General features: G+C 69.2%; 50 protein-coding genes and 1 riboswitch (2 of these 51 running past the window's edge). Of the genes, 22 read left to right on the top strand and 28 right to left on the bottom strand.

Annotation, left to right across the window (positions count from 1 at the left end; translation table 11 throughout):
- Positions 1-119: the 5' end (the start) of a phytoene desaturase family protein gene (locus ACFC14_RS10610; RefSeq protein ID WP_376103946.1), read on the bottom strand. Its footprint begins 1,333 nt before the window's first position; only the first 119 of its 1,452 coding nucleotides appear in the window; its start codon is at positions 117-119; the stop codon falls past the left edge of the window.
- 64 nt (positions 120-183) lie between these two features.
- On the opposite strand from ACFC14_RS10610, the gene ACFC14_RS10615 reads away from it, so the two are divergent.
- Both ACFC14_RS10615 and ACFC14_RS10620 read left to right on the top strand, forming a co-directional pair.
- Entirely contained in the window at positions 184-672 is a 489-nt protein-coding gene (locus tag ACFC14_RS10615; RefSeq protein WP_136042734.1) for a hypothetical protein, read from the top strand.
- A gap of 47 nt (positions 673-719) precedes the next feature.
- Positions 720-1,196 carry a GNAT family N-acetyltransferase gene (locus ACFC14_RS10620; RefSeq protein WP_376103950.1) on the top strand — a complete coding sequence of 159 codons (477 nt, stop codon included), beginning with the start codon at positions 720-722 and terminating at the stop codon, positions 1,194-1,196.
- Positions 1,197-1,221: 25 nt separating this feature from the next.
- Here the strand turns inward: ACFC14_RS10620 and ACFC14_RS10625 are convergent, their stop codons facing one another.
- Entirely contained in the window at positions 1,222-2,457 is a 1,236-nt protein-coding gene (locus ACFC14_RS10625; protein WP_376103953.1) for an acyl-CoA dehydrogenase family protein, read from the bottom strand.
- A gap of 62 nt (positions 2,458-2,519) precedes the next feature.
- Positions 2,520-3,179, bottom strand: coding sequence for a TetR/AcrR family transcriptional regulator (locus ACFC14_RS10630; protein WP_376103956.1), 660 nt, complete (start codon positions 3,177-3,179; stop codon positions 2,520-2,522).
- A gap of 59 nt (positions 3,180-3,238) precedes the next feature.
- Here ACFC14_RS10630 and ACFC14_RS10635 point away from each other — a divergent pair, with 59 nt between their 5' ends.
- The 3 genes from ACFC14_RS10635 to sucD all read left to right on the top strand — a co-directional run bounded on the left by ACFC14_RS10635 (position 3,239) and on the right by sucD (position 5,794).
- Complete coding sequence (locus ACFC14_RS10635; protein WP_376103959.1) at positions 3,239-3,592, top strand: DUF2510 domain-containing protein; 354 nt, start codon at positions 3,239-3,241, stop codon at positions 3,590-3,592.
- A gap of 114 nt (positions 3,593-3,706) precedes the next feature.
- Positions 3,707-4,873, top strand: a complete 1,167-nt coding sequence (gene sucC, locus ACFC14_RS10640) for an ADP-forming succinate--CoA ligase subunit beta (protein WP_376103962.1) — start codon at positions 3,707-3,709, stop codon at positions 4,871-4,873.
- A gap of 18 nt (positions 4,874-4,891) precedes the next feature.
- A complete protein-coding gene (sucD, locus tag ACFC14_RS10645) occupies positions 4,892-5,794 on the top strand; it encodes a succinate--CoA ligase subunit alpha (protein WP_376103965.1) in 903 nt (300 codons plus the stop codon).
- A gap of 95 nt (positions 5,795-5,889) precedes the next feature.
- Here sucD and ACFC14_RS10650 read toward each other — a convergent pair whose 3' ends face one another.
- Positions 5,890-6,468 (bottom strand): TetR/AcrR family transcriptional regulator, encoded by a 579-nt coding sequence (locus ACFC14_RS10650; RefSeq protein ID WP_376103967.1) that lies wholly within the window; start codon positions 6,466-6,468, stop codon positions 5,890-5,892.
- A 70-nt stretch (positions 6,469-6,538) separates the two neighbouring features.
- Here ACFC14_RS10650 and ACFC14_RS10655 point away from each other — a divergent pair, with 70 nt between their 5' ends.
- Complete coding sequence (locus ACFC14_RS10655) at positions 6,539-6,946, top strand: VOC family protein (protein ID WP_376103969.1); 408 nt, start codon at positions 6,539-6,541, stop codon at positions 6,944-6,946.
- Between the two features lie 53 nt (positions 6,947-6,999).
- Here the strand turns inward: ACFC14_RS10655 and ACFC14_RS10660 are convergent, their stop codons facing one another.
- Positions 7,000-8,475 (bottom strand): NCS2 family permease, encoded by a 1,476-nt coding sequence (locus ACFC14_RS10660; protein WP_029262297.1) that lies wholly within the window; start codon positions 8,473-8,475, stop codon positions 7,000-7,002.
- A gap of 90 nt (positions 8,476-8,565) precedes the next feature.
- On the opposite strand from ACFC14_RS10660, the gene ACFC14_RS10665 reads away from it, so the two are divergent.
- From ACFC14_RS10665 to ACFC14_RS10700, 8 genes are all read left to right on the top strand, one after another.
- Positions 8,566-9,957, top strand: a complete 1,392-nt coding sequence (locus ACFC14_RS10665; protein ID WP_376103973.1) for a DUF6350 family protein — start codon at positions 8,566-8,568, stop codon at positions 9,955-9,957.
- Positions 9,958-10,022: 65 nt separating this feature from the next.
- The gene (purN, locus tag ACFC14_RS10670; protein WP_376103976.1) at positions 10,023-10,610 is read left to right on the top strand and encodes a phosphoribosylglycinamide formyltransferase; all 588 of its coding nucleotides are present in this window, start codon (positions 10,023-10,025) and stop codon (positions 10,608-10,610) included.
- A gap of 35 nt (positions 10,611-10,645) precedes the next feature.
- Positions 10,646-12,253 (top strand): bifunctional phosphoribosylaminoimidazolecarboxamide formyltransferase/IMP cyclohydrolase, encoded by a 1,608-nt coding sequence (purH, locus tag ACFC14_RS10675; protein WP_376103979.1) that lies wholly within the window; start codon positions 10,646-10,648, stop codon positions 12,251-12,253.
- Positions 12,254-12,426: 173 nt separating this feature from the next.
- Positions 12,427-13,947, top strand: a complete 1,521-nt coding sequence (locus ACFC14_RS10680) for an AlkA N-terminal domain-containing protein (protein WP_376103982.1) — start codon at positions 12,427-12,429, stop codon at positions 13,945-13,947.
- Positions 13,944-14,441: a methylated-DNA--[protein]-cysteine S-methyltransferase gene (locus ACFC14_RS10685; RefSeq protein ID WP_376103985.1), complete on the top strand. Its 498-nt coding sequence runs from the start codon at positions 13,944-13,946 to the stop codon at positions 14,439-14,441. The genes ACFC14_RS10680 and ACFC14_RS10685 overlap by 4 nt, the downstream gene beginning before the upstream one ends.
- A 362-nt stretch (positions 14,442-14,803) precedes the next feature.
- Positions 14,804-16,756: an ABC transporter ATP-binding protein gene (locus ACFC14_RS10690; protein ID WP_376103988.1), complete on the top strand. Its 1,953-nt coding sequence runs from the start codon at positions 14,804-14,806 to the stop codon at positions 16,754-16,756.
- Complete coding sequence (locus ACFC14_RS10695) at positions 16,753-18,567, top strand: ABC transporter ATP-binding protein (RefSeq protein WP_376103991.1); 1,815 nt, start codon at positions 16,753-16,755, stop codon at positions 18,565-18,567. The genes ACFC14_RS10690 and ACFC14_RS10695 overlap by 4 nt, the downstream gene beginning before the upstream one ends.
- A 121-nt stretch (positions 18,568-18,688) precedes the next feature.
- Entirely contained in the window at positions 18,689-19,504 is an 816-nt protein-coding gene (locus ACFC14_RS10700; RefSeq protein ID WP_376103994.1) for a hypothetical protein, read from the top strand.
- Between the two features lie 28 nt (positions 19,505-19,532).
- Here ACFC14_RS10700 and ACFC14_RS10705 read toward each other — a convergent pair whose 3' ends face one another.
- The 7 genes from ACFC14_RS10705 to ACFC14_RS10735 form a co-directional block, all read right to left on the bottom strand.
- Positions 19,533-20,972, bottom strand: a complete 1,440-nt coding sequence (locus ACFC14_RS10705; protein ID WP_376103997.1) for a GH1 family beta-glucosidase — start codon at positions 20,970-20,972, stop codon at positions 19,533-19,535.
- A complete protein-coding gene (gene yicI, locus ACFC14_RS10710) occupies positions 20,969-23,203 on the bottom strand; it encodes an alpha-xylosidase (RefSeq protein ID WP_376104000.1) in 2,235 nt (744 codons plus the stop codon). Before yicI ends, ACFC14_RS10705 begins: the two co-directional genes overlap by 4 nt.
- Positions 23,203-24,090, bottom strand: coding sequence for a carbohydrate ABC transporter permease (locus ACFC14_RS10715; RefSeq protein ID WP_376104003.1), 888 nt, complete (start codon positions 24,088-24,090; stop codon positions 23,203-23,205). Before ACFC14_RS10715 ends, yicI begins: the two co-directional genes overlap by 1 nt.
- Positions 24,090-25,055: a carbohydrate ABC transporter permease gene (locus tag ACFC14_RS10720; RefSeq protein ID WP_376104006.1), complete on the bottom strand. Its 966-nt coding sequence runs from the start codon at positions 25,053-25,055 to the stop codon at positions 24,090-24,092. Before ACFC14_RS10720 ends, ACFC14_RS10715 begins: the two co-directional genes overlap by 1 nt.
- Positions 25,056-25,111: 56 nt before the next feature.
- A complete protein-coding gene (locus ACFC14_RS10725) occupies positions 25,112-26,419 on the bottom strand; it encodes an ABC transporter substrate-binding protein (protein WP_376104009.1) in 1,308 nt (435 codons plus the stop codon).
- Between the two features lie 126 nt (positions 26,420-26,545).
- Complete coding sequence (locus ACFC14_RS10730; RefSeq protein WP_376104012.1) at positions 26,546-27,562, bottom strand: LacI family DNA-binding transcriptional regulator; 1,017 nt, start codon at positions 27,560-27,562, stop codon at positions 26,546-26,548.
- A 206-nt stretch (positions 27,563-27,768) separates the two neighbouring features.
- Positions 27,769-28,227 (bottom strand): GNAT family N-acetyltransferase, encoded by a 459-nt coding sequence (locus tag ACFC14_RS10735; protein ID WP_376104015.1) that lies wholly within the window; start codon positions 28,225-28,227, stop codon positions 27,769-27,771.
- Between the two features lie 176 nt (positions 28,228-28,403).
- Between ACFC14_RS10735 and ACFC14_RS10740 the strand changes: the two genes are divergently transcribed.
- Positions 28,404-30,623, top strand: a complete 2,220-nt coding sequence (locus tag ACFC14_RS10740) for an NADP-dependent isocitrate dehydrogenase (RefSeq protein ID WP_376104018.1) — start codon at positions 28,404-28,406, stop codon at positions 30,621-30,623.
- Between the two features lie 63 nt (positions 30,624-30,686).
- Here the strand turns inward: ACFC14_RS10740 and ACFC14_RS10745 are convergent, their stop codons facing one another.
- Positions 30,687-32,177 carry a L,D-transpeptidase family protein gene (locus ACFC14_RS10745; protein ID WP_376104020.1) on the bottom strand — a complete coding sequence of 497 codons (1,491 nt, stop codon included), beginning with the start codon at positions 32,175-32,177 and terminating at the stop codon, positions 30,687-30,689.
- A 106-nt stretch (positions 32,178-32,283) separates the two neighbouring features.
- Positions 32,284-32,688, bottom strand: a complete 405-nt coding sequence (locus ACFC14_RS10750) for a RidA family protein (protein WP_376104023.1) — start codon at positions 32,686-32,688, stop codon at positions 32,284-32,286.
- A gap of 26 nt (positions 32,689-32,714) precedes the next feature.
- Here ACFC14_RS10750 and ACFC14_RS10755 point away from each other — a divergent pair, with 26 nt between their 5' ends.
- From ACFC14_RS10755 to nagB, 5 genes are all read left to right on the top strand, one after another.
- On the top strand, positions 32,715-33,932 hold the full coding sequence (locus ACFC14_RS10755; RefSeq protein ID WP_376104026.1) for an amino acid deaminase: 1,218 nt from the start codon (positions 32,715-32,717) through the stop codon (positions 33,930-33,932).
- Positions 33,923-37,189, top strand: a complete 3,267-nt coding sequence (locus ACFC14_RS10760; protein WP_376104029.1) for a family 20 glycosylhydrolase — start codon at positions 33,923-33,925, stop codon at positions 37,187-37,189. Before ACFC14_RS10755 ends, ACFC14_RS10760 begins: the two co-directional genes overlap by 10 nt.
- 79 nt (positions 37,190-37,268) lie before the next feature.
- Entirely contained in the window at positions 37,269-38,456 is a 1,188-nt protein-coding gene (locus ACFC14_RS10765; RefSeq protein ID WP_376104032.1) for an ROK family protein, read from the top strand.
- Positions 38,457-38,499: 43 nt separating this feature from the next.
- Positions 38,500-39,465 (top strand): ROK family protein, encoded by a 966-nt coding sequence (locus ACFC14_RS10770; protein WP_376104035.1) that lies wholly within the window; start codon positions 38,500-38,502, stop codon positions 39,463-39,465.
- Positions 39,458-40,237 carry a glucosamine-6-phosphate deaminase gene (gene nagB / locus ACFC14_RS10775; RefSeq protein ID WP_376104038.1) on the top strand — a complete coding sequence of 260 codons (780 nt, stop codon included), beginning with the start codon at positions 39,458-39,460 and terminating at the stop codon, positions 40,235-40,237. Before ACFC14_RS10770 ends, nagB begins: the two co-directional genes overlap by 8 nt.
- Positions 40,238-40,253: 16 nt before the next feature.
- Here the strand turns inward: nagB and ACFC14_RS10780 are convergent, their stop codons facing one another.
- The 6 genes from ACFC14_RS10780 to ACFC14_RS10805 all read right to left on the bottom strand — a co-directional run bounded on the left by ACFC14_RS10780 (position 40,254) and on the right by ACFC14_RS10805 (position 47,889).
- On the bottom strand, positions 40,254-40,661 hold the full coding sequence (locus ACFC14_RS10780; RefSeq protein ID WP_376104041.1) for an NUDIX domain-containing protein: 408 nt from the start codon (positions 40,659-40,661) through the stop codon (positions 40,254-40,256).
- Positions 40,654-42,018 carry an FAD-binding oxidoreductase gene (locus ACFC14_RS10785; protein WP_376104043.1) on the bottom strand — a complete coding sequence of 455 codons (1,365 nt, stop codon included), beginning with the start codon at positions 42,016-42,018 and terminating at the stop codon, positions 40,654-40,656. Before ACFC14_RS10785 ends, ACFC14_RS10780 begins: the two co-directional genes overlap by 8 nt.
- 24 nt (positions 42,019-42,042) lie before the next feature.
- Positions 42,043-42,414, bottom strand: a complete 372-nt coding sequence (locus tag ACFC14_RS10790; RefSeq protein WP_136042688.1) for a YrdB family protein — start codon at positions 42,412-42,414, stop codon at positions 42,043-42,045.
- Positions 42,415-42,423: 9 nt separating this feature from the next.
- A complete protein-coding gene (locus ACFC14_RS10795) occupies positions 42,424-44,517 on the bottom strand; it encodes a sigma-70 family RNA polymerase sigma factor (protein ID WP_376104046.1) in 2,094 nt (697 codons plus the stop codon).
- A gap of 691 nt (positions 44,518-45,208) precedes the next feature.
- Positions 45,209-46,381 (bottom strand): N-acetylglucosamine-6-phosphate deacetylase, encoded by a 1,173-nt coding sequence (locus tag ACFC14_RS10800; protein ID WP_376104050.1) that lies wholly within the window; start codon positions 46,379-46,381, stop codon positions 45,209-45,211.
- A complete protein-coding gene (locus tag ACFC14_RS10805; protein ID WP_376104053.1) occupies positions 46,378-47,889 on the bottom strand; it encodes a family 20 glycosylhydrolase in 1,512 nt (503 codons plus the stop codon). The genes ACFC14_RS10800 and ACFC14_RS10805 overlap by 4 nt, the downstream gene beginning before the upstream one ends.
- Positions 47,890-47,994: 105 nt before the next feature.
- Positions 47,995-48,079, top strand: a riboswitch (ZMP/ZTP riboswitch).
- A gap of 40 nt (positions 48,080-48,119) precedes the next feature.
- Here ACFC14_RS10805 and glyA point away from each other — a divergent pair.
- Positions 48,120-49,394: a serine hydroxymethyltransferase gene (glyA, locus tag ACFC14_RS10810; RefSeq protein WP_376104055.1), complete on the top strand. Its 1,275-nt coding sequence runs from the start codon at positions 48,120-48,122 to the stop codon at positions 49,392-49,394.
- 181 nt (positions 49,395-49,575) lie between these two features.
- Positions 49,576-50,454, top strand: a complete 879-nt coding sequence (locus ACFC14_RS10815; RefSeq protein WP_376104058.1) for a bifunctional methylenetetrahydrofolate dehydrogenase/methenyltetrahydrofolate cyclohydrolase — start codon at positions 49,576-49,578, stop codon at positions 50,452-50,454.
- A 33-nt stretch (positions 50,455-50,487) separates the two neighbouring features.
- On the opposite strand, the gene ACFC14_RS10820 is transcribed toward ACFC14_RS10815, so the two are convergent.
- From ACFC14_RS10820 to ACFC14_RS10855, 8 genes are all read right to left on the bottom strand, one after another.
- Positions 50,488-51,057, bottom strand: a complete 570-nt coding sequence (locus tag ACFC14_RS10820) for a hypothetical protein (RefSeq protein ID WP_376104060.1) — start codon at positions 51,055-51,057, stop codon at positions 50,488-50,490.
- Between the two features lie 60 nt (positions 51,058-51,117).
- A complete protein-coding gene (locus ACFC14_RS10825) occupies positions 51,118-51,837 on the bottom strand; it encodes a DUF6882 domain-containing protein (RefSeq protein WP_376104063.1) in 720 nt (239 codons plus the stop codon).
- A 121-nt stretch (positions 51,838-51,958) separates the two neighbouring features.
- The gene (locus tag ACFC14_RS10830) at positions 51,959-52,759 is read right to left on the bottom strand and encodes an HpcH/HpaI aldolase/citrate lyase family protein (RefSeq protein ID WP_376104066.1); all 801 of its coding nucleotides are present in this window, start codon (positions 52,757-52,759) and stop codon (positions 51,959-51,961) included.
- Positions 52,744-53,529, bottom strand: coding sequence for a fumarylacetoacetate hydrolase family protein (locus tag ACFC14_RS10835; RefSeq protein ID WP_376104069.1), 786 nt, complete (start codon positions 53,527-53,529; stop codon positions 52,744-52,746). Before ACFC14_RS10835 ends, ACFC14_RS10830 begins: the two co-directional genes overlap by 16 nt.
- A 9-nt stretch (positions 53,530-53,538) precedes the next feature.
- Complete coding sequence (gene hpaD / locus ACFC14_RS10840; protein WP_376104072.1) at positions 53,539-54,702, bottom strand: 3,4-dihydroxyphenylacetate 2,3-dioxygenase; 1,164 nt, start codon at positions 54,700-54,702, stop codon at positions 53,539-53,541.
- A 93-nt stretch (positions 54,703-54,795) separates the two neighbouring features.
- Complete coding sequence (gene hpaE / locus ACFC14_RS10845) at positions 54,796-56,292, bottom strand: 5-carboxymethyl-2-hydroxymuconate semialdehyde dehydrogenase (protein WP_376104074.1); 1,497 nt, start codon at positions 56,290-56,292, stop codon at positions 54,796-54,798.
- Positions 56,289-56,999, bottom strand: a complete 711-nt coding sequence (locus ACFC14_RS10850) for a GntR family transcriptional regulator (protein ID WP_376104077.1) — start codon at positions 56,997-56,999, stop codon at positions 56,289-56,291. Before ACFC14_RS10850 ends, hpaE begins: the two co-directional genes overlap by 4 nt.
- Positions 56,996-57,263, bottom strand: the end of a protein-coding gene (locus ACFC14_RS10855) for a fumarylacetoacetate hydrolase family protein (protein ID WP_376104081.1). 1,319 nt of this gene lie beyond the right edge of the window; the window shows 268 of its 1,587 coding nt (coding positions 1,320-1,587); its start codon lies beyond the right edge, outside the window; it ends in the stop codon at positions 56,996-56,998. Before ACFC14_RS10855 ends, ACFC14_RS10850 begins: the two co-directional genes overlap by 4 nt.

Raw genomic sequence — 57,263 nt, forward strand, 5'->3', positions numbered from 1 at the left:
AGCCCGCCGCCGATCGTGTCGGCGGCCTCGAGAACGCGCACCTCGTAGCCGGCGCGTGCGAGCGCCACGCCTGCGGCGAGGCCGTTGGGTCCGGATCCGATGATCGTCGCGCGTGCCATGCCGCCAGTCTCGCACGCGTCGTGTGGTCGAAAGAGGGGGTTGCGGCGTGCGATCCTGGAACTGATGAAAGAAGTTCAGGGGCCGACCCCCGCAGGCACCTCCCGTCCATACCGTTCGCTCCAGGAAGCGTTGCGCGCGCACCGCATCGACCCCTCGAACCACGCGTTCATCGCGGAGATCACCCAGGCGATCGGGATCAGTTCGTTCATCGACCGTGGTCGCTACATCGAGGCCATCCGTCGCGGTGAGGGCGCTCCTCTGCACATCGGTCGCACCTACACGAACGGCTTCACCGAGGATGAGCGTCTCGTCGTCGGATCCGCGCCGCTGCGCCTGCAGCCGAGCGAGGGGCGGGCACCGTACTTCTACGTCAGCCACCCGAGCGAGTTCATCCCGTTGACCGCGCCGCGCGCGGCCAAGCGCACGACGACGCCTCGCGTCTCCGCACCCCGCGCGGAGAAGGCGCCGAAGCCCGTCGAAGAGCGCGACTACGGCGTGTGCGACGTGTGCTTCATGGTGAAGACCCCGTCCGGCGGCTGCGGCTGCGACTGACGGTGAGCCCCGACGCGCACGGTCCGGTCGAGCGACCGATGATCCGCGTGGCCGATCTGACCGGCCCTGATGCGATCGCGGTCGGCTCCGCGGTGCGGGAGTATCTGCAGCAGACCGAGCTCGAGAAACGGCTGCAGGAGGGGATGGTCTCGGAGTCCGCTGCACCTCTCCCCGACCGGTACCTCCCTGAGGTAGAAGACCCGGCCGCCGCCTATGCCGGGCATCGAGTTCTGATCGCGCAGATTCGGGAACGTGTCGTCGGGGTGGTCGTGCTCTCCGAACGGGACGGGACCGCGGAGATCAAGCGTCTCTGGGCGATTCCTAAGGCCCGCGGACTCGGCGTGGGGTCGGCGTTGCTCGACGGCGCCGTGCGCTCGGCGGCCGAGACGGGAGCGACCGAGATCCGGCTGTCGGTCTGGGACTGGCGAGAGGGCCCCCTGCGTCTGTACGAATCCCGAGGTTTCGAGCGCGTGCCGTCGTGGGACGATCGCGAGCGGCTCGTGTGCATGGTGCGCCCGGTCTGACGAGACCGGACCCGGCCGACCTCGGTCAGGCGAAGGCGCTCATCCCGGTGATGTCACGCCCGAGAAGCAGCGCCTGCACGCTCTCCGTGCCCTCGTAGGTGTGGATCGCCTCGATGTCGGCCATGTGCTGGATGACTCCGTTCTCGAGCAGGATGCCGTTGCCGCCGAGCAGGTCGCGGGCGGTCGAGGCGATGCGTCGCGCGGCCCGGGTGTTGTGGAACTTCGCGAGCGACGCCTGGGTCGGACGCAGCTCGCCCGCGGTCTCCAGATCGGCCATCCGCCGGCAGTACAGCTGCATGGCGGTGAGGTCTTCGAGCATGTGGGTGAGCCGCTCCTGCACCATCTGGAACTTCGCGAGCGGCTTGCCGAACTGCACCCGCTGGGTCGCGTAGGCGAGGGAGGCCTCGTAGCAGGCGGTCGCATGCCCGAGCGCCGACCAGGCGACACCGGAGCGGGTCGCATAGAGCACGGTCGAGGCGTCTTTGAAACTCCTCGTCCCCGGCAGCACGGCGTCGAGCGGCACCCGCACGTCGTCGAGGGCGATGTGGGCCTGATGGATCGCCCGCAGCGAGGCCTTTCCGCGGATCACGCTGCCGGCATAGCCCGGGGTGTCCTGCTCGACCAGGAAGCAGCGGACCGCTCCGTGCTCGTCGGCGGACTCATCGTCGACGCGGGCCCAGACGAACGTGATGCCGCCGGACGCGCCGTTTCCGATCCACTTCTTCGCGCCGCGGATGACCCACGAGTCGCCGTCGCGGCGGGCGACGGTCTCGAGGGAGACGGAGTCCGAGCCGTGGTCGGGCTCGGTCAGCGCGAAGGAGCCGAGCACAGAGCCGTCGGCGAGGGCGGTGAGCCACTTCTCCTGCTGGTCCGGCGAGCCGAAGAGGGCGAGTGTGCGCAGTGCGAGCCCGCCCTGTACGGCGAGGATCGTACCCAGCGAGCCGTCGCCGCGGGAGATCTCCATGTTGACGAGCCCGGCGGCCAGCGGCGACAGGCTCGTGAGGGCGGGGTGCTGGACGCCGTCGACGACGAGGTCCATCTCACCCATCCGACGGGCGGCATCCAACGGGTACTCCGCGCGGTCCCAGGCATCCGCCATCTGCGGGGCGACCTCGTCGACGTAGGACTTCGCCCGGTCCCACGCCTCGCGGTCGGCGGCGGGGATGTCGGTGAAGACGGCGTAGTAGTCGCTGTCCTGACGCGCGGTGATGTCGTACGACGAGACCCGCTCGCCGGGGAACGGGGTGGCTGCATCGCTCATGAGGCTCCTTCGTGGACCTGAGTATCGTACCCCTCGATACTCGGTTCCACGACCCTCAGCGGCTAGTCGAGCTCCGACTGAAGCCGCCGAGACACCTCGGCGATCGGCATGGACCGCGGGAACACCGCGACGACCATGTCGTCCGGGGCCGTGGCCGCGTCGTCTGCCACGCCGTAGCGGCGTCGCACATCGGTCAGCGCGGTCTGCAGGGTGGCCAGCGGCACCTTCTTGCGCCCCCGCAGCAGCTGGCGCAGCACGTGGTTGTGCACGGCGGTCACGAGAGCGGCGAAGCCCACGGCATCCAGCGGGTCGACGCCGGGAAGCGCTCCGCGCAGGTACTCGTCGAACAACCGCTCGTAGCGGAAGACCGTGATGATCTCGCGTTCGCGCAGGACGGGCACGTCGCGGACGATCTGGTAGCGACGCCGGGCGAGCTCCGGGTCGTGCGCGAAGTGCGCGAAGACCGACTCGGATGCCGCACACACCGCGCCCCACGGATCGTCGTGCCCCTCGTCGAGGAACTCCCTGAGCTGCTCGAGGAGCACCTCGTGATCGGCGAAAACCACGTCCTCCTTGCCGCCGAACTGGCGGAAGAACGTCGAGCGCGAGACGCCGGCGGCCTTGGCGATCTGCTCCACCGAGGTCTGGTCGAACCCCTGGGCGCTGAAGAGCTCGAGCGCTGCGGCCACGACGCCGGTGCGCAGTTCTGCGGATTCGTGCATGGCGAAAGCCTAGACCTCGGCAGGCGGAGACGCCGAGGCGACACCGTCATACTGAGAGCGTGAGTGAGCGCAGGATTGCGGCCGGATGGTACGAGACGCGCCGCCGCGGCACCCTGCGATGGTGGGACGGTGCGCGGTGGACCGATCGCATCGCAGTGCGCGGTCGCGAGACGACGCTGGCGGAGGACAGCGCCTCCACACGCAGGCAACTCCTCATATGCGAACTCGTGCTCGCCGCCGTCCTCGTCGCATCCATCCTCTTCGCGCTGTGGGGCTCGCTGCCGGTTGTCGTGATCCGTCCCGTGATCGTCGGGACCGGTGCCGCTCTGGTCTTCACCCCGTTCGTGATCTCCCGGCAGCTCCGGCTCGTCGCACTTCCGGCAAGGCGCTGGGGCGTGCCGACGCTGCGCTGACCGGAACGACCCGGTGGCCGCAGGAGCGCCCAGGCCGAGGTAGTAGGCTGGGGGACTGGTCGATGTCTCGACATCGAGAGAATTACCAGACAGCAGCCCAGTGAAGGAACCACAGTGGATCTGTACGAGTACCAGGCACGAGACGTTTTCGAAAAGTACGGAGTGCCGGTCCTCGCCGGCATCGTCGCGGACACCCCTGAAGAGGTGAGGGCGGCTGCCGAGAAGATCGGCGGAGTGGTCGTCGTCAAGGCTCAGGTCAAGACCGGCGGCCGTGGAAAGGCGGGCGGCGTCAAGGTCGCCAAGACCCCCGACGAGGCGTACGAGGCAGCGAAGGCCATTCTCGGCCTCGACATCAAGGGCCACGTCGTCAAGCGCGTCATGGTCGCGCAGGGTGCGCGCATCGCCGAGGAGTTCTACTTCTCCGTGCTGCTCGACCGCGCCAACCGCTCCTACCTGAGCCTCTGCTCGGTCGAGGGCGGCATGGAGATCGAAGAGCTCGCGGTGGAGCGTCCCGAGGCGCTCGCGCGCGTCGAGGTCAACCCGCTCACGGGTATCGACAAGGAGAAGGCCGTCGAGATCGCTCGTGCGGCGAACTTCCCGGAAGACCTCATCGAGAAGGTCTCCGACGTCTTCGTCAAGCTCTTCGACGTCTACAAGGGCGAGGACGCGACGCTCGTCGAGGTCAACCCGCTGGTCCGCACCGAAGAGGGCGACATCATCGCGCTCGACGGCAAGGTCACGCTCGACGACAACGCCTCCGAGATCCGTCACCCCGAGCACGAGGCGCTCGAGGACAAGGACGCAGCCGACCCGCTCGAGGCCAAGGCCAAGCAGTCGGGCCTCAACTACGTGAAGCTCGACGGCGAGGTCGGCATCATCGGCAACGGCGCGGGACTCGTCATGTCCACGCTCGACGTGGTCGCCTACGCGGGCGAGAACCACAACGGCGTGAAGCCGGCCAACTTCCTCGACATCGGCGGCGGCGCCTCGGCCGAGGTCATGGCCGCCGGCCTCGACGTCATCCTCGGCGACCCGCAGGTCAAGAGCGTGTTCGTCAACGTCTTCGGCGGCATCACGGCGTGCGACGCCGTCGCCAACGGCATCAAGGGTGCCCTCGAGACGCTGGGCGCCACGGCCTCCAAGCCGCTCGTCGTGCGCCTGGACGGCAACCGCGTCGACGAGGGTCGCGCGATCCTCGCCGAGTATGCACACCCGCTTGTGACCCTGGCCGCCACCATGGACGAGGGCGCCGACAAGGCCGCCGAGCTCGCCAACGCCTGAGACTGAAGGACGAGAAGAATGTCGATCTACCTCAACAAGGACTCCAAGGTCATCGTCCAGGGCATCACCGGCGGTGAGGGCACCAAGCACACCGCGCTGATGCTCAAGGCCGGCACCCAGGTCGTCGGTGGCGTGAACGCCCGCAAGGCCGGCACGACGGTCTCGCACACCGACAAGGATGGCAGCGCCGTCGAGCTGCCCGTGTTCGCCTCGGTCGCCGAGGCCATGAAGGAGACCGGCGCCGACGTGTCGATCGCCTTCGTCCCCGGCGCCTTCACGAAGGACGCGATGATCGAGGCCGTCGACGCCGAGATCCCGCTGCTCGTCGTCATCACCGAGGGCGTCCCCGTCGGCGACTCGGCCGAGGCCTGGGCCTACGCGCAGAGCAAGGGCAACAAGACCCGCATCATCGGGCCGAACTGCCCCGGCATCATCACGCCGGGCGAGGCGCTCGTGGGCATCACGCCCGCCAACATCACGGGCAAGGGACCGATCGGCCTCGTGTCGAAGTCGGGCACCCTGACCTACCAGATGATGTTCGAGCTGCGCGACCTGGGCTTCTCCACCGCCATCGGCATCGGCGGCGACCCGGTCATCGGCACCACGCACATCGACGCGCTCGCCGCGTTCGAGGCCGACCCCGAGACCAAGGCCATCGTCATGATCGGCGAGATCGGCGGCGACGCCGAAGAGCGCGCGGCCGACTACATCAAGGCGAACGTCACCAAGCCGGTCGTCGGCTACGTCGCGGGCTTCACGGCCCCCGAGGGCAAGACCATGGGTCACGCCGGCGCGATCGTCTCCGGCTCGGCAGGAACCGCTCAGGCGAAGAAGGAGGCCCTCGAGGCCGCCGGCGTCAAGGTCGGCAAGACGCCGTCCGAGACGGCAGACCTGATGCGCGCGATCATCGAGTCGCTCTGATCTGAGCTACGCTTGATCTGAAGGCCCCGGACTCCACTCCGGGGCCTTCTTTCATGCCTGGGCAGTGGTGGAGCCTGAGGCCGGCCGGAGACGAGTCAGCGCCGAGGAGCGACGGAGTCCAGGATGCCGTCGAGGGCTCCGTGGGCGTGCTCCCGGGCGTCGGTGTCGTTCGCATGCGCGGCCAGCCAGAGCGCGAGTTCGTTCATCGCTCCGGACAGCGCTGCGGTGAGCGGCTCCAGGAGTGCGGGGGAGACCCCGGCCTCGTCCAGTCCGGCGCGCAGCTCCTGCTCTGGGCCGTCCGCGTCGAGCTGCCGCCACTCCTGCCATCCCAGCACCGCGGGGCCGTCGACGAGCAGCACGCGCGATGCCGCTCCTCGGGTGATGGCGTCGAGGAAGGCGTGGCTGCCGCCCCGGAGTGCGGTGTCGGGTGTGCTGTCCGTGATGGCCGTGACGATCGCAACGGCGACGATCCGCTGCTGCTCCGCAGCGACTGCCGCGAAGAGCAACGGCTTCGACGAATAGTGGTGGTACACGGCACCGCGGGTGACGCCGGCCGCCTGGGCGATCTCGTCGACGGACGCTGCGGCATATCCGTGTTCGGCGAAGTGCACGGTGGCGACGTCGAGGATCCGACGTGCGGTCTCAGCCGCGTCGGCGGCGGATGCTCTGGGCATGGGGTTCCTTTACGTGCTTTGTGTATGTATCCTAGCTCGAAGATACAAACACGCTGTATGTAAAGGGGAGATGATGGAGATCACGAGCTTCTATCCGGTGCTGATGGTGGACGACGTCGCCGAGGCGGCGCGGTTCTATCGCGAGGAACTCGGCTTCGAGGTGACCTTCGAGGCCGACTGGTACGTGAGCCTGCGCTTCGACGGCGGTGAGCTCGCGATCCTCGACCGCACGCACGAGACCATCCCGGAAGGGTTCCGCGAGCCCGTGCGCGGGCTGCTGCTCAACGTCGAGGTCCCCGATGCCGCAGCCGAATATGCGCGGCTGGTCGGGGAGCGCGGGCTGCCTGAGCGGCTGCCGTTGCGGGATGAGGCCTTCGGGCAGCGGCACTTCATCGTCGAGGCTCCCGGAGGTGTGCTGATCGACGTGATCGAGCCGATCGAGCCGTCCGCCGAGTTCGCCGCCGCCTACGGGGGCTGAACACGAAAGAGGGGCGGATGCCGCAGCATCCGCCCCTCTTTTGCCGCTTCGGGTCAGATCCCGACGCCGAAGAGCGCCTCGATGGGCCCCCGGGCGAAGAAGATCAGGAAGCCGGCGCCGACCACCCACAGCAGCGGGCTGATGGTCTTGGCCTTGCCCGAGAACGCGTGGATGAGCACCCAGCTCACGAAGCCCGCGCCGATGCCGTTCGCGATCGAGTAGGTCAGCGGCATGACCGAGACGGTGAGGAACACCGGCAGCAGCACGCGGAAGTCACTGAAGTCGATGTAGCGGATCTGCGCCATCATCATCGCTCCGACGATGATCAGCGCGGCCGCGGCGATCTCGGTCGGGACGATCGACGTCAGAGGCGTCAGGAACATCGCGATCAGGAAGACCACGCCGGTCACGACGTTCGCGAGACCCGTGCGCGCGCCTTCGCCGATGCCGGCACCCGACTCGATGAAGACCGTGCTCGACGACGACGAGGTCGCTCCGCCGGCGATCGCGCCGACACCCTCGACGACCAGCGCCGACTTGATGCGGGGGAAGTCGCCGTTGTCGTCGGCGAGGTTCGCCTCTTTCGCGAGGCCGGTCATGGTGCCCATGGCGTCGAAGAAGTTGGTGAACAGCAGGGTGAAGACGATCATCACGATCGCCACGAGGCTGACCTTGCTCAGGTCGAAGCTGAAGTCGACCGCGCCGATCAGGCTGAGGTCGGGAATGCCCACGGGGGAGCCGTTCAGCGCCGGGACGGTGAGTCCCCAGCCGCCCGGATTGACCACGTTGCCCTCGTCGTCGAAGCCTCGGGCTCCGATGTGCCAGATCGCCTCGACGATCACGGCGAGCACGGTGCCGCCGATGAGGCCGATCAGCATGCCGCCCTTGATCTTGAGCGCGACGAGGATGCCCGTGAGCAGGAGCGTGATCACGAAGAGCAGCGTCGGTACGGTCGCGACCGAGCCGTTGACACCGAGGCCGACGGGCGGCGACGAGGCGCCGGTCGCGGTGACGAAGCCGGAGTTGACGAAGCCGATGAAGGCGATGAACAGGCCGATGCCGACCGTGATCGCGATCTTCAGCTGGAAAGGCACGGCGTCGAAGATCGCCTTCCGGAGCCCGGTGGCGGCGAGCAGCACGATGACGACACCGTTGATCATCACCAGCGCCATGGCCTCGGGCCAGGTCACCTGGCCGACGACCGAGAACGCGACGAAGGCGTTGATGCCGAGGCCCGCGGCGAAACCGAACGGGAGGCGCGTGACGAGTCCGAAGAGGATCGTCATCACGCCGGCGGTCAGCGCGGTGGCCGCTCCGACGGCGTTGAACTCGAGCATGTTCCCGGCGACGTCGGGTTTGCCGGAGAGGATGATCGGGTTCAGGATCACGATGTAGGCCATCGTGACGAACGTCACCAGACCACCTCGGATCTCGGTACCGATCGTCGATCCGCGCTTGCTGATCTCGAAGAAGCGGTCGAGCGAGTTCTTGGGCTCGGTGGATGCCGGGGCGGGCGGGGCAGTTGTCATCGGGAAACCTCCGGAGAAACGCTATCGTGTCGCCGACCCCACGCGCGCCCCCAGGGCTTCGTCGGCAACTCGTCGTAGTCTCGAAACGCTATGCAACGCCTCCTCGTCGCGCTCCTCGCCGCCTTCGACGCCGCCATCGCCGCGGCGGTCGGTCTCGTCGTGCTGCTGGCGCCGCTGACGCTGCTGTGGACGGTCGCCTTCGGGGTCACGGCCGACTGGGGCGCGCTCTGGCCGCTCACCGGGACGCTCTGGGAGTTCGGTCACGGAGTTCCGCTGACGATCACGATCCCGGACGCGCTCCTGGTGGCGCTCGCGATCCCACCCGCGGCGGCGAACTTCGTCGTGTCGATCACACCGCTCGCCTTCCTCCTGTTCACGCTGCTCTTCGCCGCGCGTTCGGGCAGCAGGGCGGCGAAGGCGGGCGCGTGGCTGCTCGGCTCGCTCACCGGAGCCGCGGTGTTCACCCTCATCTCCGTGGGCGTCGCACTGAGCGCACGGCTGGAGGCGGCGCAGACGCCGTTGTCGCCGGCGATCATCCTCCCTGCCGCGGTCTACCTCGTGGGTGTGCTGTGCGGGGCGGTGCGCGTCACGTGGGACGACGGCGACGGGGGCCTCCTCGACCGCTTGCACGACTGGTTCGACGCCCGCGAGGACTGGGCCCCCGTTCCGGCGGCGATCGTGCGCGGGGCAGCCTTCGCGCTCGTCGGGGTGGCCGGCGCATCCGCCCTCGCGCTGGCCGTGACCATCCTGCTGCGCGGCGGCGAGGTGGTGGCGCTGTTCCAGGCCGCCAGGGTCGACGCCCTCGGTGCGACGGTGATGACGCTCGCCCAGCTCGCATACCTGCCGACCATGCTCGTGTGGACGGCGGCATGGCTCGCCGGTCCCGGCTTCGCGGTCGGTGCCGCCACGGCGGTCTCGCCCGCGGGTACGCAGCTCGGGGTCGTCCCCGGCATCCCGGTGTTCGGCCTGCTGCCCGAGAACAGCTCGATCTGGATGCTGATCGTCGTGCTCATCCCCGTCGCCGCCGGTGCGTTCGCCGGCTGGGCGGTGCGCTCGCGTCTCGTCTGGGAGGGCACGCCGCTCGGGGTGTTGCAGCGCGCCGTGATCGCCGTGGGCATCGCTGCCCTGACCGCAGGGATCGGCGGTCTCGCCGCTGCCCTCGCGAACGGCTCGATGGGTCCGGGGAGGCTGGCGGTCGTCGGGCCCGCCGTCTATCCGTTCGCTCTGGCGCTCGGCGCGGAGGTTCTCGTGGGGGCGGCCATCCTCCTGCTATCTCCTCGGAACCGCGATGAGCTCGCCGAGGAGCGGACCGACCGCTGGATCGCCGAGATGACCGAGCTCGACCCGAACGCCGTCGTCATCGCGGGAGAGGCATCCGGTGCGCCCTCCGCGGGCGTGTCCACCGCGGACGACACGGCACCGCTCGATGACGTGCGCGGATTCCTCGCGCCGCCGCGCGATCGAGCGGAACCGCGCGACTGACGACGACATGCGAGCGGTCCGGACACCGGGCGGGAGCAGCATGCACACCCCGGTAGACTGGGCGCGTGCTCACGGTCGCCGTTCTCATCTCGGGCACCGGCTCGAACCTTCGCGCCCTCCTCGAGGCCGCTCGTCATCCCGATTTCCCCGCCAGGGTGATCGTCGTGGGTGCCGACCGCGAAGCCGACGGGCTGGCCCATGCCGAGGAGTTCGGCATCCCCAGTTTCACCGTGCCGTGGCACGAGCACGAGAGCCGTGAGGCCTGGGGTGAAGAGCTCGCCCGTCAGCTCGCCGTCTGGAACCCCGACCTCGTGGTCCTCTCAGGACTCATGCGCCTGCTGCCGCCGTCGCTCGTCGCGCAGTACTCGCCGCGCCTCATCAACACGCACCCGGCATACCTGCCGGAGTTCCCCGGAGCGCACGGCGTCCGTGACGCGCTCGCTGCGGGGGTCACCGAGACCGGTGCCAGCGTGATCGTCGTCGACGACGGCGTCGACTCCGGGCCGATCCTCGCCCAGGAGCGCGTGCCCGTGCTCGAGGGCGACACCGAGCACACGCTGCACGAGCGCATCAAGCCCGTCGAACGTCGTCTGCTCATCGACGTCGTCCGCGGGATCGCCACGGGCGACCTCCCCCTCACCTCTTCTTCCTGACCCCCACCCGACGCCCCCGCACGAAGGAGCCCATCATGGCCGGCCCCCGCCACGACCCCACGCTCTACCGCGATCGCGACACCGTGCCGATCCGGCGCGCGCTCGTCTCGGTGAGCGACAAGACAGACCTGCTCGTCCTCGCGGCAGCTCTCGCTGAGGCCGGGGTGGAGATCGTCTCGACGGGCTCGACCGCCGCGACCATCCGCGATGCCGGCTTCACCGTGACCGATGTGGCCGCCGTCACCGGCGTCGCCGAGATGCTCGACGGTCGCGTGAAGACGCTGCACCCGAAGGTCCACGGAGGCCTGCTGGCCGACCTGCGTCTCGAGGAGCACGAGCGTCAGCTCGAGGAGCTCGACATCGCGCCGTTCGAGCTCGTCGTGGTGAACCTGTATCCGTTCGTCGAGACCGTCGCCTCGGGCGCGGTCGGCGACGACGTGGTCGAGCAGATCGACATCGGCGGCCCCGCCATGGTGCGCGCCGCGGCGAAGAACCACGCCAACGTCGCGATCGTCGTGTCGCCGCAGTCATACCCCGCGATCGTGGAGGCGGTCGCCGCCGGCGGCACCTCCGTCGCGCAGCGTCGCGAGCTCGCCGCCCGCGCATTCGCGCACACCGCCGCCTACGACACCGCGGTGGCCCAGTGGTTCGCCGAGGGCACGCTCACCGAGCCCGGCGACCTGCCCGCACACCTCACGATCCAGGCCGAGCGCCTCGCGACCCTCCGCTACGGCGAGAACTCGCACCAGCGCGGCGCGATCTACACCCGCGCCGGCGGTCACGGCATCGCCCAGGCCACGCAGCTGCAGGGCAAGGAGATGTCGTACAACAACTACGTCGACGCGGATGCCGCGCTGCGTGCCGCCTACGACATGGTCAAGCCGGCCGTCGCGATCATCAAGCACGCCAACCCGTGCGGCATCGCCACGACCGCCCCGAACGCCCTCGACCCGATCGCCAGCGCCCACCTGCGTGCGCACGAGTGCGACCCGGTCTCGGCATACGGCGGGGTCATCGCCGCGAACGGCACCGTGACCCTCAAGATGGCCGAGAACCTCAAGGACATCTTCACCGAGGTCATCGTCGCGCCGTCGTTCGAGCCCGCCGCCCTCGAGGTGTTCAAGGCCAAGAAGAACCTGCGCCTGCTGCAGCTCCCGCAGGACTGGCAGCAGGAGCGCATGGACGTGCGTCTGGTCTCGGGCGGACTGCTGCTGCAGGATGCCGACCGCTTCCCGGACGACATCGGCTCCGTCGCCAAGAACTGGGAGCTCGTGTCGGGTGAGCGTCCGAGCGACGACGAGATGGAGAACCTCATCTTCGCGTGGAAGGCCTGCCGCGCCGTCAAGTCGAACGCGATTGTCCTCGCGAAGGACAACGCCACGGTCGGCGTCGGCATGGGCCAGGTCAACCGCGTCGACTCGTGCCGCCTCGCGGTCGAGCGCGCCGGGGACCGTGCCGCCGGTTCGGTCGCCTCCTCGGACGCGTTCTTCCCGTTCGCCGACGGCGCGCAGGTGCTGATCGACGCGGGCGTCACGGCCATCGTGCAGCCCGGCGGATCGGTCCGCGACGAGGAAGTCATCGATGCCGCCCGCAAGGCCGGCGTCACGATGTTCTTCACCGGGGAGCGTCACTTCTTCCACTGAGCGGCCGGCCTCTGCGCCGAAACCCCCGCTTCTCGCCGAGACCCCGGCCTGCCGACGTGTGCAGGTCGGGGTCTCGGCGTCAGGTCGGGGTCTCGGCACGGCTCGACGGACTCCGCGACAGCCATGTCCGATTTCCGCCAGTCGACGTCGGAGGCCCGTGACAGCATGGAGGCATGAGCTTCCCCGTGATCGACTTCGACGAGCGCTACCGTGCGATCAGCGCGCGCGACACCCGCTTCGACGGGCAGTTCGTGACGGCGGTGCGCTCGACCGGGATCTACTGCCGTCCGAGCTGCCCTGCGCGCACACCCAACCCGCAGAACGTCACGTTCTATCCCACGAGCGCGGCCGCGCACGAAGCCGGATACCGTGCGTGCAAGCGCTGCCTCCCCGAAGCCGCCCCCGGGTCGCCGGCGTGGGACATCCGCGGCGACGTCGCGGCCCGCGCCATGCGGCTCATCTCCGACGGCGTCGTGGAGCGCGAGGGCGTGCCGGGGCTCGCCGCGCGCCTCGGGTATTCGAGCAGACACCTCACGCGTCTGCTGACCACCGAGCTGGGCGCCGGGCCCCTCGCCCTCGCCAGGGCGCACCGCGCGCACACGGCGCGGATGCTGCTCGTCGGCACCGATATGCCCATCTCCGACGTCGCCTTCTCGGCGGGCTTCGCCAGCATCCGCCAGTGCAACGACACGATACGCGAGGTCTTCGGCCTCACCCCCGGCGAGCTCAGGGCACGTCGACGACTGCCGGCATCCGCGGTACCGGGTGCCATCGACCTGGTCCTGCCGTACCGCGGTCCGCTCGACGCGAGCGGCATCTTCACCTGGATGGCGGCGCGCGCCGTGCCGGGCGTCGAAGAGACCACGGCGATGTCGTTCTCCCGGCATCTGCGGATGACAGGCGGTCCCGCCTGGTTCGAGGTGAGTCAGGATGCGACCCAGCGCCTGCACCTGCGCGCCCGTGTCGCGCGCCTGGGCGATCTGGCACCGCTGGTGTCGACCGTGCGCCGCATCTTCGACCTCGATGCCGACCCGCTGGCGATCGACGAGGCGCTCTCCGACCACCCCGAGCTGGCGCCGCTCGTCGCCCGCACGCCCGGCATGCGCGTTCCCGGCTCGGCAGACCCGCACGAGATGCTCATCCGCGCCATGGTCGGACAGCAGATCACGGTGGTCGCCGCCCGCACGGCGCTCATCGCGCTCACCGAGGCGCTGGGGGAGCGCACCGAGCAGGGACTGCTCTTCCCGACGATGACGGCGATCGCCGAGCGCGGGGCCGAGGTGCTGCGTGGCCCCGCCGCCCGCATCCGCGCGATCACCGGTGCGGCCGCGGCCCTCGCCGACGGCTCCCTGACATTGACCGTCGGCGATGACGGCGTCGAGCAGCGCGAGGCCCTCCTCGCGATGCCGGGCATCGGACCGTGGACGGCCGACTACGTGCGCATGCGCGTGCTCGGCGACCCCGACATCCTGCTCCCCGGCGACGTCGCGCTGCGTGCGGGAGCTGCGGCCTCCGGGCTTCCGGGCGAGGCCCGTGCGCTCACCGCCTGGGCCGAGCGCACGGCCCCCTGGCGCAGCTATCTGAGTGCGCATCTCTGGCGCGCCGCCCCGGTGCGGCCGGCCGGACCCCGACGGGCAGCATCCACCGCCCGCGCAGCCGCCACAACTGACACGACATCGAAGGAGACCTCATGACCGCTCTCATCCAGACCATCGAGACCCCGGACGGGGCCTTCACGATCCTCGCCGACGACCGTCAGCGGGTGCTGTCGTCGGGGTGGACCTCCGACGTGGAGGCGATCCTCGCGCGACTGGCGCCGGCGCACCGCCCCGAAGAGCTCCGCGAGGGCGAGACGGATGCCGCAGACGCCGCGCTGGCCTTCTACGCGGGCGACCTGTCCGCGATCGACGCGATCGCGGTCAAGCAGTCGGGCACCGTCCTGCAGCTCGCGGGGTGGTCGGCTCTGCGGGCGATCGAGCCCGGTGCACCGCTCACCTACACCGGCTTCGCAGAGCGGCTCGGCAACCCGAACGCCGTGCGCGCGGCCGCCTCGATCTGCGCCAGGAACGCCCCGGCGCTGTTCGTGCCGTGCCACCGCGTGCTGCGCACCGACGGCAGCCTCGGCGGCTTCGCCTGGGGGCTGGACGTGAAGGAGAGCCTGCTCGCGCGCGAGAGCATCGCCGCCTGATCGGCTCCTCTTCGCCGCGCTGCCGACATCCGGTGGCGCGGCGAAAGCGCGCTCGGACACAGGATGCCGGGCCCGGCGCAGGAAAGACGCCGAACAAATCGGGAATGCGTCTTGTGTTCAGCTGGTTCACAGCAATAGGCTGGTGGGCTGTCGCGCCAACCGGACGACACAGCCGAGCCCCTGAGGAGGACACCATGACCACGATCGCCACCGCGCGGATCGCAGCTCTCGGCTCGACCCCGGCGCGTCCGCTCTCCTAGAGCCACCCCGCCCCTTCTGCACCGGATGCCGGACTCTGCGAGTCCGCTCTCGCATCCGTCCCCTTCCGCAACCGCATTCCATACGAAACTCGTCTGAGAGACATGTCTTCCTCGCCTTCCGCGCAGAATCCCTCGCCTTCATCCACCCTTTCCACTCCGGCCGCGCTGTGGCGGCTGAAGCCCTTCGTCAAACCCGTCATCTGGCGGCTCGCCGGCGGTGCCGCCAGCGCGCTCATCGCGGCCATCATCGCCCTGATGATCCCGATCGTCCTCGAGCAGATCATCAGCGGACCGGTCCGCTCCGGTGACTTCCGCGCAATCGTCTGGGGTGCGCTCGCGGTCTTCGCGCTCGGCCTCGGCGAGGCGCTGATGGTCTGGCTGCGTCGCCAGTTCGTGCTCAACCCCTCGACCGAGGTCGAGTACAAGATGCGCACCGAGCTCTACTCGCGCCTGCAGACCCTTCCGGTCTCGTTCCACGACAGGTGGGGTTCCGGTCAGCTGCTCAGCCGCATGATGCAGGACATCGGCCTCATCCGCCGCTGGCTGGCCTTCGGGCTCGTGCTGCTCGTCGTCAACGTCCTCACGATCATCATCGGATCGGTGCTGCTCTTCCGTTGGCACTGGCTGCTCGGCACGATCTTCCTGGTCACGGCGATCCCGCTATGGATCCGCGGCTACCTGTTCGAGAAGCGCTACGGCGCGCTCACCCGCCGCAGCCAGGACCAGGCCGGTGACCTCGCGACCAGCGTCGAGGAGAGCGTGCACGGCATCCGAGTGCTGAAGGCGTTCGGCCGTGGCAAGCACGCGCTCAGCCGTTTCAGCCGTCAGGCCGAGACACTGCGCGAGACCGAGATGAGCAAGGCCGGCGCGATCGCCTCGATCTGGTTCTGGCTCGACATGATGCCGCAGATCGCGTTCGGTCTGAGCCTGATCTCGGGCATCTGGTTGATCTCGCAGGGGCAGATCGATGAGGCACAGCTGTTCGCGTTCTTCGCGATGGCCGTCGTGCTCCGCTGGCCCATCGAGTCCATCGGCTTCCTGTTCTCGTTCATGCTCGACGCCCGCACGGCGACCGACCGTGTGTTCGACATCTTCTCCGAGACCAACACGATCACGGACCCCGAGAACCCCGTGCACATCGACGACCCGCGCGGAGAGCTGGCCTTCGTGAACGCCCACTTCCGGTACCAGGACGCCGGTTCCCACGAACGCGATCTGCTCGACGGCATCGACCTGGTCCTGCGCCCCGGCGAGACCATGGCGCTCGTCGGTCTCACCGGTAGCGGCAAGACCACGCTCACGACGCTGCCCACGCGTCTGTACGACGTGACGGGCGGCAAGGTCACGCTCGACGGTGTCGATGTGCGCGATCTGCCGCTGTCCGAGCTGCGCCGGCACATCGCGATGGCCTTCGAGGATGCGACGCTGTTCTCGGCGACCGTGCGCGAGAACGTGCTGCTCGGCCGCGCCGACCTCGACGTGCACAGCGAAGAGGGGGAGCGCGTGCTGCGTGAAGCGCTCGACGTCGCGCAGGCGTCGTTCGTGGACTCGCTGCCCGACGGTGTCGAGACCGTGATCGGCGAGGAGGGGCTCAGCCTCTCCGGTGGGCAGCGTCAGCGTCTCGCCCTCGCGCGTGCGGTGGCGGCGGCGCCGAAGGTGCTCGTGCTCGACGACCCGCTGTCGGCGCTGGACGTCGACACCGAGGCGCTCGTGGAAGAGGCGCTGCGACACGTCCTCGCCGAGACGACGGCGCTGATCGTGGCGCACCGTCCCTCGACCGTCGCCCTCGCCGACCGCGTCGCGCTGCTCGAGGCCGGCCGCGTCACCGCGGTGGGGACTCACTCCGAGCTGCTGAAGAGCAGCCGTCACTACCGTCACGTCATCTCCAGCCTCGAGGCCGAGGAAGCCGCTCGCACCGGAGCGATCCCGATCATCCGCGACGAGCAGCTCCAGGTCGAAGACGAGGTCCGCGAGGGCCGCAGAGCCGAGGCCGCCGACGATGCTTCGACTGGCTCAGCAACCACGTTCGATGAAGAGAAGGAGGTGCAGCGATGAGCTCCGCCATCACCGGAACCCAGGACGAGGATCGTTCCGAGTACACCCGCGAGGAGAGCCGGGAGATCCGTCGTCGGTCGCTCCGGCTGCTCGGATCGCTGGTGCGCCCGCTGAAGCCGCAGATCGTGCTGGCCGCCGCTGTGCTGATCATCTCGACCGCGCTGCAGGTCGCAGGTCCCATCCTGATCAGCATCGGTCTCGACCGTGCGCTGCCGGCGGTGCTGAAGAACGCCGACTGGATGCCGACCTTCATGATCGGCGGCATCTACCTGGCCGCGGGCATCCTGGCCGCCGTGATGATCGCCTGGTACGTCATCATCGCCGCCAAGCTCACGCAGGCTGTGCTGCTCGATCTGCGCAAGCGGATCTTCCTGCACACCCAGCGCCTGAGCCTGGAGTTCCACGAGTCGTACACCTCCGGGCGCATCATCTCGCGCCAGACGAGTGACCTCGATTCGATCAAGGAGCTCCTCGACGGCGGCCTGAACGAGCTCGTCTCCGGCGTGCTCTTCGGGCTCTTCACCTTCATCGCGCTGTGCTTCTGGGACTGGCAGTCCGGCCTGATCCTCGCGATCGGCGGCGTGCCGCTGTTCTTCCTGATGAAGTGGTTCTACTCGCGCTCGCAGCTGGTCTACCGCGAGTCGCGCGTGATCAGCGCGAAGGTGATCGTGCAGTTCGTCGAGACGATGACGGGTATCCGTGCCGTCAAGGCGTTCCGCAAGGAGCCGCGCAACGACAAGTCGTTCCAGGCGATCGCGGGGGAGTACCGCGATGTCAACCGCCGCTCGATGCTGCTGTTCGGCACGTTCGAGCCCGGTCTCATGGGCGTCGCAGCCCTCGTGCTCGGCATCGTCGTGCTGTGGGGCGGCATCCGCGTCTCGGAGGGGGCGCTCACCGTCGGTGTGCTGCTCTCGGCAGTCCTGTACGTGCGCAACTTCTTCGCTCCGATGCAGGAGATCGCGATGTTCCTGAACTCCTATCAGTCGGCCACGGCCGCGCTGGAGAAGGTGTCGGGCGTGCTCGAGGAGGTGCCGACGGTTCCGGACCCCGAGAAGCCGGTCGACCTGTGGGAGTCGCGCGGTCACATCCGGTTCGACGAGGTGACCTTCGGCTACAACGGCGAGAAGACGATCCTCCCGAACTTCTCGCTCGACATCCCCGCCGGGGAGACGATCGCCCTGGTGGGCACGACCGGCGCGGGCAAGTCCACGCTGGCCAAGCTCATCTCGCGGTTCTACGACCCCTCCGAGGGGCGGGTCACGCTCGACGACATCGACCTCCGCTCGCTGCACCCGAAGGACCTCCGCCGCGCGATCGTCATGGTCACGCAGGAGGCCTACCTGTTCAGCGGAACGGTGGCCGACAACATCGCGCTCGGCAAGCCGGATGCGTCGCTCGACGAGATCAGGGCGGCCGCACGCGCGGTGGGAGCGGACGAGTTCATCTCATCGCTGCCCGACGGCTACGGCACCGATGTGAACAAGCGCGGTGGGCGAGTGTCGGCCGGCCAGCGTCAGCTCATCTCGTTCGCCAGGGCGTTCCTCGCCGACCCCGCGGTGCTGATCCTCGACGAGGCCACCGCCTCGCTGGACATCCCGTCGGAGCGGTTGATCCAGGATGCGCTGCAGACCCTGCTCAAGGACCGCACCGCGATCATCATCGCGCACCGCCTGTCGACGGTCGCGATCGCCGACCGGGTGCTGGTGATGGAGCACGGGCAGATCATCGAGGACGACACTCCGGCCGCGCTCATCGGCGGTACCGGCAAGTTCGCCCAGCTGCACGCGGCCTGGCAGGAGACACTGGTCTGATGACGCCGATCACCTCACCTCTGCGGACACGGGAACACCCCGTGCTCGCGGGGGTGGGGATCGGTCGCGGACGCGCGGCACGGGGGCTCCGTCGGTCGCCGCGCCTGGGTAGCATCGGATCATGGATCCTTTGCTGCTCGCCGCCGAGTGGTGGTGGATCGCGCCGACCGCAGTCGCTGCGGGAACGGCCGGTGCGATCGGTCTGCGTCGCCGGAGCAGCACGATGAGCGGTCGCCGGCTCGAGGTCGATGCCGCGCGCCACGACCTCAGGACGGCTCAGCGGATCGCATCCGAGCGACGCATCGCGCTGAAGATCGCCCGCGCCGACCTCGCCCGCGTCACGGCGGAACGTGCGGCGCAGCGCGCGACGGCCGAGCAGGTCGCCGGAGCGCGACGGATGCTCAAGGAGCGGGAGCGCGACGCCAAAGCGGCCTCGGCCGACGTGCGCGCCCGGCAGGTCCGGCTGAACGCCGCGCGTGCGGCGGTACCGACGGCCTCCGAGCCCGGCCCCGTGGAACGGCTGCATGCCGCGCACGATGCCGTGACGGTCCGGTGGATGCGGTACGAGACCGACCCCGCGCTCCAGATCGCCTATCCCGCGATGACCGACGTCAAGCTCCCCGCCACAGCGGCGTACCTGCGGGCATCCGGACACGCGGCCGAGATGCGGCGTGCGGTCTCGGGCAAGACGACCCCTGCCGACTTCGCGGCCTACCGCGACGCCGTCGCCGAGCTCGAGCGCGCCTTCGAGGCGGCGGAGCATGCGGCGAGGGTCCAGGCCGGCGAGGCCCCGCCGAACGCGGCCTGGCAGGACGCGGCGCAGGACATGCTGAGTCGCTCGGCCGAGGCGATCGACCGTGCTGCCGGTGCGGCGGCATCCGCCATCGCCGCCTGGACCAACCGCAAGAAGCCCGGCAAGCCGGACGACCGTCCCTGACGACCGCCCGGCGACGCCCGGTGCGAGGTCAGCCCTCCACGGTGCGGGTGCGGATGAGTTCCCGGTACCAGAGGCCGGAATCCTTCACGGTGCGCGTGAGGTCGTCGAAGTCGACCCGCACGATCCCGAATCGCTTGGCGTAGCCGTATCCCCACTCGAAGTTGTCGAGCAGCGACCACACGAAGTATCCGCGTAGGTCCACCCCGCGTTCGATCGCCCGGTGCGCCGCGGTGAAGTGGCGGCGCAGGTAGTCGGTGCGCTCGACGTCGTGCACCGCACCGTCTGCGGCGACCTCGTCCTCGAAAGCGGCGCCGTTCTCGGTGACCATGAGCGCCTGCTCGGGGAACTGCTCGGAGAGTGACACCAGCAGCTCCTCGAGGCCCTCCGGAGCGATGTTCCAGCCCATCGCGGTGTAGGGTCCGGGCTGCTCCACGAACTCGACCAGCTGGTCGCTGCCGGGCCATGCCGTTCCGCCGGCGGCACCCTTGTGTCCGTCGTTCTGCTGCTTCGGCGAGACGCCGTCCCAGAGGCGCACGGTCGCGGTCGAGTAGTAGTTCACCCCGAGCACGTCGATCGGCTGGGCGATCGTGGCGAGGTCACCGTCGTGTACGAAACCCCAGTCGGTGACCGAAGCGGTGTCCTCGAGCAGATCGGCCGGGTACTCGCCGCGCAGCATCGGGCCGGTGAACGCGCGGTTGGCGAGGGCATCGATGCGGCGCATCGCCTCCGCGGCGCCGTCTCCCTGTCCGCGCAGCACGTGGAAGTTCAGGGTGACTGAGTAGTCGGGGTCGCCGGTGGAGGTCGCGCGAAGCGCCTGCACGGCGCGCCCGTGGACGAGGTTGAGGTGATGCACGGCCGACAGCGCCGATGCCGGTTCGTGGCGTCCCGGTGCGTGGCCGCCCTGCCCGTAGCCGAGGTAGGCGGAGCACCACGGCTCGTTGAGGGTCGTCCAGGTGTGCACGCGGTCGCCCAGTGCCGTGCCCATGATCTCGGCGTAGCGCTCGAAGGCGTCGGTGGTCGCCCGCGACGTCCAACCGCCCGTGTCTTCGAGGTACTGCGGGAGGTCCCAGTGGTAGAGGGTCGCCACCGGGCGGATTCCGCGCTCGAGCAGCCCGTCGACCAGGCGGGAGTAGAACTCGATCCCGGCCTGGTTCACTTCGCCAGACGCGGTCGGGACGATGCGCGGCCAGGCGATCGAGAACCGGTAGGCCCCGAGCCCCAGGTCGGACATCAGATCGAGGTCCTCGTCCACGCGATGGTAGTGATCGCACGCGACGTCGCCGGTGTCCCCGTTCCACACCCGACCCGGTGTCTTGCTGAAGGTGTCCCAGATCGACGGGGTCCGGCCGTCTTCGGCTGCCGCTCCCTCGATCTGGTACGAGGCGGTGGCGGATCCGAACGTGAATCCCTCGGGGAACACCAGGCCGGAGCCGCGGTAGTCATCACGGGGCGTGAGCAGGCTGGTCATGCGGTGATCTCCTCGAGGTCGACGGTGTAGTCCTCGGCGCGACCATCGGGGTCCGTCACCGTGACGGTGGTGCTGCCGGCGCCGCCGGGGAAGACCCGGAGCCGCAGTCCGTCATGGTAGTCGTAATCCGGACGGTCGACCCGAGCACCCCAGGGGAGCGCCGTGCCCGGCCGCACATACAGCGGCAGCGAATCGAACCCGTGCTTCTCGCGTCGCCAGCCGCCGCCGGTCACGGTCTCGCCCGTCAGCAGCGAGGTCCACTCACCGGCGGGGAGGTAGAAGTCGACCACCCCGTCTTCGGTGAACACCGGGGCGACGAGCAGGTCGGACCCCAGCATGTACTGCCGGTCGAGGTATGCAGTGGCCGGATCCTCGGGGAACTCCAGCATCATCGGACGCATCAGCGGCACGCCCGTCGCCGCGGCATCCAGCCCCTGCTGGTACAGGTACGGCATGAGGCGCATCTTGAGGTGCGTGAACTGGCGCGTCACCTCGACGGCCTCCTCGTCGAACGCCCACGGCACCCGGTACGAGCTCGAACCGTGGAAGCGCGAGTGCGATCCCAGCAGCCCGAACGCGGTCCAGCGCTTGAAGACGCCGGCATCCGGCATGCCCTCGAACCCGCCGATGTCGTGGCTCCAGAAGGCGAAGCCCGAGAGGGCGAGCGACAGCCCTCCGCGCAGCGTCTCGGCCATCGACGTGTAGGTCGAGGTGGAGTCGCCGCCCCAGTGCACGGGCATGCTCTGCCCGCCCGCGGTCGCCGACCGTGCGAACAGCACCGCGTCGCCCTCCCCGCGCGTCTCGGTGAGCACGTCGAACACCGCGCGGTTGTACAGGTCGGTGTAGAGGTTGTGCATGCGCTCGGGGTCTCGCCCGTCGGCCCAGACGACATCCGTGGGGATGCGCTCGCCGAAGTCGGTCTTGAAGCAGTCGACGCCCTGCGCGACGAGTCCTCGCAGCTTCGACTGGTACCAGGCGGTGGCGTCGGGATTCGTGAAGTCGACGAGGCCCATGCCGGCCTGCCAGAGGTCCCACTGCCACACCGAGCCGTCGGCGCGCTTCACCAGGAAGCCCTGATCAGCGGCTTCGCGGAAAAGCGCGGAGCGCTGGGCGATGTAGGGGTTGATCCAGACGCAGACCCGCAGATCCTTTTCGTGCAGGCGCCCGAGCATCCCCTCGGGATCGGGGAACACCCGCGGGTCCCACTCGAAGTCGCACCACTGGAACTCGCGCATCCAGAAGCAGTCGAAGTGGAAGACCGACACCGGCAGCTCGCGCGCGGACATCTCGTCGATGAACGAGTTCACGGTCTGCTCGTCGTAGTCGGTCGTGAAGCTCGTCGACAGCCACAGCCCGTACGACCAGGCGGGGACCACGGGTGGGCGCCCGGTGAGGGCCGTGTAGCGGCCGAGCACGTCCTTCGGCGTCGGGCCCGCGATCACGAAGTACTCGAGCACCTCGCCGGAGACCGAGAACTGCACGCGCTCGACGGATTCCGAGCCGATCTCGTACGAGACATGGCCCGGGTCGTTCACGAGCACGCCGTAGCCGCGATCGGAGAGGTGGAACGGGACGTTCTTGTAGGCCTGCTCGCTGGAGGTGCCGCCGTCGGCGTTCCAGATCTCCACGGTCTGACCGTTCTTCACCAACGGTCCGAAGCGCTCGCCGAGCCCGTACACGTGCTCCCCGACGCCCAGGTCGAGCTGCTCGTGCACGTAGGCGGATGCTCGGGGCGCCGCGCCGCCCTGGCGTCCGTTGCCGACGATCCCGCGATCGACCTGCGCGTCGTCCGCCAGCCGCACGTAGCCCTGCGCCTTGTGGCCGCTGCCGGTCACCCGGCGGCCGTCGACCTCGAACGAGAGGTCCCACGGATCGCCGGGGGCGATGCGGGCGACCAGCGACCCGGCGTCCAGCACGCCCCCCTCATCGCCGATGGTGATCGAGGCCGTGCCGTCGCCGGCCCCCGGCAGTGCGAATCCGCCATGCCATCGACCGCCGGCGTGATGCGCGATGCGCACTCGGATGATGCCCTCGGCGGGGGAGGAGAGGGTGGTGGTGAGCACGGGCCGGTTCAGGGTGTCGCCGCGCTTCGCGATGACCATCGTGGGTGCCGTGATGACGATGCCGGTCCCGTCCGGCGTCTCGTCGGTCTCCGCGATGTCGTACGCCTCCTGCGCGTAGAGCGCCGAGACTCCGGGACGCAGTTGCCAGAACCCGTCGGTGAACTTCATTACTTGACTGCTCCTGCGGTGATGCCCCTGGTGAGGGTGCGTTGGAAGATGAGGAAGAAGATGAGCGTCGGGATGATGCCGAGCAGCGCCGAGGCGCTCGTGGTGGTGACGTCCATCAGCCGGTCGCCCTGGAGCACGCTGATGGCCACAGGAACCGTTTGATTCGCGTTGGAGGCGAGGAACGTCAGCGGGATGAGGAACTCGTTCCACGTCCAGATGAAGAAGAAGATCAGGAGCACCGAGAGCGTCGGACGGCTGATCGGGAAGATCACGCGCCACAGGATCTGCCAGCGGCTGGCACCGTCGAGCGACGCCGCCTCGAGGACCTCCTTGGGGAAGGTGCCGTAGACGGACGAGAGCAGGTAGGTGCCGAACGCCGCCTGGATGACGGTGAACACGATGATGACCGACCACACGTTGTCGTACAGTCCGACGGATTTGAACATGTAGTACAGCGGGTAGAGCAGCGCCTCCTGCGGCAGGAGGTTCGCCATCAGGAAGAGCAGCACGATCCAGGAGCGACCGCGCACGCGGCCGATGCCGATCGCGAAGGCGTTGAGCATCGAGATGACGACCGCGAGCACCGATACGATCCCGGCGATGAAGATCGAGTTCCACACCTTCTCGGGGAAGTTCACCCGCTCCCAGAACTTGACGATGCCGCCGAAGTCGAGCGACTCGGGGAGGGCGAGAGGGCCGGAGGTGGCGTAGTCGACGGGCGACTTGAAGGAGTTCACGAGCACCAGATAGAACGGCGCGATGACGAGCAGCGCGCCGACGATGACGAGCGCAAGCAGCAGCCAGTCGATCGGGCGCTTCTTGGTCATGCCGCCGCGCGGGCGCGTCTTGGCAGGCTTTCCGGTGACGATGGCGGTGGTGGCGTGCATCACAGACCCGCCCTTTCCTTGCGCTCGAGGGAGTTCTGGACGCGGATGAAGACGATCGACACGATCACGACGACGATGGTGAGGACGGTGGCGATCGTGGCGCCGTAGCCGACGTTCCGCTTCGTGAAGAACTCCTGGTAGGCGTAGTACGCGGGCACCAGGGTGGCGCCGGCCGGACCTCCGCGGGTGATGATGTAGACCGGACCGAACACCTTGAGCGCGGCGATCGTGCAGGTCAGGGTGACGACGAAGATCTCCGGGCGGATGATGCTCATCGTGATCGCCGAGAACCGCTGGAACCAGTTCGCGCCGTCGAGCTCCGCAGCCTCGTACAGCTCCGGGTCGACGCGCTGGAGTGCGGCCATGAAGACCACGACGGGGTAGCCGAGCTGCACCCACACCATCACGACCATGAGCACGATGAGCGCGGACGGCATCTGGCCGAGCCAGTCGTAGGCGGGCAGGCCGAACCAGCCGAGCATCTGGTTGAGGGCACCATCGCTGCCCGGGCGCACGATCCAGCCGATCACGATGCCGGCGACGGCGATGGGGAGGATCTGCGGAAGGTAGTAGGTGGCCCGAAGGAAGCTGCCGACCTTGCCGCCGAACTTGCGTCCGACCACGTCGAACAGCAGTGCGGCGACGACGAGCCCCACGATCGTCGGCACCACGACCATCGCGATGATCATCCACACCGAGTTCGTGAACGAGGTCCAGAAGTCGCTGTCGGTGAGGATCTTCTGCCAGTTCTCGAGCCCGATGAACTCCGGTGCGCGCACCCCCTTCCACTTCGTGAAGGTGAGGTACACGTTCCAGATGAGCGGAACGATCACGACGATGAGCAGGAGCACGAAGCCGGGGAGCAGGTAGAACCAGTAGGCACCGGTCCCACCGCTGCGCTGCGGGATCGACGGCTGTTCGGGCGGCAGCTTGGTGCGGCCCTCGCGGCGGGTGGCGAGTGACATCTTCATCTCCAGGAGGTGCGGGGGCGGCATCCGTGGATGCCGCCCCCGCAGGTCGATCAACGGAATTCGGCGGTGCCCTCGTCGTACTGCTCGCCGAGGTTCTTGTTCGTGGTCTTCACGTCCTGCACGCCGGTGACGAGGCCCTGCAGCTCCTGCACGATCACGTCGTAGAAGCCCGGTGCGGGCCAGTCCGGGTAGAAGGAGAGACCGTCGGCGTCGAGGACCCCGTTGAACGTCTCGATGAGGGCCGCGCTCTTCTCGTCGGTGATGTCCGCGGTGTCGGCCGCGACGGGCAGGCCACCGTTGTTGCCGATGATCGCCTGGATCTCGGGGCGCATCGTGATGTCGATGAACTCGTAGGCGAGGTCCTTGTTGGCGGCGTTTTCGGGAACGACCCAGAGGTTGCCCGAGGAGCCGAGCGAGAGGTCGGCTCCGGGGAATGCCGTCATCGACCAGTCGAAGCCGGTGGCCTCGGCGACGAAGCGGCCGAACCACCACGAGCCGGACACGAAGATCGGCGACGTGCCGTTGATGAACGAGACGCCCGCGTCCTCCGCCTTGACCGACGACACGTCGGAGGCGATGTAGCCCTTGTCGACGTACTCCTTCAGGGTCTCGGTGGCAGCCGTGACCGCGGGGCCCTGCCAGTCGACGGGGTTCTTGTAGAGCTGGTAGTCGTCGACGAAGCCGCGGTCCGCCTCGAGCAGGGCGAGCTGGTACCAGAGCTGCCCCAGCGGGTACTCGGCGCCGGCCTCCGCGAGGGGCGTGACGCCCTGGGCGACGAAGGCGTCGAGCACGTCGACGAACTCCTCGTACGTCGTGGGGATCGCAAGCCCCGCTGCGGCGAAGGCATCCTCGTTGTAGTAGACGCCCACGAACTCGCCGTAGTTCGGAATTCCGAACCACGTGTCACCGCCCATCACGCCGTCTTCCGAGTACTTGGCGGTGGTCTGCAGTGACGGTGCCAGCTTCTCGTCCCACCCGTACTCCTCGACCGCGTCCGAGATGTCGGCGATCAGGCCGGTGGAGGCGAGGAAGCCCGCGGTCGCGTTGCCCTTGTTGAACTCCATCAGGTCGGGCGCGGCATCCGTGTCGAGCACCTGGCTGGCGGTCTTCTGGATCTGCTCGAAGGACTTCTCCTCGAACTCGACCTTCGCTCCGGTCTCCTCCTCGAAGATCTTGATGGATTCGGCCCAGGCCTTGCCCATCGCGCTGTCGGCGCCTTCGTAGTGCCAGAGCTTGAGACTCTGGCCGTCGCCGCCGTCGTCACCGGAACCGGCTGTACAGCCGCTCAGCGCGATGCCGGTCGTCGTGAGCGCGGCCATCAGGGCCAGCGCCTTCGTCCTGCGGGTGGTGCGTGCCATCGTCGGCACTCCTTTCTCAATGGCCCCAAGGGCCGGACACTTCACTGGGTCGGATTGTTCAGTTGTGAGCGACATTCGTCGAAGCGTTTCGACCGCGACCATGCCTGCGGGAGCGTGGAGAGACGGTCAGTCTCGGGCGGGGGAGGAGACAGAGCCGACCGAGCGATACTCGGGCGGGATGAGATGGATCTCGGCGGGTGCGAGCGGGTCGTCCAGATGGCGGACCGCCAGGTCGACCGCGAGTTCGCACGATCGCTGCGGAACGAGTGGGATCGTGTCGACGGGCACGGGCAGCGCCGATGTGTCGAAGGATGCGGCAGCGGAGACCACCGAGACGTCGTCGCCGACGCGGAGGCCTTGTTCGGCCAGCACGGACAGCAGCACCTGGTGCACGTCGTCGACGGCGTGCACGATGAACGCGCGATCGCCGCGAGCGAGCGCCGCCTCCACGGATGCGCGCACGGCGGCCGCATCCGTGACCGATGCGCCCGACTCCGACCAGTCGAGAGCCACCCCGCGCGCGGTTGCCTGCTCCTGCACGCCACGGAGCAGCCGGCGGGGGAAGTTCGACTTGCGGTACGAGACCTCGGTCTGACCGAGCAGGGCGATGCGTCGATGACCCGCGTCGGCGAGACGGTCCACCGCCAGCTGACCGGCCGCCTCGAAGTCGAGGTCGACGCAGGTCAGGCCGACGCTGTCGTCGGGCAGGCCGATGAAGACGGTGGGCGTGCCGACTGAGCGGGCGATGGGGACGCGTTCGTCGTCGGGAGCGACGTCGAGCACGAGGATCGCGTCGACGAGGTTGCTCGCCGCCACGCGGTTCATCCCCTCGGAGGCCTGCTCGTCGGTGAGGAGGAGGATGTCGAAGCCCTGTCGTCGCGCGGCGACCGCGGTCGCGAGTACGAAGGCCATGTGGGTCGGGGCATGGGTGTCCGCGCGCAGCGGCTCGGTGAGAGCGAAGATGTGCGTGCGTCGGCCGGCCAGCATGCGCGCACCGGCATCGGGCTCATACCCGAGCGCGTGCACGGCGTCTTCGATACGCATGCGGGTCTTCTCCGAGACCGGGCGCTTGCCGCTGAGCGCGTAGGAGACCGTGCTGATCGACACACCGGCGGCGCGTGCCACCTCATGGATCGTCGTCATCGGGACTCCATCGTCATCGTGCGGGAAGCAGTCGTCGAAGCGTTTCGCTCACGCTTCTTCAGTGATGATAGGCACGACCCGATGCGGCACGCAAGCCTTTTGTGGTCAGGCGCAACAAATCCGCTCTCGTGACCATGGGAGCGATCCCGCGGTCAGGGGCGACGAGGTCTCGATGGGGGAGGGGATTCGAGACCCCGCCGCCGGCCCTAGGACGTGACGCGGATCTCGGCGATGACCTCGCCGTATTCGGTCTCGCCGACAGGCGTGAAGCCGACGCGGTGGAAGAAGGTCTCGGGCCCGCCCTCGCCGGCCTCGTAGATGACGTTCACGTGGTCGACGCCACGCTCCTTGGCCTCGTCGACCAGCGCCTCGACGGCGAAGCGGCCGACGCCGCGACCCTGATCGTCGGCGTCGACGTTGATGCGCCACAGCACGGAGCGGAAGTGCTCCTCCGGCGCTTCGGGATCGAAGTTCGCACTGACGAAGCCGACGACCTCGTTGCGGTCGAGGATGACCCGCTGCCAAGACGTCTGCGGGTTGATGACTGTGGCTGCGATCCCGTACGAGACGGGAGCGAGGAACTGCTCCTGCCCGGGCTTGAGCGACAGGTTGTTCACGGCGACGATCGTCGCAGCGGAGAGTTCGACCATGCGCAGTTCGGACATGGACCCAGGCTAACGCCTCGCGGCGGACCCGACACGGTTCGGTCGAACTTTTCGTCCAGATCTGGCCGTTCGTCCCCACTCCTCGGACGGCGTGGAGAGGCCGGGGCCGCGGGCTCGAGGCCACTCAGGTATCTTGGTATCGAGACAAATAGACCACAAGAGCGGAGAACCTCCCGGTGACCGACGAAGCCATCATCTACACCCACACAGACGAGGCGCCGGCACTGGCCACCGCCTCGTTCCTGCCGATCATCCAGGCCTACACGGGTCAGGCGGGCATCGACTTCGAGACCCGCGACATCTCGCTGGCCGGCCGCATCCTGGCCGCCTTCCCGCAGAAGCTCACGCCGGAGCAGCAGGTGGGTGACGCCCTCGCCGAGCTGGGTGGCCTGGCCACGCTCCCCGAGGCGAACATCATCAAGCTGCCGAACATCTCGGCCTCGATCCCGCAGCTCAAGGGCGCCATCGCGGAACTGCAGGAGCAGGGCTACGACATCCCCGACTTCCCGGACGAGCCGTCGTCGCTCGAAGAGAAGGACGTGCGCGCGCGGTACGACCGCATCAAGGGCTCCGCCGTGAACCCGGTGCTGCGTGAGGGCAACAGCGACCGCCGTGCGCCTCTCGCGGTGAAGAACTATGCGAAGAAGCACCCGCACCGCAACAAGCCGTTCGCCGAGGGATCGAAGACGCGCGTCGCCACTCTGGGGCACGATGACTTCAAGCACAACGAGCGGTCCTGGGTCGCGGCCCACGACGACGTCCTGAGCTTCCGCCACACGGCGGAAGACGGAACGGTCACCGTGCTGAAAGAGGGGCTCAAGGTCCTGCCGCGCGAGATCATCGACGCGACGTTCCTCTCCGCCACCGAACTCGACGCGTTCCTCGCCGAGACTCTGGCCACGGCGAAGGCCGACGACGTGCTCTACTCGGTGCACCTCAAGGCGACCATGATGAAGGTCAGCGACCCCATCATCTTCGGTCACGTGGTGAAGGCGTTCTTCGCCGACGTGTTCGCGCAGTACGGCGACAAGCTGGCTGCAGCCGGACTCAGCGCGAACGACGGTCTCGGATCGATCCTCGCAGGGCTCGCGAACGTCGCGGGTGGCGACGAGATCGCCGCGGCGTTCGACAAGGCCATCGCCGAGGGTCCGCGCCTGTCCTACGTGAACTCCGACAAGGGCACGACCAACCTGCACGTGCCCAGCGATGTCATCGTCGACGCCTCGATGCCTGCGCTCGTGCGCAACGGTGGCAAGCTCTGGGGCAAGGACGGTGAGGAGGCGGACACCCTCGCGGTCATCCCCGACTCCTCGTACGCGAGCGTCTACCAGGCCGTGATCGATGACGTCATCGCGAACGGACCGCTCGACCCCGCCACGATCGGCACCGTCCCGAACGTGGGGCTCATGGCGCAGGCGGCCGAGGAGTACGGCAGCCACGACAAGACGTTCGAGATCGCTGCGGACGGCATCGTCCAGGTGCTCGACAGCGAGGGCACGGTGCTCATCGAGCACGCGGTCGGCAAGGGCGACATCTGGCGGGCGACGCAGACCAAGCACATCCCGGTGATGGACTGGGTCAAGCTCGCCGTCACCCGTGCCCGCGCGACCGGCGACCCCGCCGTGTTCTGGCTCGACGCGAACCGTTCGCACGACGCGCAGATCATCGCGAAGGTGCACCAGGGGCTGGCGACGCTCGACACCAAGGGCCTCACGATCACGATCCTCGCGCCCGAGGAGGCGACGCGTTACACGCTCGCGCGCCTGCGTCACGGGCTCGACACGATCTCGGTCACCGGCAACGTGCTGCGCGACTACCTCACCGACCTTTTCCCGATCCTCGAGGTCGGCACGAGCGCCAAGATGCTCTCGATCGTCCCGCTGCTCGCGGGCGGCGGTCTCTTCGAGACGGGTGCGGGCGGCTCCGCCCCCAAGCACGTGCAGCAGCTGGTCGAGGAGAACTACCTGCGCTGGGACTCGCTCGGCGAGTTCTTCGCCCTGGCCGCCTCGCTCGAGCACTTCGCCGACCGCACGGGCAACGAGAAGGCCCGCGTGCTGGCTGAGACGCTGGACGCCGCGACCGGCACCTTCCTCGAGGAGGACCGCTCCCCGGGCCGTGCGCTGGGCACGATCGACAACCGTGGCAGCCACTTCTACCTGGGCCTGTACTGGGCTCAGGAGCTGGCGAAGCAGACGAAGGACGCCGAGCTTGCAGCGGCCTTCGCACCGATTGCCGCCACGCTCGCCGAGAACGAGGAGACGATCGTCTCCGAGCTCAACGCGGTGCAGGGCAAGCCGGTGGAGATCGGCGGCTACTACCGTCCGGACGAGGCTCTCGTCGCGGCGGTCATGCGTCCGTCCGAGACGCTGAACGGCATCGTCGACGCGCTGCGCTGACACGCGAGAAGGGGGTGGATGCTTCGACATCCACCCCCTTCTTCATGTCCGCGCCAGGGCGGCTCAGTAGTAGACCGAGACCTCGAGGCCGACGGGCGACCAGTCGTAGACGTACTTGGCGAGGTCGATCGGGAGGTTCACGCAGCCGTGGCTCATCCGCTGGCCGAAGTTGTTGTGCCAGTAGGTGCCGTGGAACCCGATGTTCGGTGCGAACCAGGTGATCCAGGGGACGTCTTCGGTGCAGTAGGGGGCACCCTCGTAGCAGCCCATGTCCTGGATGGCCGTGTGCGCGAACACCTTGAAGTTGCCGGCCGGGGTCAGCGTGCCGGGCAGGCCGGTCGACACCGCCCAGGACTGGACGACCTCGTTGTTCTGGAACAGGTAGGCGCGCTGCGAGCTCAGGTTGATCTCGATGCGGCGGAACAGGTTCACCGTCTCGAACGCGGTCTCGCCCACGGTGAGCTTGAACACCCCGTCGCCGGCGGCGAGCTGCTGCGCGAACTGCTCGGCGACACCCGATGTGTCGCCGACGGCGCGGCCGACGACGCCCTTCTGCTCGGCACGCAACACCGTGCCGGCGGAGTCGACGATGTTCGTGGCATTGACCGGCGCCCGATCGACGAGACCGGGAAGTGTGTCGACCGTGGCCTGGATGGCCTGCGGATCGGCTTCGATGCGCAGCTGGCCGTCTTCGTCGACCACGGACAGCCAGGTGGCGGCTACCGCGGGCTTGACCGGTACGGTGCGTTCGTCGCCGACGTAGAAGCCGATCGTTCCGAGCATCGTGTTCAGCCCGGTGGCCGTCGCGGTGGCGTCGTCGTCGGAGACGGCAGGCAGGGCCTCGGCCGGACCGCCGGGGTATTCGAGAGACGTCTTCCCCTCGGCCACGGCGTCGGTGAAGGCGGCGGTGAGGTCGTCGACGTCGATTCCGGTGCCGGGCTCCGCGGCCGTGACGATGTACTTTCCGCTGCCGGGGTCGAAAACGACACCGGCGTCCACCGGGTCTGCGAAGCTCGTCGGCACGGCGCTGCGCAGCGCCGCAGAAGCCTTCTCCGTATCGAGGGCGATGTCGGCGGGAACCGGATCGCCCATCCACATGCCGAGGTTCCACAGGGGGCGCTCGGCGAAGGCGGCATCGGCGAGAGCGGTCGCATCGAGGGCCGCGCCGAGGTCGGCGCCCGTCAGCACCACATCGTCTCCCTCGCCGGTGAGCGTGACCTCGGTCTCCGCGAGATGCGTGCTGATCGCTTCGGCAGCGGCACCGGGGGTCATCCAGCCGACCGGGATCCCGGCGACGGTGGTACCCGGTGCGATGAGCACCAGTGAGGCGGCTCCTGCGCCCAGCGCGACGACGCCGAGTCCGAGCCCGATCCAGAGGCCGAGGCGACGCTTCTTGGGGGCCGGCTCGACGGGCGCCCACGCCAAGGGCTGCTCACCCGTGGTGGGCGGTTCGGCGTCGGCGGATGACTCTCGCGGCGTGAGTACTGCGGTGGGCGTGGCGTCGTCGCCGTGCGCCTCTGATGCTGCGCCCGGCGCGGAAATCAGATCGGTCACGAACTCACCCCCCGGCTCTCAAACGTGTCCTAGACGTCCAATGGTACGGGATGGGAGGTAACGGGGAGGCAACGGTCCGTGATATCGTCCCTCCCCGCGCCGGCGGTCAGTCGACGATGGCGATGCCGTCGATCTCGACGAGCATCTCCTCGCGGGGCAGACCGGTGAAGACGGTCGTGCGCGAGGGGAGGACCCCGCTGGGGGTGTTCGCCGTCACGAAGGCGCCGTAGGCATCGTTCATGATCGGGAAGTCCTCGCGCTTGGTGAGGTACACGCGCAGCATCACGACGTCGTCGAAAGTCGCGCCGGATGTCTCGACGATGGCCTTGACGTTCTCGAGCGTGCGGGTGGTCTGCGCGGCGACGTCGCCCGGGAAGAGGTACTCGTTCGTCTGCGGGTCGACCGGGCCCTGGCCGGACACCTGCACGAACGGGCCCTTGCGGATTCCCTGAGAGAAGGTGTGAGCGGGAGCGGGGGCGGCATCGGTGGAAACTCGGATCTTCGCGGTCATGTCATCCAGCCTAGTAGCCTTGTTAGATGCCTCTACAAATTCCGGATCCCGTTCTCGGCGCCTGGACGAAGGGCTTCCCGGCGCATGCTGCGGGACTCCGACTCTCGGAGGTCGCCGGCGCCGATCTGCACCTTTCCGACCTGGTCACCCCGGTGCTCACAGTGCATGAGGGCGGGCTCGACCACAACGAGAAGACCGTCTTCGCGTGGGCGCGGGAGCAGAGGGTGCTGCTCGCGCCGCACGGCAAGACCACGATGGCGCCCGCCCTCTGGCAGCGGCTCCTCGATGCCGGCGCGTGGGGCATCTCGGTGGCGACGCCGTGGCAGGCCGAGGTCGCCGTCGACGCCGGTGTCCCGACGGTGCTGATCGCCAACGCCGTCACGGACGCCGCTGCGGTGCGGCGACTGAGTGCGCTGCTCGCCGCCGATGAGGGGCTGCGGGTGCTGTGCTGGGCGGACTCCCTCGACGGCGTCGCGATCCTGGCGGACGGGGTGTGCGGTGCCGCGCGGCCGCTCGACGTACTGGTCGAACTCGGCGGGGCGCAGGGCCGGACCGGCGCGCGCAGCGTGGACGAGGGAGAGCGGATCGCGCAGGCGATCTCGAAGGCTCCCGGGCTCCGACTCGCCGGCGTCGCCGGATACGAAGGCCCGTTCGGACCGGATCGCAGCGATACTTCCGTCGCGGCCGTCGACGCGTATCTCCGGACGATCATCGAGCTCCACACGCGGCTGGTGTACCCCGAGGGCATCCGTCCCGTGCTCAGCGCGGGCGGCAGCTCGTTCCCCGACCGCGCCGCCGCGGTTCTCGCGCCCGAGGGCGCCGACGCCGATGTCGTGCTGCGGTCGGGTGCCTTCCAGATCCACGACGACGGCTTCTACTCCCGCATGTCGCCGTTCGGTCCGTTGAGCGGAACCGCTCCGCTCCGCTCGGCGATGCACGCCTGGTCGCGCGTCGTCTCGCAGCCGGAGGAAGGCCTCGCCCTGCTGGATGCGGGCCGACGCGATGTGCCGTTCGATCTCGATCTGCCGGTCCCGCAGTCGGTCGACGGCGAGGTCATGGCGCTCAACGATCAGCATGCGTTCCTGCGGTTGGCGGACGGCGCCTCGGTGGCGGTCGGCGACGTGGTGCGTCTGGGGCTCTCGCACCCCTGCACGGCGTTCGACAAGTGGCGCGTGGTCGCGGTGATCGATGATCCCGATGCCGAGGATCCGCGCGTGATCGGGGCGGTCGCGACATGCTTCTGAGTGCGGAGAAGGCCGCTGCCGGCCTGGTGCGGGTCTACCGCGGAGCGACGGTCGTCGACGGGACGGGGTCGGCGCGCTACGTGGCCGACGTCGCCGTCGAAGGCGCGAGGGTGGCGGCGGTTCTGCCGATCATCGGGACCACCGGGGCCCTCGAGCTCCCGGACGGCGCCGTGGAGATCGATGCGGCCGGCCTGGTGCTGGCCCCGGGATTCATCGACATGCACGCGCACAGCGAACTCGCCGTGCTGAGCGGGGCCGCTCACGACGCGAAGATCCGGCAGGGCGTCACCACCGAGGTGCTCGGTCAGGACGGCCTCGGCTACGCCCCGCTCGATGACGACGCCGCCGCCATCATCCCCGGGCAGATCGCCGGATGGAACGGCACGCCGGCCGAGGTGCCCTGGCGGACGATGGGCGACCTGCTCGCGGCGATCGACGCGGCAGCCGTGGCCAACGCCGCGGTGCTCGTGCCGCAGGGGAACCTCCGACTGATGGTCGTCGGGCACGAGAACCGCCCGGCGACAGCGGCCGAGATCTCCGCGATGGCGGAGCTGCTCGGTGCGGCGCTGGACGCCGGCGCGTTCGGGATGTCGAGCGGGCTCACCTACACGCCGGGAATGTATGCCGACACGGCAGAACTCGAAGCGCTGTGCCGCGTGGTCGCGGAGCGCGACGGCTATTGGGCGCCGCATACCCGCAGCTACGGCGGGGGAGCACTCGACGCCTACCGGGAGGCGCTGGACATCGGTCGCCGCACCGGATGCCCCATCCACCTCACCCACGCCACGATGAACTTCGCCCCGAACCGGGGGCGGGCAGCGGAGCTCCTGGCCCTGATCGACGAGGCCATCGCGGATGGCGTCGACGTGACCCTGGACACCTATCCCTATCTGCCGGGAGCAACGACGCTCGCCGCGCTGCTGCCGAGCAGGCTCGCCGCGACGGGTGACCTGTTGCGCGCCGTCTCGGAGCTCGACGCGGCCGGCCGGGAGGCTGTTCGCCTGGAGCTCGAGGAGATCGGGTGCGACGGCTTCCACGGCGAAAGGGCCGACTGGACGCAGATCCAGATCTCGGGCACGGCCCATCCTGCCCTCGCAGACCTGGTCGGTCGGACGGTGGCCGAGATCGCCGAGACCACGGGGCACCGAGCGGTCGACGTCGTGCTCGACACGATCATCGCCGATGCCGGCGCCACGGGCATCCTGATGCACATCGGAGATGAGGAGAACGTCCGCGCGATCATGCGCCATCCCCGGCACTCGGGGGGAAGCGACGGGATCCTGATCGGCGCGCGGCCGCATCCCCGCGGTCGGGGCACGTTCCCGCGGTATCTCGGACACTACGTGCGCGAACTGGGCGTGCTCACGCTGGAGGAGGCGGTGCGGCACCTGACGGCGACGCCGGCCAGACGGCTGGGCCTCGACCGCGATGACGCTCCGCGCGGTGTGATTCGCTCCGGTGCGACCGCTGACCTCGTGCTGTTCGATCCCGAGACCATCGCGGCCGGGGCGACCTTCGACGAGCCGTTCGCCGCACCGCTCGGCATCCTCGAGGTGCTGGTCGGGGGAGTGCCCGTGGTCTCCGACGGCGAGCCCACCGGCGCGACGCCGGGCCGGGCGCTGCGGATGCCGCCGGCGCCCCACCGGGCCACGGTGCCCCGCATCGACGCGCGCATCGACCCGATGGCGCCCGGGTTCGCCTGGTCGGGGAAGACCCCCGTGCTCGCCCCCGCGGAGCTCACGGCCGCCGCGGTCGCGCTGGGCGGTCTCGGTGATGACGGCGGAGGGCCGTGCATCCGCCTCGTGCTCGACGAGACGCTCGGCGACGACGCCGCCGCAGTCGGGCGCATCGGCGGCGAGGCGTTCCGCGTGAGCGTGAGCGAATCGGGCATCGAGGTCCGTGGCGCGAGTCCCGCCGGCGTATACCGGGGCGCCACGGTGCTGCGGCAGCTGCGTGACCCGGACGGGGCGGCGACGCCGATCCCGGCCGGCGTGTGGGAGGGGGCGCCGGCCTATGCCTGGCGGGGCGCGATGCTCGACGTCGCACGCCACTTCCGGACCGTCGAGGAGGTCCGCCGTCTCATCGACCTTCTGGCCGACCATCACCTCAACGTCCTTCACCTGCATCTCACGGACGATCAGGGGTGGCGGTTCGAGGTGCCGGGGTTCCCCCGGCTCACCGAGGTCGGTGCCCGTCGAGCGGCGACGCAGCGCGGCCACGGTCCGCTCGCGACCGTCGAGCCGGGCATCCACGAGGGCTTCTACACGACGACCGAGCTGCGGGATCTGGTGAGGTACGCCGCCGAGCGCTTCGTGACGCTCGTCCCGGAGGTCGAGCTGCCCGGTCACGTCCAGGCCGCGCTCGCCGCGTATCCCGAGCTCGGGAACACCGATGTCGGAGATCCGGTCGACTCGCCGTGGGAGCGGTTCGGTGTGAACCCGCGCACGCTCGCTCCGACCGAGGCCTCGCTGGCATTCGGCCGTGCGGCCATCGACGCCCTGTGCGACGTGTTCGATTCGGAGTGGATCGGCATCGGCGGGGACGAGGTGCCGGTGACCGAATGGGAGCAGAGCGGCGCAGCCGCCGCGCGGATGCAGAAGCTCGGACTCGCCTCCGCGCACGATGTGCAGCCCTGGTTCACGGCCCACTTCGTCGCACATGTGCGCGCGAGAGGTCGCACGGCGCTGGCGTGGGACGAGGTGTTGGAGGGTGATGTGCCCGACGGGGTCCGGATCCTCGCCTGGCGGGGCCCGGTCGCGATGCGTGCGGCTCTCGCGCGCGGCATCGAGGTCGTGGCGTGCCCCGACCTCGAGGTGTACCTGGACTACCCGCAGTCCGGGTCTGCGGAGGAGCCCATCAGGGTCGGCCCTCCGCTGACGATCGAACGCGCCTATTCGCTGCGTATCGAGGATGGAGCGGTCGGCGGCCAGGCCAACGTCTGGAGCGAGCATCTGCCCACCCGTGATCGGGTCGACTTCGCGATGTTCCCGCGGCTGGCGGCGATCGCCGAGCGGCTCTGGGAGGGTGGCGAGCCCGCAGCCTACGCGGGCTTCGGGCGACGTCTGTCGACGCACCTGCGCCGCCTCCGTGCGGCGGGGGTGCGGTATCGTCCACTGGACGGACCTGCGCCCGATCAGCGCCGTCCCGGCGTGCCGGGCAAACCCCTGACGATCGAGGCGCGCGAGCGCATCGTCGCCGGTCTGGTGGCACGCCTTCTCGAGCGTTCGCACGACGCCTCCGCCGAGCATCGAAATTAATGTAACGTTTCGGTAACCCTCCCCGCGCGTCTGCGGGGAGAGGTTGCACAAATTTTGTTCGTAAGGTCTACTAACAAACATGTCCGTTTCGGATGAACAGCGTCCCGCGCCGCAGGTGGAGTACCTCGGCGCGAACACGCATGCCTTCGGTCCTGGGCGCCACCTGCGCTCGCGCGCGAAAGTGCTCCCTGAGCATGCGCGCGGCCACAACCGTGCACTGGTCCTGCAGACGCTGTATCACGCCGGGGCCATGAGTCGTGCCGACCTCTCGCGCGAGACGGGCCTGACCAGGGTCACGATCTCCGATCTGGTCGCGGAGTTCATCGCCGACGGCATCGTCGTCGAAATGGGCGTCCGCGAGGCCGTCGGGCCCGGCAAGCCTCCGATCCTGATCGACATCGACCGCGTGGGCCATCAGATCCTCGGCCTCGATCTCTCGGGTCCCAGTGCTTTCACCGGCGCCGTGCTGAGCCTGGACGGCGACGTGCTCGAGCGGCGTGAAGTCCCGCGGCCGGAATCGCCCGACGGCGAGGCGGCGTACGCCGCACTGCACGAACTCGCCCAGACGCTGGTCGCCGCCTCCACGCAGCCGCTGCTGGGTGTCGGAATCGGCACGCCGGGAGTCGTGCGGCCCGATGGTCTCGTGCTCAGCTCGCCGAACCTCGGCTGGACGAACTTCCCCCTCGAGGCGAAGCTGGGCATCGACCTCGATCTGCCCGTCCTCGCCAGGAACGACGCCAACGCGGCGGTGCTCGCCGAGTACACCTTCGGGGACGCGAAGGCCGACTTCATGCTGATCAAGATCGGCAAGGGCGTGGGCGCCGGGCTCATCACCGGCAGCCAGCCGCTGCTGGGCAGCCGCTTCGCGGCAGGGGAGATCGGGCACGTCGTCGTAGGCACCGACGGCGGTCCCCGGTGTGCGTGCGGCAAGGACGGCTGCCTCGAAGCCTGGCTGAGCGTCAGCCGCCTGCGCGCGGCATTGGAGTCCGACTCCGACGCCCGCGACGAGATCTTGCGCGACGCCGGAACCCGCATGGCGATCGCCATCGCTCCGATCGTCGCGGCTCTGGACCTCTCCGAGGTCGTGCTCTCCGGACCCGCGGATCTGCTCGACGGCATCCTGATCGACGCCGCGATCGAGACGTTGCACGCCCGCACGCTCGAGGGCGTCTTCGAGGACGTCGTCGTGCGCCGGACGCATCAGGAGGACATCGTCCTGCGCGGTGCCGCAGTGATGGTGCTCTCCGGTCAGCTGGGCGTGTCGTGACGCACTTCTGCACCGCCGCCGAGACCGCCGGGAGCGGCATCCGATGACCGGTGCGAGTGTTGCCGACCACACCGGTCGGCCGATTCGAGTGGGCCTGGACGTCGGTGGAACGAAGATCGATGCGGTGGCCGTCGACCCCTCCGGTGAGATCGTCGGGCGACTCCGCCGGGTCACCGGCTGGGGAGACGACGCCGTCGTCGAAAGCATCGTGGCGGCTGTCAGCGCTCTCGCCGATGAGGTCGGCTTGCCGTCGTCCGATATCGGCTCCGTAGGGATCGGCATCCCCGGGCTGGTCGATGCCGACGCCGGGCGGGTCGATCATGCGGTCAATCTCGGCGTGGAGTCGCTGGAGCTCGCCGACCGCGCGGAGCAGGCCCTCGGCATCCCGTTCCGAGTCGAGAACGACGTGAAGGCCGCAGCGCTCGGAGCGGCGGCCCTGAGCGGGGTCACCGGGTCGATGGCGTATCTCAACCTCGGCACCGGCGTCGCGGCAGGCATCGTGATCGACGGTCGCATCTGGCGCGGTTCCCGTGGCACCGCGGGGGAGGTGGGGCACCTCTCGGTCGACCCGAACGGCCGTCTGTGCGGATGCGGCCAGCACGGCTGCGTCGAGACGTTCTGCGGGGGCGGAGCGCTCGCCAAGGCGTGGGGGCGCCCGGGTGCATTGCCGATCAGAGACATCTTCGATGCCGCGGACGCCGGAGACCCGCTCGCCCTCGCGCTCTGCACCGACCTCTTCCACGGCGCCGCCGCCGCGGTGCGGGTTCTCGTGCTCTCCGCCGACGTCGAGACGGTCGTGATCGGGGGAGGGCTCACGGCTCTCGGCGACCGACTGGACGGCGGCATCCGCGCAGCGTTGCACGCGGGCGCCGAGGCATCGCCGTTCATGCGGTCCCTCCGCCTGGATGAGAGAATCGAACTGCTTCCGGCCGGGTCTCCCGCTGCCGCTTTCGGCGCCGCACTGGTCGGCGCATCCATCACCGAGAAGGAGATCGTCCCGCATGGCTGAGGTCGTCATCGTCGAGAATGCCGAGGCCGCAGGCGCCCTGGTCGCCACCGAGATCGTCGAGCTGATCGAACGTCGCGCGGATGCAGTGCTGGGGCTTGCGACCGGATCCACTCCGCTCCCCGTCTACCAGGCGCTGCGCACGCAGCTCGCCGGTCGCGACGTCTCGCAGGTGCGCGGTTTCGCCCTCGACGAATACGTCGGCATCGACCCGGCTCATCCGGAGAGCTACCGATCCGTCATCACGCGCGAGGTCGTGGAACCGCTCGGGCTCGACCCGCAGCGCATACATGTTCCCAACGGCGCTCTCGCGACGATCCAGCATGCCGGCGACGACTACGAGGCGGCCATCGACGCCGCTGGTGGGGTCGACCTGCAGATCCTCGGGATCGGCACCGACGGACACATCGGCTTCAACGAGCCGGGGTCGTCGTTCGCCTCGCGCACTCGCGTGAAGACGCTCACGGAGCAGACCCGCGAGGACAACGCACGCTTCTTCGACTCGATCGACGACGTACCGATGCACTGCATCACCCAGGGCCTCGGCACCATCCTGAAGGCGCGGCACCTGGTGCTGCTCGCGTTCGGCGAGGGCAAGGCAGAGGCGGTCGCCGGCGCCGTCGAGGGACCGCTCACCGCGCTCCTTCCGGGTTCCGCCATCCAGCTGCACCCGCATGCGACCATCGTGGTCGACGAGGCCGCAGCCTCGCGTCTCGAGCTCGCCGATTACTACCGTTACACGTTCGCGAACAAGCCGGCCTGGCAGGGCATCTGACGCCTGGCCGGCGTGCTCAGCCCGCCAGTGCTGGCCAGGCGATCGGCAGCAGGTGCTCGACGCTCAGGGGTGCCAGGGGTAGCGTCGCGATATCCGCCGGAGTGATCCACCGCAGCTCGGCGAGCTCCGCCTGGACCGTGACGGCCCCGGGGTCGACGGACGCCGCGAAGGCCGCGGCGACGACACGGTGCCCGGGTTCGTTCGCGGCCGCGGAGATGAAGGTCCCGAGCGGCTGAAGCTCACTCTCGTCGAGCGTCAGCCCCAACTCCTCGTGGAGCTCGCGGATCAGGGTCTGCACGGCGGATTCGCCGGGCTCGGGCTTGCCTCCCGGCTGCATGAACCGTGTGGTGCCCTGTTTGCGGACGACCAGCACCCGCCCTTCGGCATCGACGATCACGGCCGCGCTCACATGGATGTCAGGCATCGGGGCTGAACACCTTTCCCGGGTTGAGGATGCCGAGGGGATCGAACACCGCGGCGATCTGTCGCTGCAGCTGCCACTGGTCTTCCCCGAGCTCGTCGGCGAGCCAGCGGCGCTTCAAAACGCCGATGCCGTGCTCTCCGGTCAGCGTCCCGCCGAGGGCGATCGCTGCGCGGAACAACTCGTCGGCCGCGGCCCACACCTCAGGTGGGACGTCGGGGCCCTCGAAGAGGAAGTTGGGGTGCAGATTGCCGTCGCCCGCGTGCGCCACCGTCGGAATCGTGAGTCGGTACTCGCGTTCGATGCGCGCGATCTCGTCGAACATGGCGGGCATCGCGCTGCGGGGCACGGAGACGTCTTCGATGAGCGTCGTCCCCAGCGACGCCATGGCCGCGTGCATGGACCGGCGGATCGCGAGCAACTGCTCGCCCTCCGCGCGATCGTGCGAGACCACCGTCACCCCGCGGTGAGCGCGAAGGATCTCCGCGATGGCATCGGCCTCGGCGCGCGCGGCCGGGCCGTCGGTCTGGATGGTGAGCTGGGCCGCTGCCGGCGTCGGTGCGGGAAGGCCGAGGAGCGCGTGCACAGCCGCGAGGCTCGCGGCATCCATCAGCTCCATGATCGCCGGTTGCACGCCCGCGGCGGTGACCGCAGCGGAGGCGGAGGCGGCGGCACGCACGCCGGGGAAGGTGGCGACCACCGTGCAGGTCTCTCCCGGCACGAGCCTGCGCAGCTTGAGGGTCGCTCCCACCACGACACCGAGCGTGCCTTCGGAGCCGACGACCAGCGCCGTGAGGTCGAGCCCGGTGACGCCCTTGACGCTGCGGTGTCCGAGGTGCAGCAGTCGCCCGTCGGCGAGGACCAGGTCGACGCCGAGCACGGCATCGCGGACGACACCGTATTTGGCGCAGAGCAGCCCGCCGGCGCCGGTGGCGATGTTGCCGCCGACCGTGGAGATGTCGCGACTGGCCGGGTCGGGTGCCCACCACAGCCCGTGCCGCGCGAGCTCGTCGTTGAGGTCGGCATTCAGGATGCCGGGTTCGACGACGGCCAGCAGATCGTCCGGTCGTACTTCGCGGATCGCGGTCATCCGCCGCAGGGACAGCACGATCTCGCCGCTGCCGGCGTTCGCCCCACCGGCGAGCCCGGTTCCGGCGCCGCGGATGACGACCGGGGTGCGCGTGGCCGTCGCGATGCGCATGGTCTGCTGGACGTGCTCGACCTGTTCCGCGTGGACGACGGCGATCGGGCGTCCGGCCGCGGCGTGACCGGAGCGATCGGCTCTGGCCTGCTCGAGCGAAGCCTCGTCGGTGTCGACGAGCGCGCCGAGCGACTCCTTCAGCTGTGTCAGGACGCTCATGGCCGCGCGCTCACGACGGGAGACTCACGACAGGGCGCGCCGACCGCTGAGGACGCCCGCGACGACGGCCACCAGGGCGAAGGCGGTACCGATCAGCGCCTGGCCCATCGACCACCAGGCGATAGTGACGCCGACGTAGATGAGCAGCTCGACGGCGGCTCGGAGGAAAGGATGCACGCGCAGCACCGGGCGCGGCGACAGGAAGAGCGCCCAGATGAGGATCACGATCACGGGTGCACCGATGCCGAGGATCACGTTCCACGGGAGATCCCAGCTGGCGAATCCCCACAGCGCGAGAGAGGCGACGGCAGCAACCAGGACGACGGTGCGGACGACATCGAGGGCGGAGATGTTCGGGCGCTCGACGCCGGGAACGGGTGCGGGATCCGAGGACATGCAACCAGTCTATTCGGCGGCCGGAGCGTCCTCGGCCGGGGCGATGGCGGCGGTGTCGGCAGCAGGTGCGGGCTCGGCAGGCGCCTCGGGAGCGGGAGCGGGCGGAGCCGGAGCGGGCGGAGCCAGAGCGGCCGGAGCCGGAGCGGCCGGAGCCGGTGCGGCCGGCTCGACGGGGGTGGGTGCGGGTGCGGGTGCGGGGGCCGGCGCCGGTACGACGGGTGCGGCCGGTGCCGGCACTGTCTCCGCCGCGGTGTCGGCCGTCGCGGGGTACTCGCCCTCGAGAGCCTGTTCCGCTTCCTGCAGGACGGCCTCGACAGCCGCACCGGACTCGAGTGAAAGCAGAGTCGTGTCGGCGGACGGCCCGACCTTGTCCGCCAGGATGTAGCGGAACGTGACGACGGTAGTGTCGGCGTTCACGACCTGCCAGAAGTCCGGACGAAGGTCGATCGTCCCGGTGCCCGCGTCGTCGAGGACGATGGTGTCGCCACCGCCGCCGCTGCCGTCGAGGAGCGCTTCGACCGTCGTCCCGGGTGCTCCGGCGACCGGCACGCTGTAGTGGATGGTGAAGCCGCTGAACCAGATGGTCGCTCCGGACCAGGTGGGCGCTTCCGTCGGCTCCACAGGGTCGACCGGGTCCACGGGGTCGACCGGGTCCACGGGGTCGACCGGGTCCACCGGATCCACGGGGTCGACCGGGTCCACGGGGTCGACCGGGTCCACCGGATCCACGGGGTCGACCGGGTCCACGGGGTCGACCGGGTCCACCGGATCGACGGGGTCCACCGGGTCCACCGGGTCTACGGATTCCGCGGGAGGAACCGGCGGCGCGACGGCGGGGCCTGCGTCTTCCTGCGGCTGCTCCACCGATGACTCTTCGACCGGAGGGAGCGCGGGCGCCTCGTCCGGCACGGTCTCCGGCTCATCGATGACGATCGGCTCTTCGAGGTTCAAGGATGCGTCAGGCCCGACCTGCGACGTGATCGACGACGGGTCGGCGTCTCCGGCGCTCGGCTGCGAGGTGGCCGGCTCGGCACCGGAGAGCCCGGGGATGATGGTGGCCGCGGCCACGACTCCCGCGACGACCAGCGCCGCAGAACCCGCACCGACGAGTGCGCCGATCCCTGTGAAGGCTCCGCCGGTCGACGATGCCCCGGCCGCGCCGCCGGTGCCACCGGCTGCACCGCCCGACCCGGTGCCGCCACTCGAGGAGGCGATGCCCGTCGCCGCAAGGCCCGTCGGGTCTCCGGCGAACACGGCGCCCGGGATGCTGGAGGGCATGGCCGCCAGAGCGACGATGGGAGTTCCCGCACCCTGCAGCGTCGCAAGGTATCCCGCCGCGCCGGTGACGCCCAGCACGAGGGGGAGCAGGACGAGGGCGAGGCGCTTGGAGACGTCTTTGGCCTCGGCGGCGACGATCATGCAGCGGGCGCACTCGTCGAGGTGCAGCTCGAGGCGCTTGTGGTCGCGAGTGCTGAGGTTGCCGCGCGAGTAGGCGCCCAGGTGCTCGATGGTCCACTGGCACTCGGAGCCGTCTTCGGCGCTGCGCAGATGCGCCTGGATCCAGGCCTCGCGGAGTCCCTCACGAGCGCGGAAGGCCAGCTGCGACACCGCGCCTGACTTCATGCCCAGCAGGTGTCCGACTTCCTGCGGCTTCATCTGCTCGATCTCGGTGTACCAGAGCACTTCCTGCCAGCGGGAGGGAAGGCTGCGGAACGCCTGTGCGGTGAGGCTCCGATCGAGGGCCTCGTTCGCGGCCTGGTCGGTGGTGTCGGGGTCGGCGACCGTGTCGAGCTCGTCGATCGCGGTCTCGCGGCGGGCACGGCCCCATCCTGCGGCAGTGTTGCGGATGCTGGTGAAGAGATAGGCGCGGAACGAGCCGTTGGGGCCCCCGCCCTTGAGGATGGCCTGGTAGATGCGGGTGTACGCCTCCTGCACCAGGTCGTCCGGGTCGATCGACGAGGTGACCGAGCGGGCGACCGCGATGCCGGACGGGTAGTGGCGGCGCCAGAGTTCGCCGAACGCGCCTGTGTCGCCCGAGCGGGCGCGCAGGATCAGGTCGGCGTCACCGATCGGTTCGTCGTGAGTCGTGTTCTCTTCGTGCACAATCATCCATCTGTCGCGGGCGCAGGTACGTCTCTACAAGGTGAGATGCGTGAGGGCGCCGCTCATCACGCGACTTCACCATTCTCTCGCGAATCTCCCAGGTAAGCCACCCTTCTCTGCGAATTCTGAACCGATATGGGGGTTCTGGACAGGCGCGGGTCGCACCGGCTCGGCTCGGGCATCCACGGTCTCTCGAAGTTTTTCTGGAAGTCGCGTAATGAACCCGTGGGGTCGCCGTCTCATCCCATAGAGACAGCCGTACGAACTCCTCCGGGGGGCGGAGTTCAGGTGCTGGTGCGAAGGATGTGCACCGGTCGGGCGGGTCGGGATCCTCGGGGGAGGAGAGCCCGGCCCCCCATCTCTGCACACGAGGAATGAGACCGCCGATCTGGGGACCGGCGGTCTCCCCGCGTGGGTCGGTCTTCGGACCGGAAGAACTTCTCGAAGATTTTCGACGAGTCGCGTAATGAATCGGTGGGGATGCCGTCTCATCCCATAGAGACAGCCGTACGAATCCCTCCGGGGGGCGGGATTCAGGCAGCGGTCGGTCGGGATCCTCGGGGGAGGAGAGCCCGGCCACCGGCTCTGAGAGGGGAAACGGGGCCGCCGATCTGGGGAACGGCGGCCCCCCACCCTGAACAGGAACGACCGGAGAGCGCAGGGTTGCGCGTCGCGCGATGCTCTGCCGCCTCTAGGCGAGCAGCCGTGGTCCCGACCACACTCGTGCGACGCGCAGCTCGGCATCCAGCAGCACGGCATCTCCGAGCATGCCGATGGCAAGCCCGCCGAGTTCGGCCGAGCGGCCGATCGCCCGCGCCGGCGTCCCGGTGAGAGCCCGCACCGCCTCGGTGAGCTCCACGCCCGCGGCCACTGCGCGTCGCAGCGCCACATCCTGAGTGAGGGTCGAACCGGCGATCGAGCCGGTGTCATCCGCTCGGGCTACGCCGTTCTCGACCGTGACACCGACCGCTCCGAGGTCGTAGTGGCCATCCGCGCTTCCGGCCGCGGCCATGGCATCGGTGATGAGAGCCACGCGGCCCGGGGCGGAGTCGAAGACGAGCTTGACGACGTGCGGGTCCAGGTGAACGTCGTCGGCGATCGCCTCCAGCACCACCCGATGATCGGCCGCGGCGGCGAGCACCGGTCCGGGAGCGCGATGGTGGATGCCGGGCATGGCATTGAACGCATGGGTGAGGATCGACGCGCCGGCCTCGAACGCGGCCACGGCCATCGCCGCGTCGGCATCGGTGTGACCGACGGCTGCCGCGGATCCGGCGGCCACGATCTGCCGGATCGCATCCAGTCCACCGGGGAGTTCGGGGGCGATCGTCACCTGGCGGACCGTGCCGCGGCCGGCTTCGAGCAGGCGCGCGACGTCGGATGCGACCGGGTGGCGCAGGAGCGTGGGCTCGTGCGCGCCGTGGTGACCGGGGTCGAGGAAAGGCCCTTCGAGGTGCGAGCCGAGGATGTCCGCGTCGGTCTCGGTCAGGTCCGCGATCGTCGCGACGTTGCGCGCGAGCGCATCGATCGATGCCGTCACGAGCGACACCACCGCTCGGGTGGTGCCGTGCGCGCGGTGCAGATCACGCCCGGTGCGAATCGCCTCCACCCCGTCGTCGAACGATGCACCGGCACCGCCGTGTCCGTGGATGTCGATGAAACCCGGGGTGAGCAGGGCGCCGGGGCCGGCATCCGTCGCGGCATCGACGACCGCATCGGCGGGCGACCAGTCGGTGCCGGTGCCGCGAGCGGTGACGATGCCGTCTTCGATGCGGACCCAGCCGTCTTCGGTGACCTCGCCGCGATCGATGATCCTGGCCGAATGGATGACCAGCGAACCGGTCGCGGAGGAGTGGGTGCTCAACGTTCGCTCCAGGGGATCTCGTCTGTGGGGTGGAAGTCGACCCCCTCAGCCTTCCACAGCGGTGCGAGTGCTCCGACCCGCACGCGGAAGGACTCCCAGACGCGCTCGGGACCGTGCTGGGGCGACCATGCCACCTCTGCCTGGGCGGCTGCGCGGGGGAAGACCAGCTGCTCGACGTCGGCGAATGTGCGCGTGGTCTCGGACCACAGCGGCGCCTCGACACCGAGGATCGCGGCATCCGGCACGTCGAGGACCGCGGTCGGCTCCCACTCGTAGGCCGAGCGGACATCGATGATCGCAGCCCAGGTGAGGCCGAGAGGGAAGTCCTCCGTGTACTTCATGTCGAGGTAGGTGACATCCGCTGCGGACATGATCAGTGCGCCGCCGCGCTCGACGAAGTGCGCGGCCTCCTCGGCATGGGTGCCCTCCGGGGTCGTCTTGCCCCAGTACTGCCCGACCGTTCCCTCGGCGATGTTCGCCGCGGATCCCATCTCGTGCCACGCGATCGGCGTCTTGCCGGCCTCGACCACGATCGCGGTGGCGCGCTCGGCGAACAGGTCGAAATCGGCCTGCGGCGTGCCGAGCGACTCGTCGCCGCCGATGTGGATGTAGGGACCCGGGGTCATCTCGGCCAGCTCGCGCACGACGTCGCGCACGAAGTCGTACGTGCGCTCCTCATGGATGCGCACGCTGGAGTGTCCGACCCCCCAGCCCAGGTAGCTCTCGCCTGCGACCGGCAGAGCCTGGCCGAGGCGTTCCGAATCCGCGATGAGGTTGTCGTTCATGACGGGCTCCTCGACGAGCTCCGGGTAGGCGACGCCGATCGCGTGCGTGTGACCGGGGAGGTCGATCTCGGGGATCACGATCATGTGGCGCGAGGCGGCGTACGCGACGATCTCGCGGTAGTCGTCCTTCGTGTAGAAGCCGCCGGGGTCGCCGTTGGCCGACGTGCCGGCGGACAGCTCGGTGAGCCGCGGCCAGGAGTCGATGTGCACGCGCCACCCCTGATCGTCGCTGAGGTGCAGGTGCAGATGATTGAGCTTGAGCGCACTCGTGCTGTCGATGAACTTCTTGACGTCGTCGACGCCGAAGAAGTGCCGTGCCACGTCGAGCATGACGCCGCGTCGGGCGAAGCGCGGGGAGTCCGCGACGTCGGCTCCGAGGAGCGCCCAGCCGGAGTCGTCCTGCTGGAGCAGCTGCAGCAGTGTCTGCACGCCGTAGAACAGTCCGGCCTCATCTGCGCCGACGATGACCGCACGATCGCCGATCTCGAGCGTGTAACCCTCCGGCGCCGACGAGTTCGGGTCGACGAAGAGCTCGATCTCGGCGGGGGACTCGTCGGCGACGGAAAGACGGATGCCGGTGCGGCGCTCGACCGCGGCGATCAGCTGGGCGGCGGCGGGGGAGGAGCCGAGCACACGCGTCGTCGCGGTGACCGGCATCCGTCCTTCTCGTGCGGTGGCGGACACGGGCGTGGGCACGAGCGGAAGAGGATGAGGAAGGACCATGAACAAAACGTACCGGTCAGCGCGGTCGAGTGGAATGGGCGAATCGAATCGATTCTGCAGTGACTCGAAACACCGGGGTGCAGCGCCTCCGGCATCGGCTATGCTCGTAACCGTCGCGACTGGCGTCTGGGTGGACTACCACCGGGGAGCGACTGACCACGGAATTCGACCGCGCGCCTGGGCCGATTGGAACACCCCTTTCGAATCCGTCGTCAAAGGAGCATGTCACCATGACCGACCGTTACTTCAACGCCCCGCTCGCCGAGGTCGACCCGGAGATCGCCGAGGTCCTCGATCGCGAGCTGAAGCGTCAGCAGACCTTCCTCGAGATGATCGCCTCGGAGAACTTCGTTCCCGTCTCGGTGCTGCAGTCGCAGGGCTCCGTGCTCACGAACAAGTACGCCGAGGGCTATCCCGGTCGCCGCTACTACGGTGGCTGCGAAGAGGTCGACGTGGCGGAGTCCCTCGCGATCGAGCGGGCGAAGAGCCTGTTCGGCGCCGAGTTCGCGAACGTGCAGCCGCACTCCGGTGCATCGGCGAACGCGGCTGTCCTGCACGCGATCGCGCGCCCCGGCGACACCCTGCTCGGCCTTTCGCTCGACCAGGGCGGGCACCTCACGCACGGCATGAAGATCAACTTCTCTGGCCGGCTCTACGACATCGTCGCGTACGGCGTCGACCCCGAGACCTCGACCATCGACATGGCCGAGGTCCGTCGCCTCGCGATCGAGCACAAGCCCAAGGTCATCATCGCCGGCTGGTCGGCCTACCCGCGCACCATGGACTTCGCGGCCTTCCGCGAGATCGCCGATGAGGTCGGCGCACTCCTCTGGGTCGACATGGCGCACTTCGCCGGTCTGGTCGCGGCGGGCCTGCACCCGAACCCGGTTCCTCACGCGCACGTCGTCTCCTCGACCGTGCACAAGACGATCGGCGGCCCGCGCTCCGGCTTCATCCTCACGAACGACGCCGAGCTCGCCAAGAAGATCAACACCGCGGTCTTCCCCGGGCAGCAGGGCGGCCCGCTCATGCACGTGATCGCCGCCAAGGCGACCGCGTTCAAGCTCGCCGGTACCCCGGAGTTCAAGGAGCGTCAGGAGCGCGTGCTGCGCGGTGCCAAGCTCATCGCCGAGCGCCTGTCGCAGCAGGACGTGAAGGATGCCGGCATCGCGGTGCGCTCCGGCGGCACCGACGTGCACTTGGTCCTGGTCGACCTGCGCGATGCCGAGATCGACGGCAAGCAGGCAGAAGACCTGCTGCACGACATCCACATCACCGTGAACCGCAACGCCGTTCCGAACGACCCGCGCCCGCCGATGGTGACCTCGGGTCTGCGCATCGGCACGCCGGCACTCGCGACCCGCGGCTTCGGCGACGCCGAGTTCACCGAGGTCGCCGACATCATCGCCCTCGCGCTGCTCCCCGGTGCCGATGTCGAGGCGCTGCGCGCCCGCGTCGACGCTCTCGCCGCCTCCTTCCCGCTGTACCCCGACCTGCAGCAGTAGCCCCGCACCCCGCTCTCCGCACTCGCGAGTGCACGGATGCTGCCGAGTGCACGGGATGCTACCGAGTGCACGGCCTGTCGACGTGAACGGGCCGTGCACTCGACGAGACGCCGTGCACTCGGCGGCGACGGCGGGGGATGTGACGACGCACGACTTGGACGCACGAGGTAAGGAAGAACACATGACGGCGAAGATCCTGGACGGGAAGGCGGCGTCAGCCGCGATCCGTGCTGAACTCACCGAGCGCGTCGCCGCGCTGAAGGAGCGGGGCATCACGCCCGGCATCGCGACGGTGCTCGTGGGCGCAGACCCGGCATCGCAGCTGTACGTGGGCATGAAGCATCGGCAGTCCGGGGCGATCGGGATGAACTCGATCCAGCGCGAGCTGCCGGCGGATGCCACTCAGGCCGAGGTCGAGGCACTGATCGACGAGCTCAACGCCGACCCCGCGTGCCACGGCTACATAGTGCAGCTGCCGCTGCCGAAGCACCTCGACACCGACGCCATCCTCGAGCGGATCGATCCGGCGAAGGATGCCGACGGACTGCACCCGACCAACCTCGGGCGGCTCGTGCTGAACGTCAACGGTCCGATCCACACGCCGCTGCCCTGCACGCCGCGGGGTGTGATCGAGCTGCTGCTGCGCAACGACTACGACCTCAAGGGCAAGCACGTGGTGGTCGTCGGCCGCGGAGTGACGATCGGCCGCTCCATCGGGCTGCTGCTCACCCGCCGCGACCTCAACGCCACGGTCACGCTCACCCACACCGGCACCGTCGACATGCCGCGGTACCTGCGGGAGGCCGACGTGATCGTCGCCGCCGCCGGTGTGAAGCACCTGATCCGCGCCGAGGACGTCAAGCCGGGTGCCGCTGTGCTCGATGTGGGCGTCACCCGCGAGAGCGATCCGGAGACCGGCAAGAGCCTGGTGTTCGGCGACGTCGCGCCCGGAGTCGCGGATGTCGCGGGCTACATCTCACCGAACCCCGGAGGTGTCGGTCCGATGACCGTCGCCCTGCTCATGACGAACGTCGTCGAGGCGGCCGAGCGGGCCGTGTGACACGCTGCGCCATGTCTGCGGGTGTGAGGCGGTTCAGCCGAGCTCGTCGAGCATCCGGCGCTGTTCGGGTGTGAGACCGTCACGCAGCTCGTCGCGGGCCGCGCTCGTCTCGGGGGACTCCGGTGCGATGGTGGTCGTGGAGGTCGCCGCGGGCGCGGACTTCGAGCGCCCGCCCTTCACCCGCGCCTGGACGGAGTCGTAGATCTCCGCGGTCTTGGCCCGCATCCGGTCGTCGATCTGGTCGTAGATCATCCAGCCGAACAGCAGCGCCAGCGGCGGCAGTATGAACGCCCACAAGCCCGAGGCGCGCACACCGCTGAACCACACCGTGAGCACCCAGATGATGAGCTCGACCAGGTAGACGAGGACGTACTGGACGATCTTCTCCCCGGTCTTGGTGCGTTCGCCCGCAGACTTCGCGGCGGACCGGCGGAAGGCTCCGGCGAGCAGCGGCTTCACGAACAGGGCGGCGAGGGTCAGGATCACCGAGGCCCACAGCGCGTTCCATCCGACGGAGACGCCGGGCAGCAGCAGGCCAATCAGGAGCAGCACTGCGACGTTGAACACGTAGAGTGCGACGAACCGGACGATTCCGTTCTTCATGCGACCAAGAATCCCACAGATCACGGTCGCGCGGCCAGGTCGCGCGGCCGCCGCGAGTGGTCAGCCCTGCGCGTGCAGCGTGCTCTCGATGCCGCTGATGCGGGCCTGCTCATCGAACCGGAACGTGGCGGTTCCGGAGGAGTCCGACACGGATGCGCCGGAGAAGGCCTCATCCGTCCAGGTCAGCGTCCAGCCCGCGAGCCGCGCGAGATCCCAGACGGCGGTGCGTGCGTCGGGCAGGTCTGCGCCGGCGAGTACCCGCGGGAGGGCGACGACCGCATCGGCGACGGTGAGCGGTGCGAGCGGCGCATCGAGCAGGAACACCGCGCGGGTGCCGTTGCCGACGGGGGCGGAGTAGTACGGTGAGCGTCCGGTCAGCTCGACGGCCACCCCGCCGATCGTGTGAGCTGCCTGCGCGATCCACTCGTCGTCACCGGCTCCTTCGGGGAACGGCACCTCCGAGGTCGTCAACTCCGCGATCCCGTGCTCGGTGCCGTATGCGTGCAGCTGAGCGGCGACACCCTGCGGGTCGCCGCTGGGGTGCGCCCAGGCCCACAGCAGCGAACGGGGGCCCGGCGCGATCGTCGCGATCAGGTGTGCGCGGGTGACGAGCTGCCGCGAGGGGTCGTCGTTCGCCGTGAAGGTGAGCGTGCCCGCAGCCATGTCCGCGTCCCAGCGGTGCTCGCCGAGGGCATCGGCGGCAGCGGCGAGGGCGTCCTGTCGGAGTGCGACGAAGAGGGCGGCACGGTCGGCGAGGGGCTGGAGAGCGGCGAAGGTCATGCCGACAGTCTCGCCGGAAATGCTATGAATCCGCTAGCTCAGGGGGATGCGCCGGGTGCTCGAATCGCGCGAATGGTCGGTGCGGAGACCCGTATCGAACCGTTCGCGCGATTCGAACGGTTCAGTAGCTCGCGCGCGCCGCCCCGTCCGCGGCGATGAAGCGGGCGGCCAGTGCCTCGGATGCTCGGGCGAGCAGGGCGACGTCGGCTCCCACCGCCACGAAGTCCGCGCCCGCGGCGAGGTAGGCGTCGGCGGCGACAGGGTCGAACGCGTTCACGCCGACGGCCTTGCCTGCGGCCTTGACCGCCGCGAACACCTTCTCGACGGCCGCCGTCACGTCGGGATGGGTCTGCTGCCCCAGGAGCCCCATCGATGCGGAGAGGTCGGACGGCCCGACGAAGACGGCATCCACGCCGTCGACCGCGGCGATGTCGGCTGCGGCCTCGACTCCTGCGGCCGTCTCGATCTGCACCGTCAGCGAGACATGCTGCGCGGACTCCTGCAGGTACCGATCGACGCGGTTCCACCGGGCGCTCCGGGCGAGGGCGCTTCCCACTCCGCGCACGCCCTCCGGCGGGTAGCGGGTGGCGGCCACGGCGGCGCGGGCCTCGTCGGCGGAGGAGACCATCGGCACGATCAGGTTCTGTGCCCCGAGATCGAGGATCTGCTTGATCGCGACCGTGTCATTCGACGGCACGCGCACGAGCGGGGCGATCGGATAGGCGGCGACGGCTTGCAGCTGCTGCAGCACGGACTCGAGCGTGTTCGTCGAGTGCTCCATGTCGATCAGCAGCCAGTCGAGCCCGGACCCTGCAGCGACCTCCGCGAGAATCGGGCTGCCGGAGCAGACCCACATGCCCACGAACGGGTGATCGGAGTCCGCGAGCTGCTCGCGGAACGAAGGGGCTAGACGAAGCGGCATGCAATTGTTCCCATCGGTCCGTAATCGCACAGCACTTCATCGCCACGCGACACCCACATCGGGCGCGTGAACGATCCTGCCAGGATGATCTCCCCGGCTTCGAGACGCGCGCCGTGCTGATGGAACTTGTTCGCGAGCCAGGCCACGCCGGTGGCCGGGTGGCCCAGGACTCCGGCGGCGACGCCGGTCTCCTCGATCTCGCCGTTGCGGGACAGGACGCCCGGCACCCAGCGCAGATCGATCTCGTCCGGCCGTCGATGCTCCGTGCCGAGGACCATCGCACCGTAGGCGGCGTTGTCGCTGATCGTGTCGACGATCGTGCGCCCCTCGAGCTCGATGTGGGAGTTGAGCACCTCGAGGGCAGGGACCGCGTAGTCGATCGCCGCGAGGGCGTCGTCGAGCGTGCAGTCCGGCCCCTCCAACGGGTGCTTCAGGACGAACGCCAGCTCGACCTCGATGCGCACGTTCGAGAAGTGGTCGACCGGGATCTCGGCGCCGGATTCGTACACGGTGTCATCGAACATCACGCCGTAGTCCGGTTCGGTGATGCCCGTGGCCTGCTGCATCGCCCTGGACGTCAGGCCGATCTTGCGCCCGACGAGACGGCGACCCGCCGCGAGGTTCTGGTCGCGCCAGACCCCCTGGATCGCGTAGGAGTCCTCGACGGTCGCCTCCGGGTACCGAGCGGTGATGCGCGGGATCACGCTGTGCGTGCGGTCGGCTTCGGCGAGCTCCGCCGCGATCGCCGAGATCGTCTCGTCTGACAGCATCCGTGCCTCCTAGAGCTGGTGGCCGAGCTTGTACTCGCCCTGCTTGTACTCGGGCATATCCTTGTCGTCCTCGGAACGGGTGTACGAGAATCCGTCGGCGCCGATGGTGACGGCCATCTCGCTCGAGTCGGTGCGCGCGACGACGGGCTGCGGGTTGCCGTCGAGGTCGAGCACGAGCGAGGCATCCGTGTACCACGAGGGGACGACGGGGTTCCCCCACCAGTCGCGGCGCTGGTTGTCGTGCACGTCCCACGTGACGACCGGGTTGTCGGGGTCGCCGGTGTAGTAGTCCTGCGTGTACACCTCGACCCGGTGGCCGTCGGGGTCGCGCAGGTACAGGTAGAACGCGTTCGAGACGCCGTGACGGCCGGGACCGCGCTCGATGGAGTCGGAGCGGCGGAGCGCGCCGAGCTTGTCGCAGATCGCGAGGATGTTGTGCTTCTCATGCGTGGCGAAGCACACGTGGTGCATGCGGGGGCCGTCGCCGCCGGTCATGGCCGTGTCGTGCACGGTGGGCTTGCGGCGCATCCAGGCGGCGTAGACGGTGCCTTCCTCGTCCTGGATGTCTTCCGTGACGCGGAAACCGAGATCCTGCATGAACCCCACGGCGCGCGGCACATCGGGGGTGACCTGGTTGAAGTGGTCGAGGCGCACCAGCTCGCCCGGGATGTGCAGGTCGTAGCGCCACGACATCCGCTCGACGTGCTCGGTGGCGTAGAAGTACTCGTACGGGAAGCCGAGCGGATCGACCACGCGGACGGAGTCGCCGATGCCCTTGACGAAGCCGTTCTCGTTCCGGCGCACGTCGCAGCCGAGCTCCGTGTAGAACTCGACGGCGCGGTCGAGGTCTTCGGGCGTGCGGACCCGGTACGAGAACGCGGCGACCGCGGCAAGGGATCCCTTGCGGAGCACCAGGTTGTGATGGATGAACTCCTCGGTCGAGCGCAGGTAGATCGCCTCGTCGTCCTCTTCGGTCACGTACAGACCCAGGATGTCGACGTAGAACTGACGCGACGCCGCCAGGTCGGTGACCACGAGCTCCATGTACGCGCAGCGGAGGATGTCCGGTGGCGTGCTCTTCGGCGTCGCTACGGGGTTCTCGGAGCGGATCGGCGCCTCCTGGGAGACGTAGAAGCCGGAGGAGGTCAGGGTCATGTCTTCGCGGTGTGTCATGTCAGCGTCCTTGCGTGAGGGTTCCGGTCGCACTTTCTGTCGCCTTCGCGCCGGCGAGGCGACAGAAAGTGCGACCGGAACGAGACAGTGTGGTCAGTTCTTGCCGAAGGTCGGATTGTGGGCGGGGCCTAGCGTGATGTGCACGCTCTGCTGGTCGGTGTAGAAGTCGATCGAGCGGTAGCCGCCCTCATGACCGAGACCCGAGGCCTTCACGCCGCCGAACGGGGTGCGGAGGTCGCGCACGTTGTTGCTGTTCAGCCACACCATGCCGGCCTCGACCGACTGCGCGAAGTTGTGCGCGCGCTTGAGGTCGTTCGTCCAGATGTACGCGGCGAGCCCGTACTTGGTGTTGTTCGCCAGCGACAGCGCCTCCTCGTCGGAGTCGAACGGCGTGATCGCGACGACCGGGCCGAAGATCTCCTCCTGGAAGATCCGGGCATCGGGGGAGACGTCGGCGAACACGGTCGGCGCGACGAAGTTGCCCTCCTCGAAGCCCTCCGGACGACCGCCGCCGGCGACCAGGCGCCCCTCGGTCTTGCCGATCTCGACGTAGCTCATGACCTTCTCGTAGTGCTCGGGATGCACGAGCGCGCCGACCTCGGTGGCCGGGTCGTGCGGGTAGCCGACCTTGACCCTCTTCGCCTGCGCGGCGTAGCGCTCGACGAACTCCTCGTAGATCGAGCGCTCGACGAGGATGCGGGAGCCGGCGGTGCAGCGCTCGCCGTTGAGGGAGAAGACGCCGAAGATCGTCGCGTCGACCGCGGCCTCGAGGTCGGCGTCGGCGAAGACGACCGCGGGGGACTTGCCGCCGAGCTCCATGGACAGGCCCTTGAGGAAGGGTGCGGCGTTGCCGAAGATGAGCTGCCCGGTCGAGCTCTCGCCCGTGAACGAGATCAGCGGCACGTCCGGGTGCTTCACGAGCGCGTCGCCCGCGTCTTCGCCGAGGCCGTTCACGAGGTTGAAGACGCCCTGAGGCAACCCGGCCTCTTCGAAGATGCCGGCCCAGAGGGATGCCGAGAGCGGCGTGAACTCGGCGGGCTTGAGCACGACCGTGTTGCCGGTCGCGAGCGCGGGACCGAGCTTCCAGGACTCGAGCATGAACGGCGTGTTCCACGGCGTGATGAGCCCTGCGACGCCGATCGGCTTGCGGTTGACGTAGTTCATCTGGCGGCCCGGCACCTTGAAGGCATCATCGGACTGCGCGACGATCAGGTCGGCGAAGAAGCGGAAGTTCTCGGCGGCGCGGCGGGCCTGGCCCAGCGCCTGCGTGATCGGGAGTCCGGAGTCGTAGGACTCGAGCTCGGCGAGGCGGGCGTCGCGGGACTCGACGATGTCGGCGACGCGGTGCAGCACGCGAGACCGCTCTCGCGGGAGCATCCGAGGCCATGGGCCCTCTTTGAACGCGCGCGTGGCGGCGGCGACGGCGAGCTCGATGTCGGCCTTCTTGCCTGCGGCGGCCGTCGTGTAGGTCTGGTTGGTGACCGGGTCGAGCACGTCGAACGTGTCGCCGTCGACGGAATCGACGAACGCGCCGTCGATGTAGTGCTGGATGTGGTCGGGGAGGTCGGCGGGGATGCGCGAATCGGTCATGAGTCTTCTCCGGTCGTCTGGGCGGAAGTCGTCTGGGCGGAACGGGTGTGCAGCGCGTCGAGGAACGCGTCCATCGTGCGCCAGCGGTGGTTGCGGGCGGCGAGTTCGATCTCGAGCGGGTCTGCGCCCGCACGGATGAGTTCGAGGATCTCGGTGTGCTCTTCGACCGAGTGCTGGGCGCGTCCGGGGATCGATGAGAACGTCGTGTCGCGGATGCCGGAGAGCCGCGACCAGCCGCGGTGCACGAGGTCGAGCAGGTGCGGGTTGGGGCACGGCTCGAACAGCACCGAATGGAACTGGCGGTTGAGCTCGGTGAAGGCGTGGGCGTCGAGGTGGTCGAGCATCTGCGCCATCCGCTCGTTGATGCGGGCGGCCTCGTCGAGGGCAGCCTCGTCGAGCAGGGGAGCGGAGAGCGCGGTGGCGCAGCCCTCGACGAGGCCGAGCGTCTGCATGGTGTGCGCGTATTCGCTCTCGTCGACGAGCGTCACCCGTGCTCCGACGTTGCGCTCGAACGTCACGAGGCCCTCGGCTTCGAGACGGCGGATCGCCTCGCGCACGGGGACGACGCTCATCTTGAGGTCTTCGGCGATGGAACCCAGCACCAGGCGGTAGCCGGGACTGAACATGTGTCCCGTGATGCGCGACCGGATCCACTCGTACGCGACCTCGGACTTGCTGGCCGCCGTCGTCGTGGTCGTCGCCGTCATCGTTCGCTCCGGCGGGCTGTGGCCTCCTCATAGCGGGCTCGCCACTCGGCGTCGAGTGGGAACAGGCCGTCGACGGAGTGGCCGGCGGCGACCTGCTCGGCGATCCAGGCGTCTTCGATCTCCTGCGCGACGGCGCTCGCCGCGACCTCGGCGGCCAGGGACGGCGGGATGACGATCACGCCGTCGCCGTCGCCGACGATGATGTCGCCGGGCTGCACGGTCGCCCCGCCGCAGGAGATCGTGACATCCACGTCCCACGGCACG

Origin of the sequence: Microbacterium sp. NPDC055988 (genome assembly GCF_042269505.1) — a bacterium.
In the GTDB taxonomy this organism is placed as follows: Bacteria; Actinomycetota; Actinomycetes; order Actinomycetales; family Microbacteriaceae; genus Microbacterium.

Bases quoted from the DNA above. Each gene is read 5' to 3' on its own strand.
- ACFC14_RS10765 (WP_376104032.1), top strand. From the start codon at position 37,269: ATGTCCGTTTCGGATGAACAGCGTCCCGCGCCGCAGGTGGAGTACCTC.
- hpaE (WP_376104074.1), bottom strand. From the start codon at position 56,292: ATGACCGATTCGCGCATCCCCGCCGACCTCCCCGACCACATCCAGCAC.
- ACFC14_RS10665 (WP_376103973.1), top strand. From the start codon at position 8,566: ATGCAACGCCTCCTCGTCGCGCTCCTCGCCGCCTTCGACGCCGCCATC.
- ACFC14_RS10725 (WP_376104009.1), bottom strand. From the start codon at position 26,419: ATGGCACGCACCACCCGCAGGACGAAGGCGCTGGCCCTGATGGCCGCG.
- ACFC14_RS10720 (WP_376104006.1), bottom strand. From the start codon at position 25,055: ATGTCACTCGCCACCCGCCGCGAGGGCCGCACCAAGCTGCCGCCCGAA.
- ACFC14_RS10790 (WP_136042688.1), bottom strand. From the start codon at position 42,414: ATGTCCTCGGATCCCGCACCCGTTCCCGGCGTCGAGCGCCCGAACATC.
- glyA (WP_376104055.1), top strand. From the start codon at position 48,120: ATGACCGACCGTTACTTCAACGCCCCGCTCGCCGAGGTCGACCCGGAG.
- ACFC14_RS10630 (WP_376103956.1), bottom strand. From the start codon at position 3,179: ATGCACGAATCCGCAGAACTGCGCACCGGCGTCGTGGCCGCAGCGCTC.
- ACFC14_RS10615 (WP_136042734.1), top strand. From the start codon at position 184: ATGAAAGAAGTTCAGGGGCCGACCCCCGCAGGCACCTCCCGTCCATAC.
- ACFC14_RS10755 (WP_376104026.1), top strand. From the start codon at position 32,715: ATGCCTCTACAAATTCCGGATCCCGTTCTCGGCGCCTGGACGAAGGGC.
- ACFC14_RS10730 (WP_376104012.1), bottom strand. From the start codon at position 27,562: ATGACGACGATCCATGAGGTGGCACGCGCCGCCGGTGTGTCGATCAGC.
- ACFC14_RS10700 (WP_376103994.1), top strand. From the start codon at position 18,689: ATGGATCCTTTGCTGCTCGCCGCCGAGTGGTGGTGGATCGCGCCGACC.
- ACFC14_RS10830 (WP_376104066.1), bottom strand. From the start codon at position 52,759: ATGCCGCTTCGTCTAGCCCCTTCGTTCCGCGAGCAGCTCGCGGACTCC.
- ACFC14_RS10835 (WP_376104069.1), bottom strand. From the start codon at position 53,529: ATGCTGTCAGACGAGACGATCTCGGCGATCGCGGCGGAGCTCGCCGAA.
- hpaD (WP_376104072.1), bottom strand. From the start codon at position 54,702: ATGACACACCGCGAAGACATGACCCTGACCTCCTCCGGCTTCTACGTC.
- ACFC14_RS10715 (WP_376104003.1), bottom strand. From the start codon at position 24,090: ATGCACGCCACCACCGCCATCGTCACCGGAAAGCCTGCCAAGACGCGC.
- ACFC14_RS10680 (WP_376103982.1), top strand. From the start codon at position 12,427: ATGAGCTTCCCCGTGATCGACTTCGACGAGCGCTACCGTGCGATCAGC.
- ACFC14_RS10770 (WP_376104035.1), top strand. From the start codon at position 38,500: ATGACCGGTGCGAGTGTTGCCGACCACACCGGTCGGCCGATTCGAGTG.
- ACFC14_RS10820 (WP_376104060.1), bottom strand. From the start codon at position 51,057: ATGAAGAACGGAATCGTCCGGTTCGTCGCACTCTACGTGTTCAACGTC.
- ACFC14_RS10695 (WP_376103991.1), top strand. From the start codon at position 16,753: ATGAGCTCCGCCATCACCGGAACCCAGGACGAGGATCGTTCCGAGTAC.
- ACFC14_RS10685 (WP_376103985.1), top strand. From the start codon at position 13,944: ATGACCGCTCTCATCCAGACCATCGAGACCCCGGACGGGGCCTTCACG.
- ACFC14_RS10650 (WP_376103967.1), bottom strand. From the start codon at position 6,468: ATGCCCAGAGCATCCGCCGCCGACGCGGCTGAGACCGCACGTCGGATC.
- ACFC14_RS10780 (WP_376104041.1), bottom strand. From the start codon at position 40,661: ATGCCTGACATCCATGTGAGCGCGGCCGTGATCGTCGATGCCGAAGGG.
- ACFC14_RS10850 (WP_376104077.1), bottom strand. From the start codon at position 56,999: ATGACGGCGACGACCACGACGACGGCGGCCAGCAAGTCCGAGGTCGCG.
- purH (WP_376103979.1), top strand. From the start codon at position 10,646: ATGGCCGGCCCCCGCCACGACCCCACGCTCTACCGCGATCGCGACACC.
- ACFC14_RS10735 (WP_376104015.1), bottom strand. From the start codon at position 28,227: ATGTCCGAACTGCGCATGGTCGAACTCTCCGCTGCGACGATCGTCGCC.
- ACFC14_RS10815 (WP_376104058.1), top strand. From the start codon at position 49,576: ATGACGGCGAAGATCCTGGACGGGAAGGCGGCGTCAGCCGCGATCCGT.
- ACFC14_RS10660 (WP_029262297.1), bottom strand. From the start codon at position 8,475: ATGACAACTGCCCCGCCCGCCCCGGCATCCACCGAGCCCAAGAACTCG.
- ACFC14_RS10655 (WP_376103969.1), top strand. From the start codon at position 6,539: ATGATGGAGATCACGAGCTTCTATCCGGTGCTGATGGTGGACGACGTC.
- yicI (WP_376104000.1), bottom strand. From the start codon at position 23,203: ATGAAGTTCACCGACGGGTTCTGGCAACTGCGTCCCGGAGTCTCGGCG.
- sucD (WP_376103965.1), top strand. From the start codon at position 4,892: ATGTCGATCTACCTCAACAAGGACTCCAAGGTCATCGTCCAGGGCATC.
- ACFC14_RS10805 (WP_376104053.1), bottom strand. From the start codon at position 47,889: ATGGTCCTTCCTCATCCTCTTCCGCTCGTGCCCACGCCCGTGTCCGCC.
- ACFC14_RS10690 (WP_376103988.1), top strand. From the start codon at position 14,804: ATGTCTTCCTCGCCTTCCGCGCAGAATCCCTCGCCTTCATCCACCCTT.
- nagB (WP_376104038.1), top strand. From the start codon at position 39,458: ATGGCTGAGGTCGTCATCGTCGAGAATGCCGAGGCCGCAGGCGCCCTG.
- ACFC14_RS10785 (WP_376104043.1), bottom strand. From the start codon at position 42,018: ATGAGCGTCCTGACACAGCTGAAGGAGTCGCTCGGCGCGCTCGTCGAC.
- ACFC14_RS10705 (WP_376103997.1), bottom strand. From the start codon at position 20,972: ATGACCAGCCTGCTCACGCCCCGTGATGACTACCGCGGCTCCGGCCTG.
- ACFC14_RS10760 (WP_376104029.1), top strand. From the start codon at position 33,923: ATGCTTCTGAGTGCGGAGAAGGCCGCTGCCGGCCTGGTGCGGGTCTAC.
- ACFC14_RS10750 (WP_376104023.1), bottom strand. From the start codon at position 32,688: ATGACCGCGAAGATCCGAGTTTCCACCGATGCCGCCCCCGCTCCCGCT.
- ACFC14_RS10825 (WP_376104063.1), bottom strand. From the start codon at position 51,837: ATGACCTTCGCCGCTCTCCAGCCCCTCGCCGACCGTGCCGCCCTCTTC.
- ACFC14_RS10625 (WP_376103953.1), bottom strand. From the start codon at position 2,457: ATGAGCGATGCAGCCACCCCGTTCCCCGGCGAGCGGGTCTCGTCGTAC.